General features: G+C 71.1%; 42 protein-coding genes, 1 tRNA gene, 1 other RNA gene and 1 pseudogene (1 of these 45 only partly in view). 16 read left to right on the top strand and 29 right to left on the bottom strand.

Annotated elements, in window-relative coordinates; translation table 11 throughout:
• The 4 genes from AC507J_RS21355 to AC507J_RS21340 form a co-directional block, all read right to left on the bottom strand.
• On the bottom strand, positions 1–440 hold a 440-nt coding region (locus tag AC507J_RS21355; protein ID WP_496290945.1), incomplete at its 3' end, for a hypothetical protein.
• A 9-nt stretch (positions 441–449) separates the two neighbouring features.
• Entirely contained in the window at positions 450–2,402 is a 1,953-nt protein-coding gene (locus AC507J_RS21350; RefSeq protein WP_496290944.1) for a VWA domain-containing protein, read from the bottom strand.
• Positions 2,403–2,404: 2 nt separating this feature from the next.
• The gene (locus tag AC507J_RS21345) at positions 2,405–3,832 is read right to left on the bottom strand and encodes a sigma 54-interacting transcriptional regulator (RefSeq protein WP_496290943.1); all 1,428 of its coding nucleotides are present in this window, start codon (positions 3,830–3,832) and stop codon (positions 2,405–2,407) included.
• Between the two features lie 15 nt (positions 3,833–3,847).
• Positions 3,848–4,462 (bottom strand): TetR/AcrR family transcriptional regulator, encoded by a 615-nt coding sequence (locus AC507J_RS21340; protein ID WP_496290942.1) that lies wholly within the window; start codon positions 4,460–4,462, stop codon positions 3,848–3,850.
• Between the two features lie 75 nt (positions 4,463–4,537).
• Between AC507J_RS21340 and AC507J_RS21335 the strand changes: the two genes are divergently transcribed.
• From AC507J_RS21335 to fxsT, 3 genes are all read left to right on the top strand, one after another.
• Positions 4,538–4,993: a GNAT family N-acetyltransferase gene (locus AC507J_RS21335; protein WP_496290941.1), complete on the top strand. Its 456-nt coding sequence runs from the start codon at positions 4,538–4,540 to the stop codon at positions 4,991–4,993.
• Positions 4,994–5,185: 192 nt separating this feature from the next.
• On the top strand, positions 5,186–6,475 hold the full coding sequence (locus AC507J_RS21330; RefSeq protein WP_496290940.1) for a TIR-like protein FxsC: 1,290 nt from the start codon (positions 5,186–5,188) through the stop codon (positions 6,473–6,475).
• Positions 6,462–10,514, top strand: coding sequence for an FxSxx-COOH system tetratricopeptide repeat protein (gene fxsT / locus AC507J_RS21325; protein ID WP_496290939.1), 4,053 nt, complete (start codon positions 6,462–6,464; stop codon positions 10,512–10,514). The genes AC507J_RS21330 and fxsT overlap by 14 nt, the downstream gene beginning before the upstream one ends.
• Here fxsT and AC507J_RS21320 read toward each other — a convergent pair.
• From AC507J_RS21320 to AC507J_RS21300, 5 genes are all read right to left on the bottom strand, one after another.
• Entirely contained in the window at positions 10,483–12,531 is a 2,049-nt protein-coding gene (locus tag AC507J_RS21320) for an HEXXH motif domain-containing protein (protein WP_496290938.1), read from the bottom strand. The genes fxsT and AC507J_RS21320 overlap by 32 nt on opposite strands.
• Entirely contained in the window at positions 12,528–13,730 is a 1,203-nt protein-coding gene (locus AC507J_RS21315; protein ID WP_496290937.1) for an FxsB family cyclophane-forming radical SAM/SPASM peptide maturase, read from the bottom strand. The genes AC507J_RS21320 and AC507J_RS21315 overlap by 4 nt, the downstream gene beginning before the upstream one ends.
• Positions 13,712–13,882, bottom strand: coding sequence for an FxSxx-COOH cyclophane-containing RiPP peptide (gene fxsA / locus AC507J_RS21310; protein ID WP_496290936.1), 171 nt, complete (start codon positions 13,880–13,882; stop codon positions 13,712–13,714). Before fxsA ends, AC507J_RS21315 begins: the two co-directional genes overlap by 19 nt.
• A 151-nt stretch (positions 13,883–14,033) precedes the next feature.
• Positions 14,034–14,999: an aldo/keto reductase gene (locus tag AC507J_RS21305; RefSeq protein WP_496290935.1), complete on the bottom strand. Its 966-nt coding sequence runs from the start codon at positions 14,997–14,999 to the stop codon at positions 14,034–14,036.
• A 48-nt stretch (positions 15,000–15,047) separates the two neighbouring features.
• A complete protein-coding gene (locus tag AC507J_RS21300; RefSeq protein ID WP_496290934.1) occupies positions 15,048–16,010 on the bottom strand; it encodes a lytic polysaccharide monooxygenase auxiliary activity family 9 protein in 963 nt (320 codons plus the stop codon).
• A 144-nt stretch (positions 16,011–16,154) separates the two neighbouring features.
• On the opposite strand from AC507J_RS21300, the gene AC507J_RS21295 reads away from it, so the two are divergent.
• Positions 16,155–17,156 carry a 2-hydroxyacid dehydrogenase gene (locus tag AC507J_RS21295; protein ID WP_496290933.1) on the top strand — a complete coding sequence of 334 codons (1,002 nt, stop codon included), beginning with the start codon at positions 16,155–16,157 and terminating at the stop codon, positions 17,154–17,156.
• A gap of 157 nt (positions 17,157–17,313) precedes the next feature.
• Here AC507J_RS21295 and AC507J_RS21290 read toward each other — a convergent pair whose 3' ends face one another.
• On the bottom strand, positions 17,314–18,741 hold the full coding sequence (locus AC507J_RS21290) for an aldehyde dehydrogenase family protein (protein ID WP_496290932.1): 1,428 nt from the start codon (positions 18,739–18,741) through the stop codon (positions 17,314–17,316).
• Positions 18,742–18,921: 180 nt separating this feature from the next.
• Between AC507J_RS21290 and AC507J_RS21285 the strand changes: the two genes are divergently transcribed.
• The 4 genes from AC507J_RS21285 to AC507J_RS21270 all read left to right on the top strand — a co-directional run bounded on the left by AC507J_RS21285 (position 18,922) and on the right by AC507J_RS21270 (position 21,226).
• Entirely contained in the window at positions 18,922–19,758 is an 837-nt protein-coding gene (locus AC507J_RS21285; RefSeq protein WP_496290931.1) for a helix-turn-helix transcriptional regulator, read from the top strand.
• 142 nt (positions 19,759–19,900) lie between these two features.
• Positions 19,901–20,239 (top strand): ArsR/SmtB family transcription factor, encoded by a 339-nt coding sequence (locus AC507J_RS21280; RefSeq protein ID WP_496290930.1) that lies wholly within the window; start codon positions 19,901–19,903, stop codon positions 20,237–20,239.
• Entirely contained in the window at positions 20,232–20,708 is a 477-nt protein-coding gene (locus AC507J_RS21275; protein WP_496290929.1) for an SRPBCC family protein, read from the top strand. Before AC507J_RS21280 ends, AC507J_RS21275 begins: the two co-directional genes overlap by 8 nt.
• On the top strand, positions 20,705–21,226 hold the full coding sequence (locus tag AC507J_RS21270) for a pyridoxamine 5'-phosphate oxidase family protein (RefSeq protein WP_496290928.1): 522 nt from the start codon (positions 20,705–20,707) through the stop codon (positions 21,224–21,226). Before AC507J_RS21275 ends, AC507J_RS21270 begins: the two co-directional genes overlap by 4 nt.
• A 101-nt stretch (positions 21,227–21,327) precedes the next feature.
• Here the strand turns inward: AC507J_RS21270 and AC507J_RS21265 are convergent, their stop codons facing one another.
• A complete protein-coding gene (locus AC507J_RS21265) occupies positions 21,328–26,157 on the bottom strand; it encodes a family 43 glycosylhydrolase (protein ID WP_496290927.1) in 4,830 nt (1,609 codons plus the stop codon).
• A 284-nt stretch (positions 26,158–26,441) separates the two neighbouring features.
• Here AC507J_RS21265 and AC507J_RS21260 point away from each other — a divergent pair, with 284 nt between their 5' ends.
• Positions 26,442–27,611: a pectate lyase gene (locus tag AC507J_RS21260; RefSeq protein ID WP_496290926.1), complete on the top strand. Its 1,170-nt coding sequence runs from the start codon at positions 26,442–26,444 to the stop codon at positions 27,609–27,611.
• A gap of 98 nt (positions 27,612–27,709) precedes the next feature.
• Here the strand turns inward: AC507J_RS21260 and AC507J_RS21255 are convergent, their stop codons facing one another.
• The 3 genes from AC507J_RS21255 to AC507J_RS21245 form a co-directional block, all read right to left on the bottom strand.
• A complete protein-coding gene (locus tag AC507J_RS21255) occupies positions 27,710–28,684 on the bottom strand; it encodes an ATP-binding cassette domain-containing protein (RefSeq protein WP_496290925.1) in 975 nt (324 codons plus the stop codon).
• A gap of 88 nt (positions 28,685–28,772) precedes the next feature.
• Positions 28,773–29,306, bottom strand: coding sequence for a TetR/AcrR family transcriptional regulator (locus AC507J_RS21250; RefSeq protein ID WP_496290924.1), 534 nt, complete (start codon positions 29,304–29,306; stop codon positions 28,773–28,775).
• Between the two features lie 229 nt (positions 29,307–29,535).
• Complete coding sequence (locus AC507J_RS21245; RefSeq protein WP_496290923.1) at positions 29,536–30,444, bottom strand: alpha/beta hydrolase family protein; 909 nt, start codon at positions 30,442–30,444, stop codon at positions 29,536–29,538.
• A gap of 105 nt (positions 30,445–30,549) precedes the next feature.
• On the opposite strand from AC507J_RS21245, the gene AC507J_RS21240 reads away from it, so the two are divergent.
• A complete protein-coding gene (locus AC507J_RS21240; protein WP_496290922.1) occupies positions 30,550–31,119 on the top strand; it encodes a TetR/AcrR family transcriptional regulator in 570 nt (189 codons plus the stop codon).
• A 152-nt stretch (positions 31,120–31,271) separates the two neighbouring features.
• Here the strand turns inward: AC507J_RS21240 and AC507J_RS21235 are convergent.
• Positions 31,272–31,344: transfer RNA gene (locus tag AC507J_RS21235), tRNA-Ala, on the bottom strand.
• Positions 31,345–31,436: 92 nt separating this feature from the next.
• Positions 31,437–32,027 (bottom strand): YqgE/AlgH family protein, encoded by a 591-nt coding sequence (locus tag AC507J_RS21230; protein WP_496290921.1) that lies wholly within the window; start codon positions 32,025–32,027, stop codon positions 31,437–31,439.
• Positions 32,028–32,311: 284 nt separating this feature from the next.
• Between AC507J_RS21230 and mdlC the strand changes: the two genes are divergently transcribed.
• Entirely contained in the window at positions 32,312–33,907 is a 1,596-nt protein-coding gene (mdlC, locus tag AC507J_RS21225) for a benzoylformate decarboxylase (protein ID WP_496290920.1), read from the top strand.
• 155 nt (positions 33,908–34,062) lie between these two features.
• Here the strand turns inward: mdlC and AC507J_RS21220 are convergent, their stop codons facing one another.
• The 8 genes from AC507J_RS21220 to pruA form a co-directional block, all read right to left on the bottom strand.
• Positions 34,063–35,013 carry a hypothetical protein gene (locus AC507J_RS21220; RefSeq protein WP_496290919.1) on the bottom strand — a complete coding sequence of 317 codons (951 nt, stop codon included), beginning with the start codon at positions 35,011–35,013 and terminating at the stop codon, positions 34,063–34,065.
• A 117-nt stretch (positions 35,014–35,130) separates the two neighbouring features.
• Positions 35,131–35,506: a transfer-messenger RNA gene (gene ssrA / locus AC507J_RS21215) on the bottom strand.
• Positions 35,507–35,637: 131 nt separating this feature from the next.
• Positions 35,638–36,117, bottom strand: coding sequence for an SsrA-binding protein SmpB (smpB, locus tag AC507J_RS21210; RefSeq protein ID WP_496290918.1), 480 nt, complete (start codon positions 36,115–36,117; stop codon positions 35,638–35,640).
• Between the two features lie 195 nt (positions 36,118–36,312).
• Complete coding sequence (gene ftsX / locus AC507J_RS21205) at positions 36,313–37,188, bottom strand: permease-like cell division protein FtsX (protein WP_496290917.1); 876 nt, start codon at positions 37,186–37,188, stop codon at positions 36,313–36,315.
• A gap of 68 nt (positions 37,189–37,256) precedes the next feature.
• Positions 37,257–37,937, bottom strand: a complete 681-nt coding sequence (ftsE, locus tag AC507J_RS21200; RefSeq protein WP_013731749.1) for a cell division ATP-binding protein FtsE — start codon at positions 37,935–37,937, stop codon at positions 37,257–37,259.
• Between the two features lie 118 nt (positions 37,938–38,055).
• Positions 38,056–39,177, bottom strand: a complete 1,122-nt coding sequence (gene prfB / locus AC507J_RS21195) for a peptide chain release factor 2 (RefSeq protein ID WP_496290916.1) — start codon at positions 39,175–39,177, stop codon at positions 38,056–38,058.
• Positions 39,178–39,253: 76 nt separating this feature from the next.
• Entirely contained in the window at positions 39,254–39,769 is a 516-nt protein-coding gene (locus tag AC507J_RS21190) for a helix-turn-helix transcriptional regulator (RefSeq protein WP_496290915.1), read from the bottom strand.
• Positions 39,770–39,992: 223 nt separating this feature from the next.
• Positions 39,993–41,621 carry an L-glutamate gamma-semialdehyde dehydrogenase gene (gene pruA / locus AC507J_RS21185; RefSeq protein ID WP_496290914.1) on the bottom strand — a complete coding sequence of 543 codons (1,629 nt, stop codon included), beginning with the start codon at positions 41,619–41,621 and terminating at the stop codon, positions 39,993–39,995.
• 301 nt (positions 41,622–41,922) lie between these two features.
• Between pruA and AC507J_RS21180 the strand changes: the two are divergent.
• Positions 41,923–42,912: pseudogene (locus tag AC507J_RS21180) on the top strand (hypothetical protein); the annotation flags it as partial.
• On the opposite strand, the gene AC507J_RS21175 reads toward AC507J_RS21180, so the two are convergent.
• A complete protein-coding gene (locus AC507J_RS21175; protein WP_496290949.1) occupies positions 42,890–43,036 on the bottom strand; it encodes a pentapeptide repeat-containing protein in 147 nt (48 codons plus the stop codon). The pseudogene AC507J_RS21180 and the gene AC507J_RS21175 sit on opposite strands and share 23 nt — an antisense overlap.
• 123 nt (positions 43,037–43,159) lie before the next feature.
• Positions 43,160–43,678 carry a DUF6912 family protein gene (locus AC507J_RS21170; protein WP_496290913.1) on the bottom strand — a complete coding sequence of 173 codons (519 nt, stop codon included), beginning with the start codon at positions 43,676–43,678 and terminating at the stop codon, positions 43,160–43,162.
• Positions 43,679–43,852: 174 nt separating this feature from the next.
• On the opposite strand from AC507J_RS21170, the gene AC507J_RS21165 reads away from it, so the two are divergent.
• Both AC507J_RS21165 and AC507J_RS21160 read left to right on the top strand, forming a co-directional pair.
• A complete protein-coding gene (locus tag AC507J_RS21165; RefSeq protein ID WP_204034581.1) occupies positions 43,853–44,080 on the top strand; it encodes a helix-turn-helix domain-containing protein in 228 nt (75 codons plus the stop codon).
• Between the two features lie 114 nt (positions 44,081–44,194).
• Positions 44,195–44,809: an Rv3235 family protein gene (locus AC507J_RS21160; protein ID WP_496290912.1), complete on the top strand. Its 615-nt coding sequence runs from the start codon at positions 44,195–44,197 to the stop codon at positions 44,807–44,809.
• 145 nt (positions 44,810–44,954) lie between these two features.
• Here AC507J_RS21160 and secA read toward each other — a convergent pair whose 3' ends face one another.
• Positions 44,955–47,885 (bottom strand): preprotein translocase subunit SecA, encoded by a 2,931-nt coding sequence (secA, locus tag AC507J_RS21155; RefSeq protein WP_496290911.1) that lies wholly within the window; start codon positions 47,883–47,885, stop codon positions 44,955–44,957.
• A gap of 170 nt (positions 47,886–48,055) precedes the next feature.
• On the opposite strand from secA, the gene AC507J_RS21150 reads away from it, so the two are divergent.
• Together AC507J_RS21150 and AC507J_RS21145 are read left to right on the top strand one after the other, a co-directional pair.
• Positions 48,056–49,216: a GNAT family N-acetyltransferase gene (locus tag AC507J_RS21150; RefSeq protein ID WP_496290910.1), complete on the top strand. Its 1,161-nt coding sequence runs from the start codon at positions 48,056–48,058 to the stop codon at positions 49,214–49,216.
• The gene (locus tag AC507J_RS21145; RefSeq protein WP_496290909.1) at positions 49,213–50,322 is read left to right on the top strand and encodes a GNAT family N-acetyltransferase; all 1,110 of its coding nucleotides are present in this window, start codon (positions 49,213–49,215) and stop codon (positions 50,320–50,322) included. The genes AC507J_RS21150 and AC507J_RS21145 overlap by 4 nt, the downstream gene beginning before the upstream one ends.
• Positions 50,323–50,374: 52 nt before the next feature.
• On the opposite strand, the gene hpf is transcribed toward AC507J_RS21145, so the two are convergent.
• Positions 50,375–51,004: a ribosome hibernation-promoting factor, HPF/YfiA family gene (hpf, locus tag AC507J_RS21140; RefSeq protein WP_496290908.1), complete on the bottom strand. Its 630-nt coding sequence runs from the start codon at positions 51,002–51,004 to the stop codon at positions 50,375–50,377.
• Between the two features lie 251 nt (positions 51,005–51,255).
• Positions 51,256–51,739, bottom strand: partial view of a ComF family protein gene (locus tag AC507J_RS21135; RefSeq protein ID WP_496290948.1) — the 3' portion only. Its footprint extends 179 nt past the window's final position; the window shows 484 of its 663 coding nt (coding positions 180–663); the start codon falls outside the window, past its right edge; its stop codon occupies positions 51,256–51,258.

Below are 51,739 nucleotides of genomic sequence, written 5' to 3'. Positions count from 1 at the left end.
TCGGCCAGGTGGCGGGGCAGGTGCACGCGGGTGTGCAGGTCGATGGTGCGTCCCCAGGGCAGCGGCTCGTCGACGACCAGCTCGAACCCCTCGCGCAGATGCGTCTCGACCGGGGTGTCGGCCGCCGACCCGAGCCGGGCCACCAGGGCGATCAACCGGTCGCTGGTGCCCCGCAGCCGGTCGGCCAGCCCGGCCAGCCCGCCGCTGGCCGCGACCAACTCGTCCAGCTCCGGCCGGTGGACCTCGGCCAGGTCGTAGAAGGCGTACGGCGATCCGGCGAGCACCGCCTCGGTGGCCTCGCTCATCAGCTCGTCACCGGCGACCAGATGCGCCAAGATCTGCTCGGCGCTGTACCGCCCCGGTGGCGGCGGCCCGAAACGGCCCGCGTCGACCTCGGTCAGCACCGCGTCGTACGCCCGTCGCAGCCCGTCGACCTCCACCGGCCGAGCCTATCGGCGGCCCCGGCGCGCCCGCAGGTAGTCGCTTACCACGTACTCGCCGAGGTCCTCGGTGTCCGGCGTGAAGACCCGGCCCCGGCTGCGGCGGGCCACCGCGTCGACGAACCGGTGCAGCCCCGGCTCCTCGCCCAGCATGAACAGGTTCAGGGTCGCCCCGTACCGCCGCAGCCGGTCCACCTCGCGGATCGTCGCCTCGATCGTCTCCGGCAGCGGCGGCCAGCTGAACAGCGCCTCCCCGTCGTCGGGATCCAGGTGTGCGGTCGGCTCCCCGTCGGTCACCACAAGCACCACCGGCTCGGCGTCCGGGTGGCGGCGCAGGTGCCGCCCGGCCAGCCGCAGCGCGTGCTGCAGGTTGGTGCCCTGCGTCATGTCCGGCTCGACGGCCGCCAGCTCCTGCTGGCTCAGGGTCGCCGCCGTCCGGCCGAAGCCGATGATCTGGAGGGCGTCCTGCGGGAACCGGGTCGCCATCAGGTGGGCCAGGGCGAGCGCCGTCTGCTTCATCGGCCCCCAGCGGTCCTGCGAGATCATCGAGTACGACAGGTCGACGCAGAGCGCCACCGCCGCCGACGCCCGCCGCTCGGTCTCCACCACCTCGAAGTCGGCGACGGCGAGCCGCACCGGCACGCCCGGGCCGTTCCGCTGGATCGCCCGGGTGAGCGTACGCACCACGTCCAGGGGCTGCTCGTCGCCGTACTCCCAGGGCCGGGACGCCCCGCTCACCTCGCCGGCCGCGCCCGCCGAACGCAGGTCGTGCTGCCCGCGCGGGCCGGCCGTCAACTCGGCGAAGACCCGCCGCAGCGCGGTGCCGCCGAGCCGGCGCAGCGCCTTCGGACTCAGCGTCAGCCCCTCCGCGTCGCGGGTCACCCAGCCCTGCCGGCGCAGCTCCCGCTCCAGCTCCCGCAGCCGGCGTACGTCGTCGGCGGCGTCGCGGCCCAGCGTCCGGGCCACCGCTTCGACGTCGATGTCGTCAAGGGTGGCCCCGGGATGCGCCTGGCCCAACTGGTCGAGCAGGTCGTCCAGCTCGGCCACCTCGTCGAGCACCCCGGTCGCCTCACCGTAGCCGAGCGACTGGCCGCCCTGCGTCCGCTCGCCCCGGCCCCAACGCAGGTCGGGGCGGAGCGAGCGCAGGTTGCCCTCCAGCGCGGCGAGTTCACCGGCGAGCCGGTCGCCGAGCGACTGGCGCATCAGACCGGCCAGCTCCTCGCGCTGCCGCTCGGAGAGCGAGTTCATCAGCCGCTGCCCGGCCGCCGCCCGCCGGGCCAGTACGTCCACCAGTTCGTCGACGTCGGCCGGCCGCTCCGGGAAGAAGTCGCCGTGCCGGCGCATGAACTCGGCGAAGGCGTCGGTGGTGTCCTCCGCGCGGGCGTGCCGGGCCAGCAGGTCGTTGAGGTCCCGCATCATCTCGGCGAGCCGCTCCTGCATCGCCGGGTCGGCGGCCAGTTGCGCGGATTCCCGCAGCCCGGCGAAGCGCTGGCCGAGTACGTCGTCGCGCAGCCCGTCGAGAATCCGCTGGTAGGTCTGCCGGGCCTCGTCGCTGGCCCACCGGTAGCCGGAGAGTTCGCGCACCGCCTGGGCGGTGGATCGGGGCAGATTGTCCAGCACCGCCTCGGCGAACCGGGCCGCCTCGTCGTGGCGGCCGGCCAACTCGTCCCGCTCGGCCGCGAGGGCCTGATCCAGCAGGGCCCGGGCGCGGGTCACCGCGCCGTCCAGGTCACCCCGGCGCAGCGCCTCCCGGCGCAGCCGGCGGGCCCGGGCGGTCAACTCGTCCAGCCCGCCGCGCCCCTGCGGGCCCCGGCGCAGCAGGTCCCGCAGCGCCTGACGCAGGCTGCCGCCGGCCAGTACCTCCGTGCCGACCTGGTCCACGGCGGCCTGCACGTCGTACGGCGGCGCCAGTGGGTCGGGGCCGCCGCGCCACTGGCCGTACCGGAAACGGTTGCCGGCCATGCTCAGTCCCGGGCGCCGTAGCGGGTGCGCCCCGAGTCGGTGACGTCCTTGCCCAGCCGGCGGCTCAGGTGCAGCCCCTCCAGCACGAACTCGACGGCCGCCGCGGCCTGCCCGGGGCTGGGCGCGTCGCCGATGCCGAGCCGGTCGAGCACCTTGGCCAGCCCCGGCACCGTGCCCACCTGGCGCAGCAACTCGGCCGCCGAGACCAGCTCCCCGGTGTCGATCGTCCGGTCCTCCTCGACCAGCGCGGTGAAGCCCGAGAGGTCCAACCCGGCCAGCCGGGCCCGGAACGTCTCGGCCGTCGCGGTACGCAGCAGGTGACCGAGGACCTCGATCTCCCGCCCCTCCTCGCCGCTCTCGAACTCCACCTTGCCCCGCAGCGTCGAGGTGACCGAGACCGCATCGCCGATGCGCGCCACGGAGGCCGCAGCGGGCTCGGCGGCGGCGAGCAGGCTGTCCCGGCGCAGCGCGGCGGCGGCGACCGTCTCGGCGGCGGCGACGGCGAACCGGGCGGAGACCCCGGAGCGCTGGTCCACCGAGGGCGAGTCGCGCACCGCGCGGGCGAACCGGGCCAGCACCTCCAGCATGTGCTCCGGCACCTCGGCGACCAGCTCGGCCTCCTGCCGGATCAACGCCAGCTCCAGCTCCAGCCCGATCGGATAGTGGGTACGGATCTCGGCACCGAACCGGTCCTTGAGCGGAGTGATGATCCGGCCCCGGTTGGTGTAGTCCTCCGGGTTGGCGCTGGCCACCAGGAGCAGGTCCAGCGGCAGCCGCAGCTGGTAGCCGCGTACCTGGATGTCCCGCTCCTCAAGCACGTTGAGCAGCGCCACCTGGATCCGCTCGGCCAGGTCCGGCAGTTCGTTGACCGCGAAGATGCCCCGGTTGGTACGCGGCACCAACCCGAAGTGGATCGTCTCGGGGTCGCCGAGCGTACGCCCCTGTGCCAGCCGGACCGGGTCGACGTCGCCGATCAGGTCACCGACGCTGGTGTCCGGGGTGGCCAGCTTCTCGCCGTAACGCATCGACCGGTGCAGCCAGCCAATCGGAAGGCTCTCGCCGGCCTCGGCGACCAGCGCCTGGGACGCCGGGGTGACCGGACGCATCGGGTGTTCGTTGAGCACCGACCCGACGATCACCGGCGTCCACTCGTCCAGCAACGTCGCCAGCGCCCGGATCAGGCGGGTCTTGCCCTGGCCACGCTCGCCGAGCAGCACCATGTCGTGCCCGGCGAGCAACGCCCGCTCCACCTCGGGCAGCACGGTGTCGTCGTACCCGACGATGCCGGCGAACCGCGGCTCGCCGGCCCGCAGCCGGGCCAGCAGGTTGTCGCGCAGTTCCTGCTTGACGGTGCGGTACCGGTGCCCGGCGGCACGCAGCGCCCCGAGGGTGTCGGGCAGGTCGCTCGGCGGAACCGGAAAGTCAGTCACCCGCCCAACGCTAGCTCACCTCATTCCGGGCCCACCGGACTCGCGGTCCTCGCAGAGCTGGTTGACGGCGGTGTCGATGGCGACCCGTTGGGCATCGGCGGGGTACGTGCCGGGGTCCACGGCGGCGAGGGCGTTGAGTCCTTCGACCAGGGCGACCAGGCTGGTCGCCCTGGTGACACAGTCGGCCGGGGACCAGTCCGGGCGGGCGGCGGCGACCAGGCCCCGGATCCGGTCGACGAACCGCCGGTTGTAGGCCCGGTGCTGCTCGGCCAGGACGGGGTCGGCCAGCGCGGCGGCGAGGAAGCCGACCCAGACCCGGGCCTCCTCGCGTTTCGCCTCGGTCGGCGAGGCGGCCTGGAGCAGCACGGCCCGCAGCGCCTCCCGGGGCGTGCCGGCGTCGGTCTGGGCGGCGTCGGCGCGTTGACCGGTACGCCGATGCAGCAGTTCGCGGGCGTGCAGCAGCAGGGCCTGCTTGTCGGCGAAGGTGTGCAGCACCATGCCCGTGGTGCAGCCCGCTCGCTCGGCGACCGCGCGCAGGGTGAGCCCGACCAGGCCGCGCTCGGCCAGCACCGACCAGGTGGCCGCCGAGAGGCGGCGCTGCTGGTCGGCGAGATCGCGTCGTCTGGCCATCCGTGCCCCTTCCCGATCGTCGACCCGAACCGTAGCGTACGTTACGGTAACGCTTGTTACGGAAAGGGTGGTGGGATGTTCTCCGTCCGGCACGAACCATGGGAGTCGAGCGACGGTGCCCGGCTACGCGCCGCCCAACGCAGCGAACTCGACGCCCGCTACGGCAACGACGACCACGAACCGGGAGCGGCCCCCACCGCCGAATCGGTGAGCATCTTCCTGATCGCCCGCGACGGCACCGGCACCGCCGTGGGCTGTGGCGGACTACGCCTGCTCGGCCCCGACTCCGCCGAGATCAAACGGATGTACGTCATCCCGTCCGCCCGTGGCACCGGCGTGGCGACCGCCATCCTGCGCGCCCTGGAGGACGCCGCACGCGACGCCGGTGTGCACACCCTGCTGCTGGAGACCGGCACCGCCCAGCCCGAGGCGATCCGCTTCTACGAACGCGAGGGCTACCGCCGCGTCGACAACTTCGGCCCGTACCAGGGCGAACAGCTCTCCGTCTGCTACGCCCGCGACCTGGCCTGAACAACTCTGAGCCGAACTGCACGGCACCGGGGAACTGTCCGGATGCGACAGTTCAGCGGGCTACCACTCCTTGTCTCCACACCTATACTCGCGGTGAAGCTCCCGCCGCCACGGCCATCGGAACCCGGCCCGCCCCGGCGACTGCCACGACCTCAGCCACCCCATGGCCAGAGTCCCAGGCGCGGAGGTGCGGTGCTGTACTTCTTCCTCAGCTACGCGAGGGGCGACGAGGATGCCCTCGTCCAACGCTTCTACGAGGATCTCAGCGCAGACGTACGCCTGATCGCCGGGCTGCCCCGCGACAAGCAGGTGGGTTTCGTGGACCGCACGATGCTGCTCGGCGAGCGGTGGCCACAACGGCTGGTCGACGCGCTGGGCAGTTGCGGGTCCTTCCTCGCCCTGATGACACCCCGTTACTTCCAGAGCAAGGTGTGCGGCCAGGAGTGGCAACTCTTCGCCGACCGCACCGCCCGCTTCGAGCAACAGCGTCGGGTGGACGCCTCGCTGCTCAAGCCCTTGATGTGGATCCCGGCGCAACCGGGCCGGATCCATCCGGTGGCCCAGCCCCTGCAATACACCTCGGACAGCATGGGCGAGCTGTACCAGCGCCTCGGCATCCGACAGTTGATGCGGCTGCAACGCCACAGCGACGACTACCGCACCTTCGTGTTCGAGCTGGCCAACCAGATCGTGGCGAGCGTGGAGACCCATCCGCTGCCGGAGGATCGCCGCCAGATCGATCTCCAGACGGTGCGCAACGCCTTCGACGACGCCCACCCGGCAGCGACCCCCGGCACGGCGAACCGCGGCACCGACCCCACCAGCGCCCTGCTGGTCCACTTCATCGTGGCGGCCACCAACCGGGAGGAGATGCGCGGCATCCGGCAGGACGTCACGGTCTACGGCGACGACCCGTTGCAGTGGGCGCCGTACCGGCCACCGATGCCCGAGCCGCTTGTCGACTACGCCCGGGAGATCGCCGCCGACCACAGCTACCGCTCCACGGTGCTCGACGTGGACCGGCTGGAGCACGGTGCCGACCTGGCCGCCCGCTACAACCAGATCCTGGTGTTGATCGTCGACGCCTGGCTCACCCGCCTGCCGGCCCGACGGCAAGCCCTGGTCGAGCACGCCTCGGCGGCGCTGGGCAACCAGCGGGCCGCGACCGCGGTCCTGATCCCCAGCAGCCGGGACGACCCGGAGACCCGGGAGCACTGGCAGTCGCTCTCCCGGGGCTGCCGGGAGATCTTCGACGAGTTCACCTCGGACGACGAGCTGTACCGGTCGAACATCATCACCCACCGCGCCTTCGAGGAGATGTTGCCGGAGGTGCTGGAGGTGGCGCGGAACCGGGTGTTCAGCCGAGGGGCGGTACGCCGGCCGCCCGACCGGTCGACGGACACCGCACCGCCCCGGCTCGACGGCCCATGGGCCGGCATCGAGGATGAGCCCGCAACGGAGGACCAGCGTGACGAGCACTGACCTGCGCGAGGCGATCAGCGGCGGCCAGGGCCGGATCGTCACCTTCTACTCGTACAAGGGTGGAACCGGGCGCACCATGGCGCTGGCGAACGTGGCCTGGATCCTCGCCGCGAACGGTTACCGGGTGCTCGCCGTGGACTGGGACCTGGAATCTCCGGGCCTGCACAAGTACTTCCACCCGTTCCTGCTCGACAAGGACCTGCGCACCTCGCGTGGAGTGATCGACATGGCCCGGGACTACGCCGAGGCCGCGGTGCGTCCCTACGACGAGACGGAGGACCCGGACTGGATCGGCATCGCCGCCGACGTCCTGCGGCACGCGGTCTCGCTGGAGTGGCGCTTCCCGCTGCCGAGCCGGGACGTGACCGGCGGCGCCCGTCCCGTCCAGCCCGGCTACCTGGACCTGCTGCCGGCTGGGCGCCAGGACCCATCGTACACGAAGGCGGTCAGCACCTTCGACTGGCAGGCGTTCTTCGAGAAGCTCGGCGGCAACAGCTTCCTGGACGCGCTGGCCGCCAGCATGCGGGACAACTACGACTACGTGCTGATCGACAGCCGTACCGGGGTCAGCGACGGTGCCGGCATCTGCACGGTGCGGCTGCCGGACGCGGTCGTCACCTCCTTCACCCTCAACGAGCAGAGCATCGACGGGGCCGCCGCCGTGGCGCGGTCGATCGTCCGGCAGCGCGGCGACCGGCCGGTGCGGATCCTGCCGGTGCCGATGCGGGTCGACAACGCCGAGCAACTCAAGCTGGAGGCCGGACGGGACCAGGCGCGCCGCCGGTTCACCCCGTTGCTGCCCCGACTCTCGCCCGAGGAGACCGACCGGTACTGGGGCGAGGTCGAGATCCCCTACCAGCCCTACTACGCCTACGAGGAGATCCTCGCCACCTTCGGCGACCGGGCCCACCACGAGGCCACCCTGCTCGCCGCGTACGAGCGGCTGACCCGCGCCATCACCGAGGGCGCGGTGGAGGACCTGCCGCCGATGGACGATCGGCTCCGGCGCAAGTGGCTGGCCAAGTTCGAGCGGCAACGGCTCACCGGCAGCGCCCCGGACGTCTTCGTCAGCTACGTGGCGCTGGACCGTGCCTGGGCCGAGTGGATCTGCGACGAACTGCGGGCGACCGGGCTGCGGCCGGTCATGCGCGAGGTGGACTTTCCCGCCCACCCGGCCGGGGGCGACCCGGCCACCGTCGGTTTCAAGGATGCCGCCCGGCTCATCGTGCTGCTGTCCCAGGAATACATGCAGTCGCCGAACGCGGCCGAGCTGTGGAGCCAGGCCACCACCCACGACCCCGCCACCGGCACCAGCTACCTGGTTCCGGTCCGGCTGGACAATTCCCGCGCTCCGGGTTTGTTCCTGGAACGCATCCCGGTCGACCTGGTGGGGGTCAACGAGCAGGAGGCGACGGCCCGGCTGCTGGAGGCCCTGGATCATCCCGCCCGGCCGGCGGCCGAGCCGCAGGACGCCCAGCGACGCCGCCGCTTCCCCGGCAACGAACCCCCGATCTGGCGGGTGCCCCTGCCGCGTAACGTCCAGTTCGTCGGGCGCGGTCAGCTGCTTGAGGAGATGCGGGACTGGCTCTCCGCCGCCGACGCCGGGCACGGGCCGCTGGCGCTGCACGGCCTCGGCGGCGTCGGGAAGAGTCAGATCGCGCTGGAGTACGCCTACCGGTTCCGCGCCGAGTACGACGTCGTCTGGTGGATCTCGGCCCAGCAACCGAGTGTCCTGCGCCTGGCCCTGGGCGCGCTCGCCGACCGGCTGGCCGCCGAGCTGGACACGCCGCTGAGCGGCAGCGTCAGCGACCGGGTCCAGTGGGTCCTCGACGTGCTACGCCGTGGGGTGCCGTACCGGCGCTGGTTGCTGATCCTCGACAACGCCGACGAGCCGATGGAGCTGTCGGAACTGCTCCCCCAGGGGCCCGGGCACGTGCTGATCACCACCCGTAACCACGCCTGGACGCGACACGCCCGGACGCTTGAGGTGGGCGCCTTCGACCGGATGGAGAGCCTCGCCCTGCTGCGCCGCCGCGCCCGGCACCTGGCCGGCGGCGACGCCGAGCTGATCGCCGACCGGCTGGGTGACCTGCCGCTCGCCATCGAACAGGCGGGGGCCTGGCTGGCCACCACCGGCGAGTCGCCCGAGCAGTACCTCACCCGGGTCCGGCGGTACCTGCCGGACATGCTGGCCGGGGAGCTGCCGGCCGACTACCAGCAGACCGGTGCCGAGCCGTGGCTGGTCTCGCTGGACAGCCTGCGCGAGCGCAACGCGGCGGCGGCGAAGCTGTTGGAGGTCTGCGCCTTCTTCGCCAGCGAGCCGATCCCGATGTCCCTGATCAACGGGGACCGGTTCATCACGGTGCTGCTGCCCTACGATCCGTCCCTGCGCGACCCGCTGCTGCTGGGACGGGCGCTGCGCGACATCGGCCGGTACTCGCTGGCCCGCATCGACAGCGTCCGGGGCGGCGGCCGGGGGCGCGGCCAGGACCGCTCCGACGAGGCCGGTCAGACCAGCCTGCGGATGCACCCGCTGGTGCAGGAGCTGATCCGGGAGTCGCTCTCCGACGAGGAGAAAAACGAGAACCGCCGGCACGTGCACGCCATCCTGGCGGCGGCCAACCCCAAGGATCCCGACCAGCCCGACAACTGGCCGATCTACGCGGAGCTGTGGCCGCATCTGCTGCCGTCCCGGACCCTCAACTCCGACCAGCCCGAGGTGCGGCAACTGCTGCTCGACGTGGCCCGCTACATGTGGATCCGGGTCGACTTCGCCACCTGCGCCGAGCTGGCCGAGCAGGCAATCGAGCTGTGGCAGGCCCGGCACGGCCCGGACGACCCGCAGGCGCTGATGATGCGCTTCCACCTGGCCAACGCGCTGCGGTTGGAGGCCCGTTACCAGACCGCGCACGACATCGACCGGGACGTCTACGACCGGCTCGCCCGCACCCTCGGTCACGACCACGAGTACACCGTGATCGTGGCCGGCAGCCTCGCCGCCGACCTGCGTGCGCTCGGGTTCTTCGAGCGGGCCCGGGAGCTGGACACCCGTACCGAGGCACTGGCCCGGGACGTCTTCGGCGAGGACCATCCCCGGGCCCTGATCGCGGCGCACAACCTGGCCATCTCGCTACGCCTGGTCGGCGACCTGCGCGGGGCGCTGCGCCGCGACGAGCGCACCCTGGCCCGGCGCCGGGAGACGCTGGGGCCGATGCATCCGTTCACCCTCTTCTCCGCCGGTCAGTACGGTCGCGACCTGCGCGACACCGGCGACCTCATCGAGTCGCGCCGGGTCCTGGAGGCGGCGGTGGAGGCGCATCGGCTGGTGCTCGGCGAGGAGGACGCCGAGACCCTCCGGGCGCTGAAGAACTACGCGGTGACCCTGCGCAAGCTCGGCGAGCTGGAGCGGGCCCACACGTTGAGCACGGACGTGCTGCTGCGGTCCCGCCGCCGGCACGGCCAGGATCATCCCGACGTGCAGGCCAGCGCGATGAACCTGGCCTGCGACGAGTCGGCCCTCGGCGACGACGCGGCGGCGCTGCGTCGGGCCCGGCCGGTGTACCGGTGGTACCGGGACCACATGGGCGAGGATCACCTCTTCACCCTCGCCTACGCCAACAACGTGTCGATCTTCCTACGCAAGGTGGGCGAGACGGAGGCCGCCTTCGAGCTTTCCGACCAGGTCGTCGCCAGGTTCACCGAGCGGATCGGCGCGGACCACCCGTACACCCTGGCGGCCAACATCAACCTGGCCAACTGCTGGTTCGGCCGCGGCGAGTTCGCCGCCGCCCTGACCAGCGACCAGGAGGCGTACGAGCGCAGCCGGCGAATCCTGGGACCGGCTCATCCGGACACCCTGGCGGTGGCGAACAACCTGGCCACCAGCCTCAGCGTCACCGGGGACCACCGGGGTGCCCGGCAGCTGCGGGACCAGGTCATGCCGGCGTTCCGTCGGGTGCTCGGGGAGGAGCATCCGAACACCATCGCCCTCGTCGAGGCGAACCGGCTCAACTGCGATCTGGAACCGCCACCGACCTGATCCCCGCCGGCCCGATCGCCACCTCTGCCTCCGGAGCCGACCGCCCGGCCGCCGGCTCCGGATGGCCGGAGTCCTGCCCCGGACGGTCGAACGCCAACTCCGGATGGTCGATTTCCGGCCCGTCGGCGTAGCCGCAGCGGACCGGGGCGAGCCAGCGGGACAGGTCGAGCGGATCCGCCGCCGCGCCGGCCTCGGCCAGCGCGTGCAGGACCGCTCGGCACAGCTCCGGATCGGCCCGCAGGGCCGACTCGGCGCTCGGTAGCCGCCCGTCGGCGAGGGTCAGCCCGACCCAGGCGGCCACCTCGTCCGGATGATGCCGCAGCCGCCGCTGGTACCACGCCCGAGCGGCCAGGTTGTCACCGGCGGCCAGGGCCAGGTCACCGGCGGAGGCCGCCGGAAGCACGTCGGCGAGACGTTCGGCACCGCTGCGCAGCCGGTCGAACCGCTCCGGGTCGGCCAGCCGCAGCCGCACCAGGTCCAGCCGGGGACTGCGGCTCAGCCACCGCCCGTCGGCCGGCCGTACCCGCATCGGGACGGTGATCGCCGGACAGGTGGCACCGGCGCGCCAGGCCTCGACGAGCCGCGTCACCAGCCGGGCTTCGGGTCGCCGGTTACGCAGCCGCCACACCGTCCAGTGGTCCGCCGCGGCCTCGCGGGCGAGCACGGCCGCCTCCGGCGGCACCGGGTCACCGCGCCAGCCGTCGATCACCGTCCGCAGCCCGGCGACGAACCGCCGGCCGGCCGGGGTGAGCCGGCCGTGTGACTCGACGTCCGCGCAGGTCCGTCCGACCCGGTCCCGCCAGCGGGCGAACTCCACCTCGGCGAGTCGGGCCCGACCGGCCGCGACCGCCGTCCGCCGGGTACGCCAGAACTCGGTCACCGCGATGAAGGCGTACACCCCTTGCAGGGCGGCACCGAGCGGCCGGGGGTCGTCGCGCCAGGGCGCGTAGTAGTAGCGCTGGTCGGCGGGGTCGTAGAGCGGCTCGATGTCGATGGCGGCACCGAGCTTCGCGTGCTGGAACTCGTGCAGCAGGCCGAGAGCGAACGTCGGACCGTCCGCCGGCGGGGTCATCGAGACCGCACCGAAGGCGGCCATGCTCGTCACGTTCACCCCGGCGCTGGCCGAGTCGGCCTGGAGCGGCACGATCGTACGCAGCCCTTCGGCGATCGCCTCGGCATGGCCCCGGTGGTGGCGCACCAGGATGGGCCAGGCCTCGTCGAGCATCCGCTGCCACCGGCCGACCTGTGCCGGATCGAGCCGGCCGGTGGCGCAGAGCCGATGGCAGTCGCGGTACGGGTCGAGGTCATCGAGGCTGAGCCGGAGGGTGAGGCCCTCCGCCCGGCTGTGCAGTCGGTGCAGCCCGGACCAGCCCGCCGATGCGCCGTCCGTGCCGGCCAACTCGACATGCCACGGCGGCACATCGGGTTCGAGCGGGGGTAGCTCGACCGGGCCCACTCGCGTCCGGTCCCCGGTGCGGGAGACCGTGACCGGGCCGGATCCGCCGACCCGGGCCCGGCCGAACGAGGGCAGGAAGACCTCACCGTCGCGCGCCGGCACGGCCAGCTCGAACTCCAGGCCGGCGCGGATCGCCGCCGCCACGGCCAGCGCACCGAGGTAATCCAGATCGGCCTCGACCGGAGCGGCAGGTCCGGACTGCCACGCCAGACCTGCCATGGTCCGGCCGGATGGTGGAGCGGGTTCGGGTTCCGTTCCCGCCGTGCCGGGTTCGGGTTGCGCGGCCTGCCGCAACCGGCGCAGCGTGACCGTCAGCCACGCGCCGGTGTGCGGCAGGGCCAGCATCGCCGGACCGACCGCCGGATCCCGCCGCACCGCCGCGGTGAGCAGCGCGAAGTACGGGCCGACCGCGGCCGGACCGGCCAGGTCCAGCACGGCCCGCAGCTGGAGCATCCGCTTGCTGAGCTGCCCGGCGCGCAGCGTCCGGACCAGTTCGGCACCGCCCGCTCCGGCGGCGAGCAGGTCAACCTCGGCCGGACTCAGTCGGTGGTAGCGGCTCACCGCCCGCCGCCCCGTAGCCCGACCAGATCGGCCCGGAGCCGGCCCGCCACATGCTCGATGAGCAGTCGAAGATCGGCGCAGTAGACGGACGGATTGCGGAAGCTGCCGGCCCGGTACCGGTGCGGATAGTTGCCGCCACCGCAGACCCGGTGCACGGGGCAGGCCCGGCAGCTGGGGGCGAGCGCCGACACACCGGCCTGCCGGACGGCCACGGCCGGGTGGCGCAGCACCTCGTCGAAGGAGTGGTCGAAGACCGTCAGGTCGGTGTCGACCGCGCCCGGATAGCTGGACCGCAGGGTGTCGACCTGTTCGTAGCCGCCGTCGGTGTTGACCACCACGGCCGCGACCGGGCTCAACCCCACCGACTCGGTCCGGCTCTGCCCGCCGAGCAGCAGGTTGAGCACTTCCTCGAAGAGGCGGACCCGGGTGGCCCGCACGGGGGCGTCGTACCAGGCGTCGAAGGCATCGGCGAGCCACCTGCCGTACCCGCCCTCGGCGTGCCCGGCCCGGCGCGGAGGCGCATCCCAGTTCGCGTGTGGCAGCAGGAAGTCCACAATCGGCGGGCGGTACGCCAGCAGCGCCTGGTACGTCCGTCGCGGATCGGCGTCGACGTCGACCACACAGAGGATGCCCGCGTACGCCTCGGGTCGCCCGGCCAGCAGCCGCAGCGCGCGGTCGACGGCGTCGAAGCTGCCGCGCCCGGAGGCGTAGCGGCGGTGCCGGTCGTTTGTGCTCCGGTCGCCGTCCAGGCTGACCCCGATCAGCACGCCCGCCTCGGCCAGTACGGTCAGGGCACGCTCGGTCAGCAGGGTGCCGTTGGTCTGGACGCTGATCCGGGCCGGTGTGGGGCTGACGGCGGCCCGCAGCCGCTCGGCCATCCGGGCCAGCGCCGGCGCACCGACCAGCATCGGTTCACCACCGTGCAGCACGATCCGTACCGGACCCGATTCGTGCGCGTGGACGTGCTCGGCCAGGCGGCGACAGACGCGGTCGAAGATGTCGGGCGACATCAGGGGCGGGTCGGTGCGGGCGCTGCGGTCGGCCAGTTCGTACATGTAGCAGTAGTCGCAGGACAGATTGCACCTGCTGTGGACCTTGAGAATGAACTCGGAGAAGGGCACCGGCCGCGCCGGGGCCGGTCGGTGCGCCACCGCCTGCCCACGCCCGTCGCCCGGCACGGTCACATCGCCGAGTTCCACCCGGCGACCGCGTCCTGCGGGCGGTCGCTCTCCTCAAGAACCCGGCGCAGCGAGAAGGCAAACGCCGACTGGTCCAGCTCCGGCAGATCGGCCAGGCTCACGTCGCTGAGGTCCGCGAGAACCCCAAGCGAGCCGTCTTCGGTCGTATCCATAGTGATCCGTCCACCCGCGAGGGAAACTCGCGCCCGAATGAGAAATGACTTGTGCGAGAGCCGCCGGACCAGAGCCCGTGCCAACCGCCGAACCCACCGACGAACCGAGTCATCGTATCGGCATCACGCCGCCGCGCGGGAACCCGGGCGGTCATCCGGTACGGGCGCGAATCAGCTTCGGCAACGCCGCCAACCCGGTCACCGGGCGGACCGCCCGCGCCGCGTTCACCAGCGCGGCGTACTCGTCCTCGGTCAGGTCGATCTCCGCGGCGGCGGCGTTACGCTCCATCTGCTCGACGCTGGACGCGCCCGGAATGGCCACCACGTTCGGGTGACGCAGCACGTACGCCAGGGCGATCTGGCTCGGCGTGGCGTCGTGTGCGGCGGCCACCTGGCGCAGCGTCTCGATCAGGGCGGCGCCCCGGGCCAGGTTCTCCGGCAGGAAGTACGGGTTGGCTCGGCGGATCGCGCCCGTCGGCCGATGCTGCGCGTCGTACCGCCCGGAGAGGAAGCCCTGGGCCAGCGGGCTGTACGCGATGACCACCCGGCCGGCCTGCTCCGCGTACGGCAGCAGATCCTCCTCCGGCTTGCGGTCCAGCAGGCTGTAGCGGACCTGGTTGCTCAGCACCCGCCGGCCCAACGCGACCTCGGCGACCTGCCAGCGGCGCAGGCTGTAGTTGCTGACCCCGACCTCGCCGACCAGGCCGACGTCCTGCAATGCGCGCATCCCGCGCATGGTGGTGTGGTCGGCGACAAACGGATTGGGCGTGTGCACCTGGTAGAGGTCGATGCAGGTGACGCCGAGCCGGGCCGCCGAGGCGACCGCCCGCTGCTGCACCACCGCCGCGACCGGCAGCACCGGAGCAATCTTCGTGGCGACGACCACCCTGTCCCGGTGCGGCGCCAACGCTGTACCCAGGATCCGCTCGCTGCGGCCGAGGCCGTAGATCTCGGCGGTGTCGAACACCGTGACGCCCAGCTCGACGGCGCGCTGGACGATCTCCGCCGCCCGCCGCTCGTAATCGGGGCCGTAACCCCACTCACGCGAGCCGAACTGCCAGGTGCCGAGGCCGATCTTGGACAGGGGCCTGGGAGTGTCGAGCCGCACGTAGCGCATGCCACCGACGCTACCTTTCGCCGCGGGCAAACGCCGCGCTGTCGCCCGTTACCAGATTCGGGGGTTGGCTCGGTGGTTGCGGACCGTGCAGGGACGGCCGGGTGGTGGCCCGTTGCGGGACCCCCGTAGCCACCTGCCGAGCAGCACCAGCAGCAGCACACCCAGCGCACCGCCCGCGAGCAGTGGCCAGCGCCGGCCATCCAGCGCGGTCACCGACGCCACCGGCACGTTGTTCGCCACCCCGGCCGCCACGTCGACGCCGGAAGCGGCGCCACCGGCCGCCGCGGCGGCGTCAGCCGCCGCGTCTACGCCGGCCGGCGCGGCGGCGTCGTCGGCCGGGGTGGCGGGCGGTGGCGTCACCACGTCGGCCGGTTCCTCGATCGCCTCCCCCCGGGGCAGCAGGTTCACATCCGAGCAGGAGTAGTAGGTGTCGGCGCTGTCGGAGGTCTGCCAGATCGTGTAGATGACGTGCCGGCCGGTACGGTCGATCGGCAGCCGCCCGGACAGCTGGTACACCCCACCCCTGAGCGGTGGGTCGGTGATCCGCAGGAACGGCAGGGTTTCCAGGTCCGCCCAGGTCAGTTTGCTGGTCGGGGTGTAACCGGGGCGGGTGAGGTAGAGCCGGAAGGTGCCCTTACGCGGGATCGTGGCCCGGTAGCGGACCGCCAACTCGGCACCGGCCGCCAGGGACGTGGTGGGCCAGTCGGTACGCGCCAGATCCAGCCCCCGGTACGCCGACAGGCCACCGCTGCACAGCTCCCCGTCCGGGATCCGCTCCCGGTCCCGGCCGTCCACCCCGTACGCCCGGATGTTGTCCCACTCGCGCAACGCGGCGCCGGCACTGACTGCGGCCCGGCAGGCAGGCGTGTCCGCGTGCTCGCCGTCCGGCGCGCAGGCCACCGCCCGGCTGACCGGATAGGACGTGGCGCCGTGCGCGAAGGCGGGCACCGCACCGGTCGTCACCGTGCCGGCAGCGACCAGCAGGACGACGAGGACTCGACGTACGGTCATGGTTTTGGCGACCTCCCGCGCAGCAGTACGGACGGGACGGGCCAACGGTTCGATGCGGGCCGGATCGCCAGCCATCGGGTGACGGGCCGATGGACCCTGGTCGGGGTCGGTGGGTCGTCCGTAGCGTGACGGTGGAGGTGGCCGATGCGCGTGTCAGTGTTCAGCACCAAGCCGTACGACCGGGAGTTCCTCACCGCTGCCAACGAGTCGGGCGAGCATGAGCTGGTCTTCCTGGAGCCCCGGCTGACGCCGCAGACCGCTCGACTGGCCGAGGGAAGCCACGCGGTCTGCGCCTTCGTCAACGACGACCTGGGCGCGGCGGTGCTCGACCAGCTCGCCGAGGTCGGCGTACGGGTGGTCGCGCTGCGCGCGGCCGGCTTCAACAACGTGGACGTGGCCGCTGCCCGCCGGCTCGGCCTGACCGTGGTACGCGTGCCTGAGTATTCGCCGCACGCCGTCGCCGAGCACACCGTCGGCCTGATCCTCGCCCTCAACCGCAAGATCCATCGGGCCTACAACCGGGTACGCGAACACAACTTCGCCCTGACCGGGCTGCTCGGCTTCGACCTGCACGGCCGGACCGTCGGCATTGTCGGCACCGGACGGATCGGCGTCTGCGTCGCCCAGATCATGCGGGGCTTCGGTTGCCGGGTGCTCGCCAGCGACCCGCAGCACAACGACGCGGCGATCGCGGCCGGAGCCGAGTACGTCCCGCTGGAGCGCCTGCTCGCCGAGTCGCACATCGTCACCCTGCACTGCCCACTCACCACGGACACCCGCCACCTGATCGACGCCGAGCGGGTGGCGCAGCTCCGCGAGGGGGTGATGTTGATCAACACCGGCCGTGGCTCGCTCGTGGACACCCGAGCGGTGATCGACGGGCTGAAGAGCGGCCGGATCGGCTACCTCGGTCTCGACGTGTACGAGGAGGAGACCGACCTCTTCTTCGAGGACCTCTCCGACCGGGTCCTCGGCGACGACGAGTTCGCCAGGCTCACCACTTTCCCCAACGTGCTGATCACCGGGCATCAGGCATTCTTCACCTCCGACGGGCTGCACAGCATCGCCGCCACCACGGTCGCCAACCTGGCCGCCGTCGAGCGGGCCGGCCCCGACGGCGTCACCGGTCCCGCCCGGGTCTGCTGACCCCGGCGGCCTCCCCGGGCCGGCTCCGATCGGCCGACGCACGGCGATCGGCCGACGCACGGCGATGGGCGCACGGCGATGGGCGCACGGCGATTGGCCGGTGATCCGCAACGGTCGCGGCCGGGAGGAATACCCTCCCGGCCACGACTCGCCCCGGTCAACGCTGAATGGCCTTGGTCTCCAGGAACTCCTCCAGACCGGCCCGGCCGAACTCGCGGCCGTTGCCGGACTGCTTGTAGCCGCCGAACGGCGCGAGCGGGTTCCACTGGCCACCGTTGACATCGACCTGCCCGGCGCGCAGCCGCTTGGCGACGGCGAGCGCGTGCTCCGGTGCGCCGAAGACACCGGAGGTGAGGCCGTACATGGTGCCGTTGGCGATCTCCACGGCCTGGTCCTCGTCGGCGTACGGGATGATGGTCAACACCGGGCCGAAGATCTCCTCCTGGGCGATGGCCGACCGCGGGTCGACTCCGGCGAAGATCGTCGGTCGGACATAGGCGCCCTTCGCCAGGCCGTCCGGCCGACCGGGACCGCCGTAGACCAGGGTCGCGCCGTCGGCGATGCCGCGCCGGATGTAGCCGTCGACCTTCTCCCGGTGCGCCTCGTACGCCATCGGGCCGATCCGGGTGGCCTCGTCGGTCGGGTCGCCCACGGCGTACTGCGCGGCGGCGTTCACCGCCAGCCGTACCACCTCATCGTGCCGGGCCGCCGGGACCAGCATCCGCGGCCACGCGCCGCAGACCTGGCCGCTGTTGCCGAAGGCCATCATCACCCCGGTCTCCACCGCCTTGGGCAGGTCGGCGTCGTCGAGGATCACGTTGGCGCCCTTGCCGCCGAGTTCGAGCGCGACCCGCTTGACGGTCTCGGCGGCGACGGCGGAGATCCGCCGGCCGGCCCGGGTGGAGCCGGTGAAGGAGATCATGTCGATGTCCGGGTGCGCCGAGATCGCCTCGCCGACGACCGCGCCGGTGCCGTACACCACGTTGAAGACCCCGGCCGGCAGGCCCGCCGCCGCGGTCACCTCGGCGAGGATCTGCGCGGTAAGCGGCGCGACCTCGGACGGCTTGAACACCATCGTGTCCCCCGCGACCAGCGCGGGCGCGAGCTTCGACATGATCTGCTGCAACGGGAAGTTCCACGGCGTGATCGCGCCGACCACGCCGATCGGCTCCCGGACGATCAGCGACGTGCCGACCTCCTCGGTCCAGGCGAAGGTCTCGGCCAACGCGGCGAACGACTCGGCGACCGCGAGCGGGAATCCGACCTGGGCGGTACGGGACATGGTCAGCGGAGAGCCCATCTCGCTTGTGATCGCGGCGGCGATCTCCGCGCTCCGCTCCCGTAGGCCCGCGCCGATCCGGCGGAGCATGACGGCACGCTCGGCCGGCGGGGTGGCGGCCCAGCCGGGGAAGGCGGCCCGGGCCGCTGCGACGGCCCGGTCCACGTCGGCGGCGGTGCCGGCGGGCACCTCGGCGACGATCTCATCGGTGGCGGGGTTGATGACGGCCGTGGTGTGTACCGATCCGGCTGGGACCACCTCGCCGTTGATCCAGTGGCCGGTCGGTGTCTGCGTGTTGGTGGTCATGGATCCGAGTGTTGGCAGGCTGCCAGGGGGTAGCCAGGCCCACCCTGTCCGTGGCTAACGGAAACAGCCCTGGCCAGCATGGTGTTGTCAAGGACGAGCGCCACGACGAATCAGGACGCCGGATCGGAGTCACGGCTGTCCCGGCCATCGGATCGGCGCCACGGACCAGGGGGAGCGACCATGGACCGCGCTCGACTCGCCGAGTTTCTCCGCATCCGGCGTGAGGCGTTGCAACCGGAGGACGTCGGGTTGGCCCGGGGGCAGCGCCGGCGGCGCACCGGCGGACTCCGCCGGGAGGAGGTCGCCGCCCTCAGCGACATGTCGGCCGACTACTACAGCCGGATCGAGCAGCAACGCGGCGCACAACCCTCCGAGCAGATGCTCGCCTCGATCGCTCGCGGGCTGCGGCTCTCAATCGAGGAACGGGACCATCTGTTCCAGCTCGGCGGATACCCCGCACCACGGCGGAGCCAGCGCAACGACCACGTCAATCCCGGCATGATGCGCGTCTTCGACGGCCTCGGCGAGACCGCCGCCCAGGTGGTGAGCGACCTCGGCGAGACGCTGACGCAGACCCGGCTGGCTGCCGCTCTGCTCGGCGACGACACCCGGCACCGCGGCCTGGCCCGCAGCCTGCACTACCGATGGTTCACCGATCCGGACACCCGACGCATCCATCCCGAGCAGGACCATGCCCGACAGAGTCGGCTCATCGCCTCGAACCTGCTTCGGGCGTACACCCGGGACGGGAAGGGTTCCCGGGCCGCCGAGATCGTCGACGCGCTACTGGCCGCGAGTCCGGAGTTCGCACGGTTGTGGCGGGAGCATCCGGTGAGCGGCCCGTACTGCGCGCCGAAACGCATCCAGCACCCGCAGGTCGGGCTTCTCGAACTGCACTGCCAGGTCCTGGTCGACCCCGACCAGTCGCAGCTGTTGCAGGTCTTCACCGCTACCCCCGGCAGCGAGAGCCACGAGAAGCTCCAACTCCTCTCGGTCCTCGCCGGCCAGCGGCTCTGACCGGTCCGCGATCTTCCCGGGAACCGGGGTAACCGCCGACCGGCCGTGAATTGGGACAGCGCGAGCAAGGCTGTCCCTTGACGCAGGCACAGCGGGCTGTATATTCAACCCATCGGTTAATTAACCGAGAGGTTGAATAGTCGTGGACAGCACCCAGTTGAGCACCACCTTCGCCGCCCTGGCGGATCCGACCCGACGGGCGATTCTCGCCCGGCTGGCCGAGGGCGAGGCCACCGTCAACGAGTTGGCCGAACCGCTGCCGCTCACCCTCCAGGCCGTCTCCAAGCACCTCAAGGTGCTGGAGCAGGCCGGGCTCGTCAGTCGCGGTCGTACCGCCCAGTGGCGTCCGTGCCGGCTGGAGCCCGCACCACTGCGCGAGGCCACCGACTGGCTGGAGCGCTACCGGCAGTTCTGGGAGGGCAGCTTCGACCGCCTCTCCACTCACCTGCACGAGATCCAGAAAGGCGGTCCGGATGCCTGAGACCTCGCCCAGCACCGGCACACCCACTCGGGACTTCACAATCACCCGGGTCTTCGACGCGCCCCGCCACCTGGTCTTCCGGGCGTGGACCGACCCGCGACAGCTCGCCCGCTGGTTCGGGCCGGTGGGCCTGACCACTCCCCTGGCCACCGTGTCGATGGATGTCAGGCCGGGCGGCGCGTGGCAGCTCCGCATGGTCGATGACGCCGACGGTACGGAGTATCCGGTCTCCTTCACCTGCCGCGAGGTGTCCGAGCCCGAACGGCTGGTACTCGTCACCCGGGCACCCGACGGACCGGAGGCGGTACTGACCGTGACCTTCGCCGAACTCAGCGACCGGACCGAGATGACGTTCCACGTCGCCGGCCTGGCAGCCGGCGAGGAGAGCTGCGATCTGGAGACCGGCTGGTCCAGCTCGTTCGACCGGCTGGCGCTGCTCGTTCCCGCACCGTCGCAGGCCGCCCGATGAGCGCCGCCCTGACCGAGGCGGAGGTCGCCGGGCTGCCGCAGGGCGACCTCCGGCTACTGCACAGCCCGGTCGCCCAGCGGCTGCTGGCCTCGACCGAGCTGGCCCGCATCGCGTACGTCGCGTCCGACGGCACGCCCCGGGTCTTCCCGATGCTCTTCCACTGGACCGGGACCGAGGTGGTGCTCGCCACCTTCGGCGGCGCCAAGATCGCCGCCCTGCGCGCCCGACCCGCCGTCGCCATCACCATCGACGTCGCCTCCACCCCGCCCGAGGTGCTGCTCGTCCGGGGCCGGGCCGAGGTGACCGAGGTCGACGGGATCGTGCCGGAGTACGCCCTGGCCCATCACCGATACGCCGGCCCGGAGCAGGGCGCCGCCAACGTCGCCGCAGTCGACCACCCCGACACCAGGATGTTCCGCATCGGGGTCCGCCCGACCTGGGTCGGCGTACTGGACTTCCAGACCCGGATGCCGGGCGGAATCAGCCCGGCGGAGTTCGAGCGCATCGGCCGATCCTGACCAGCCGATCAGCAGCAGGGCGATCTCGCACCCGCCCGATGCCGGGCGCGGCCACGGCACGGCAGGGCAGCCGGCGACCGACTGCCCTGCCGTCGCGGGCGCTACCGGGGGAGCACCGGTCCGGTCCGTTTGGTGACGGCACCTCCGGGCTTGGCGTTCGGGCGGATCGCGATCACCCGTACGCTCAGCCGGTGCCCGATGTCCGCCTTCTTCGGCACGTAGCTGCGGCCGGTCGCCCCGGCTATCGCCTTGCCGTCGCGTAGCCAGCGGTAGGAGAAGGTCAGGCCGGGCTGGTCCCAGCTGCCCGGACTGACTGTCAGCTTCGTACCGACCTTGGGCTTGCCCTTGATCGTCGGCGGCTTCTTCGCCTTCGGTGCCGGCCCCGGCACCGCCGGCACCAGCAGCGCGGCCGTGGCGATGTTGCCCGCCACGTCGATCGCCCGGTACTGCACGAGGTGCCGGTTGTTGTCGAAGCGGACCGGGGTCCGGTAGCGCTGCCAGGCGCCGGACCCGCTGCGGTACTCGACCCGGGCCACCCCGGAATGCGCGTCGCCGGCGGTGATCGTCATCGTCCGCTTGCTGTCCAGTGTGGCCCGTACGCTCGGCCCCACCCGGTCCACCTGAACCGTGGTCGACCAGACCTCGCTCCACCACAGGTTGCTGCCCTGGGCCCGGTAGTCGATCCGGTAGCTGCCGTCCGGCAACGGCACCGGCTCCCGGTACGGGAACCAGCCCGCACCGTCGATCTGGTACTCCATCAGCCGGACCCCGTCGCCGGCCGACATGGTCAGGGTGGCACCGGCGCCGTACCATCCGTCGCTGCCCGCCGCGGAGATCGACACCTTCGGTCGCCCGCCCTGGTAGCTCAGCGGCGGCACGCTGGTCAGCGTCGGCACCACGCGACGGATCGTGCCGTCCGGCTCGTGGTACAGCCGGTCGATTGTGGTCTCCCGGTGCGTACCGTCACCGCCCGGGATGGCGAACCGGTGGTACGCGATGTACCAGTCGTCGGTGCCCGGCACCTGGAGCACCGAGTGGTGTCCGGTGCCGAGGATGCCCTGGCCCGGGTCCTTGGTGAGGATCTCGCCCTTGGCCGTGAACGGTCCCAGCGGGCTGCTGCCGGTGCCGTAGCCGACCCGGTAGTTCTCGCTGCCGGTGTCGTCGATCGACCAGGACAGGTAGTAGACGTTGTCGCGCTTGTGCAGGAACAGGCCCTCGCGGAAGTCCGTCAGCCCGGTCAACCGCACCCGCTTGCTGACGTCGTACGAGATCATGTCGTCGTTGAGCGGCACCACGTACGGCGTGCCGTTGCCCCAGTAGAGGTAGCTCTTTCCGTCGTCGTCGGTGAAGACCGCCGGGTCGATCTGCTGGGCACCGTTGTAGTCGTCCTTGCTCACCAGCGGCTTGCCGAGCGGGTCGACGAACGGCCCGAGCGGCGAGTCGGCGACCGCCACTCCGATGTTCTGCTGCGCCGAGAAGTAGAAGTAGTACTTGCCGTTCTTCTCGATCGCGGCCGGTGCCCAGGCGTTGCGGTCGGCCCAGGAGACGTCCGGGCCGAGGTCCAGGATCGTGTCGTGCTCGGTCCAGTCGACCAGGTTCCGGCTCGACCACACCTTGAAGGTGCTGCTGCCCCAGCCGGGGAAGCCGTCGGTGGTGGCGTAGATGTAGTACGTGTCACCGAATCGGACGATGTTCGGGTCGGCGTTGTAGCCGGGCAGCACCGGCGAGCCCATCGCGACGGCGCGTACCGTCCACACCCGGGTTGCCCCGGCCGCGTCCCGCACGGTGACCGCCACCGGCTGGCGGTAGTCCCGGGCACCGGTCGGGGTGACCGTCGAGTTCGCTGCCACCACGTACGTCGGCGCGAGCCGGCTCAGGTCGGTGCCGGGCCGCACCGGCAGGGTGACAGTGCCGGTGTTCGGGTCGATCATCGCCGGCACCTTCAGGCTGTCCAGCGTCACCGCGACGATCCCGGTGCCGTTGCCGCCGAGCCCGGCGACCTCGGCGTCGCTGAGCGCCCGGTTGTAGATGGCGAAGTCGCGCACCTGGCCCTTGAGGTACCGGTCGGAGCTGTACTGGGAGCGGCCGAGGTAGTTGGCGGTGGTCCACCCGCCGCCGATGTCACCGGGCCGGTTGACCACCCCGGTCTTCTCGGCGACCCGTACCCCGTCGAGGTAGAGCCGGGCTGTGCCTGCGGAGTTGAGGGTGTAGGTGAGTGTCTTCCACACCGCTCGGGGCAGGGCTGCACCGTTTGTGACGGTCTCCTCGGTGGTCCAGTTCCCGGTGGCCAGCGAGGTCCGGTAGTTGTTGCCTGTGGTGAAGAGGTAGCCGTTGCCGGCCCCGCCGGAGGTGTTGCCCAGCCCCCAGATGAAGTACGGCGTGGCCTGGTCGCTGGCGATGTTGACCTGGACCGACACGGTGATCTCGTCGAGCCCGGCCATGATGTGGTCGGGCAGGCCGACGTGTCCGTTGCTGCCGCCGAGGTTCAGCGCCCCGTCGCGCCAGCTGGCGTCACCGGCGAGGGTGCCGTGGTAGCCGTTGCCGGAGGCGTCGGTGGCGGTGCCGCCGCTGCTCTGGTCGAGCGGGTAGTGCAGGACCAGGCCGTCCTCGGTGGCCCGGACCGGCGGCGGCGCCTCGGTGAGCGCGTCGGTGAGCGCGTCGAGTTCGGCCTTGGTGACCGGGATGACCGTGCCGTGCCGGGGGCTGGCCGGCAGGCGGTAGCTGGCCGGCACCCGCCAGGTCGGGTTCGCCAGGTCGTCGGTGCCGAGCGGGATGTAGCCCCGGCCACCGTACTCGTCGACGAAGAGGTAGTACCTCGACCCGGAGGTGTCGCCCGGGTTGGCCTTGAAGACCGTCGGGCCCTCCACCGCGGAGGTGCCGGCGTCGCGGCCGATGCAGGCGGTGATCCGGCTCCAGGCGGGTTGGCCGGGCAGGTCGACGGCGGTCAGGGAGGTCGCCTTCTCCTGGATGATGTCGGAGCAGCCGGTGCCGCCACCGCCCTCGTCCTTGGTGAACCGGTAGTAGGTCTCCCCCTCCTTGATCACCGTGGAGTCGATCCGGGACTCGCCCCGGTCCTGCCAGATGGTGGCCGGTGCGAAGGTCACGAAGTCCCGGGTGGTGGCCGCGAGCATCCGGTTGTACGTGTTGCCGGTGTGGTTCGGGTCGTTCTCGGCGTACAGCTTGGACGCCCAGAAGACCAGATACTCGCCCCGCTCGTCGTCCCAGTACGCCTCGGGCGCCCAGGTGTTACCGGCGGTGGGCGGGGAGACCTGCACGTGCCGCTGCTCGGACCAGTTGACCAGGTCGGTGGATTCCCATACCTCCAGGTAGCGGCTGCCATGCCGCTGCGCGGCGTCCCAGTCGCCGTTGCGCCCGATGGACAGGTCGGTGGCGATCAGGAAGAACCGGTCCCCCTCGGGGCTGCGGATCAGGAACGGGTCACGCAGGCCCCGGGTGCCGAAGGTGGACTCCAGGGTGGGCCGACCACCGTTGAGTTCGGTCCACTGTAGGGCGTTGTTGCCCTGGCTCGCGGCGAAGTAGATCTTCTCGCCCTCGATCGAATTGCCGGTGAAGTAGCTGAACGCGTACCCCTCGTACGGCGCGGGTGCCGGCAGTTCCCGGACGGTCAACTCGATGGACCGTTCCACCCGGGCCGCGCCGACGGCGACGGTGGCCGTGACGGTCACCGGCACGTCGCCCGTGCCGTGTGCCGGGCGGTTCACGACGCCGTCCGGCGCGACCACCGCCGGCCGGTCGGAACGCCAGGTGACGGTGGCCCCGTGCAGGCCGCTGGTGGGCATGGTGAGATTTCCGCGTACGTCGTCGGCATGCACCAGCGACAGCGAGGCGGCTGCCGCGGCGGCCCGGCTCTGGTCGGACTCTTCCGGCGGCACGATGGCGGTGAAGGTCTTCGTGTCGGTGACGGTGCCCCGGCTCAGCGTGGCGGTAAGGGTGACCGTCGCCGGCCCGTCGCCGGCGGCCGGTCGGGTCACCACGCCGGTCGGGCTGATCGTCGCGGGGTGGCTGGATGCCCAGGCGATCGCCGCACCGTAACCGCCCTGGGTGGGCAGGGTGAGCCCGCTGGTCACCGCCGAGAGGTCGCCCAGGTCCAGGCCGGCGGTGTCACGGGCGACCCGGGTGGTGTCCGGCAGCGCGATCGCCGACACCTCGTCGGCGGCCAATGCCCGGTCGTAGATGCGGAAGTTGGCCACCTGGCCCCGCAGCAGCCGGTCGGTGGCGTAGGTGGAGCGGCCGAGGTGGTTGGCGGTGGTCGTACCGTTGCCGACCGCACCGGGCAACACGGTGACGTCGGTGTTCCGCGCGACCTGGACACCGTCCTCGTAGAGGGTGCCGGTGGTGCCGGTCTGGGTGTACGTGACGGACTTCCACACCCCGCGGGCCAGGTTGCCGCCCTTGGCGGTCACCCGTTCGCCGGACCAGTTGGTGGTGGTGATGGCCGCGCGGAAGGCGTCGCCGCTGGCGAAGAGGTACCCGGTGCCGGAGTTGGAGGTGGCCGGGTTGCCCAACCCCCAGATGAAGTACGGGGTCTGCTGGTCGGGCTCGACGTACACGTCGACCGAGACGGTGATCGACGACAGGCCGGCCATGATGTCGTTCGGCAGCCGGACGTGGTCGTCGACGCCGTCGAGCCGGAGTCCATGCTTGTCGGTCCAGGTGCCGCCACCGACGAGCGTGCCGTGCCGACCGTGGCCGGACGTGTCGGTCACCGTCGTGCCGGTGCTCTGGTCGAGGTCGTAGCGGAGCACCAGGCCGGCGGTGACGTCAGCGGCCGGTGCGGCTAGCGCCGGGGTGGCCGGCAGCAGCCCGGCGGCCAGCGCGATCGTGACCGTGGCGACAAGGTGGCTGGTCAGGCGGCGGGGCGAGGGATCGGGGGCGGAGGGTTTCCGGGGGTGGAACAACGCAGGTCGCATGGACGGCCCTCGGATCGGCGGTTGTGAGCGTTAACAAGCACGAATCTTCGACGCAACAAGTTGCGCCGTCAAGGGTCCACCTACCGATCGGTAGCCAGGGTGCGGCCACTCGATATTCGCAAGCATTTGTGGTTATCTATCTTTAGGAAAGCGCTTGCCGGCTCGGCGGGCGCACGGTCCATCCCCCCGGATGGACGTCCGGGCAACTCCGAAGAGACCCGAAGGCACCCCCGGGCACGGGTGCGTACGCGCAGGTCTCGCGTGTCAGCCCAAGGGAGAAGAGCATGTCGCACAGACGACGCCGTACGGCGCTGGTGGTCCTCGCCACCGGCGCGACAACCCTGGCGACGGCCGGGGTTGTCCTCACCACCGGACCGGCGCAGGCTGCGGTCGGCTGCCGGGTCAGCTACACCGTGGCCTCGCAGTGGGCCGGCGGCTTCAGCGCCAACGTCAGCCTCACCAACGTCGGCGACCCGCTGACGTCCTGGCAGGTGGGGTGGTCCTTCACTGCCGGGCAGACCGTCACGCAGGCGTGGAACGCCACCGTCACACAGAGCGGCAGCACGGTCCGGGCCGCCAACGTCAGCTACAACGGCAACCTCGCCACCAATGCCACCGTCTCGTTCGGTTTCAACGGCAGTTGGAACAACAGCAGCAACCCGGCACCGACCAGCTTCACGGTCAACGGGGTGACCTGCACCGGCGGGGTCAGCCCGACGACACCCGTCCCGCCGCCGCCGCAGACCACCGCACCACCACCCCCGCCACCACCCACGGGAGCCTGGCCCAACCCGACCGGGCAGGTAAACGTCAACGGCACCATCTCCGTCAGCGGCACCCTCGACGGCGGGATGCGCCGCTACTGCTGCATCGGCGACGGTAGCCAGGAGGAGAGCCAGGACCCGATGTTCCGGCTCGAATCCGGTGCCACCCTGCAAAACGTGATCATCGGTGCGCCCGCCGGTGACGGCGTCCACTGCGCCGGCCCCTGCACCCTGCGCAACGTCTGGTGGGAGGACGTCGGCGAGGACGCCGCCACCTTCCGGGGCAGTGGCTCACCGAACTTCCTCGTCGACGGCGGCGGCGCCCGCTCCGCAAGCGACAAGGTGTTCCAACACAACGGCCCGGGCACCCTGACCATCCAGAACTTCCAGGCCACCAACTTCGGCACCTTCTACCGCTCCTGCGGCAACTGCTCCACCCAGCACCGCCGCAACGTGGTGATCCGCAACGTCACGCTGACCCGACCCGGTAGCACCATCGCCGGCATCAACGTCAACTACGGCGACACCGCCCGCTTCTCCGGGATCACAATCGTCAACGACTCCGGCCGGTCGATGGTCATCTGCCGCAAGTACAACGGCAACAGCAGCGGCAACGAACCCACCCAGGTCGGCACCGGCGCCGACGGCACCAACTGCCTCTACTCCTCGTCCGACATCACCTATCGCTAGTCCGACCACCGGCTGGCGACGACCTGCGGACGGGTCGTCGCCAGCCGCCGCACGAGCCGGCGCGCCCCGGCATCCGTTCCGCATGCTGCGGAACCCGGTCAGGCGTCGAGGTAGCGGAGGACCTGGTGTTCGCGGGAGGTGAGCTGGGCGAGCACGTCGACGTGTGCGGTACGGGCGAGCAACTGCCGCACCACCTCCGGATCGAAGGCGCTGCCACCCGAGGCCGCGGCGATCCCGAGCCGCTGGCTCATGCCGAGCGAGAGCGTCCCGGCCCGTTTACCGGCCGCCGGCTCCAGCCCGACCAGGCCGATGACCTCCCCCACCCGGCTCCTCGGTATCCCGTTGCTGCGGGCCAGCGACCAGAGATGCGCGCGTACGCTCCGGCCCGGGTGGACCGCCCGAGCGTCCAGCAGCGCACCGACCAGCCGAAGCGGATCCTTGAGATCCGCGTAGCGCACCCCGCGCACCAGCGCCGTACCGGCGGTCGGATAATCGAGGCCCAGGACCATCCGCATGGTGGTCGACTTGCCGGCACCGTTCGGGCCGAGAAACCCGGTCACGGCACCGGGCCGGACCGACAGGGTGAGATCGTCGACCGCGACCTTGGCGCCGTACCGCTTGGTCAGGCCGTTCAGCGTGATCATGCCTGTCGACGCTAGGCACGCCGGGCCCTCACGACCACGGGGCCGACCGCAGATCTCGATGGCGGAAACCCGTAACGTTCGATCATCGGCCCGGCCCGGCCCGCCCTGGCCCTGGCCGCAATGGCAGAAACGGCGGTCAGGAGACCTCGGTGTCCTTCGGCATCGTGCCGTGCACCAGCCCGGGTCGCGCAGGTTCTGCACGAGCAGCACGTTGCGCGGCCCCTTGTCGTTGATCCGTACCGGTGGCTCGGACGGCTCGTGCGCCCAGTACGCGCAGGGGGTGATGTTCGCGCTGGCCGCGCCGTACATCGGGTATCGCTTGCGGTCGGTGGCGACCGCGCGCCGGTAGGTGTTGACGTCCTCGGGCCAGTTGACGTCGTTGCAGTTCACGGCGAGATACGCCGACAAGAAGTTGTCCCAGGGCAGCACCTCCGGTGGCGTCGCGACAGACTCGCCCGGCCCGGTTACCGCCGCCTCGTCGGAGCGCAGCAGCGTCTGCCAGTACTGTCTCCGGGATTCAGATGGGCGTATGGAAGGTGCCGTCAGTGGCGAGCTCAAGCAAGAGGCGACGAGCAGTCGCGATGCTCGCTTCATCCTCTTCCCCATACAGGGCGGCGACGACAACGCCCTCGGCGGCTCGGCGTACGATCTGGATGCGCTCGGTGCTCAACCCGTCGACGGCGAACTGCTCGCTCCACCAGGCGCTGTGTTCTTTCGCGACCGCGGCGACCGCAGGGATCGAGTGAAGACCGATCCAGATCGCCGCTGACGTGACGTCTTGCGCGGCTCCGGCATCCGAACGTCCCGCGCAGAGCGCGCGAACGTATGCACGGAGCATCTTGCCCGGGTGGTTCTCCGACAGGTCGAGGTGGCGCAGGACCGTTTCCCGGAAACGTTCCTGCACATCTTCCACCACGGCGATCACCAGTTGCTCCCGACCGCCGAAATGGTGAACCAGGCCGCTCTTCGACACTCCGGCGAGCGAGGCGACCTGGTCCAGGGTGACAGCGGCGCCTTTCTCCAGAATCACCTGGGTGGCCGCATCGAGCACGGCACGCCGCGTGCGCTCAGTGTTCCGCGTTCGCCGTTCCTCAGCCAAACCAGGCCGCCTCACCGCACCTTGACACCACTACCGACTAACTGTTCCACAGTACAACACAAGCGTACCGTCGCATGGTACGCCCCATCACGCAGGCCGCGGATCCCCTCTGCGGGCCGGGCGAGGGGGTCGTGCACACCGGGTCGGAGCGGGTGCGCTCCGGACCGGTGGGCACCAGGGCCTACTTGTGCTCGACGTGGTAGGCGCCGTCGCTGGCCGCGGCGCTTTCGGTGAGTGCTTTCCAGGCCGTGCCGTCGAGGTCGAAGGTGTCGAGGAGATAGGCGGAGACCGCGTCGGCGACCAGGGCCACGCGGGCGGGATCCTCATCGCTGGTCTCGGCGACCTGCTCGCCGGCGACCCCACCGAGGGTGTGTTCACCGTCGGTGATGGTGAGCAGGCTCTTGGGGGTGGGGCTGAGGTGGTAGGCGTCGGTGAACCAGTCCGGCCCACGGGTGGACATCGCCGACTGGTCCTTGCCGCCCGTGACGACAAGGGCCGGCGTGGTCATCGTGGAGAAGTCCGGCCGCATGAACGGCAGATGCTCCACCGCGAACGGGGTGAGCGAGTCGCCGGTGCCCGTCGCGGCGAGAAGCGCTCCGGCCTTGACCAGGGGATGGGAGAAGTCCTCGCCTGGCCTGCCGTCGGCGTCGAACACGCGGGCACCGAGGAGGGTGCCGACGCTCTGACCGCCCCAGGAGTGCCCGACGGCGGCGACGCGTGCCCGGTCATTGCGGCCGGTCAACCCCGCCTGGACGAGGATGTCATCGAGGTTGTCCAGGACGGCGTGCAGGTCGGCGATTCGCACTCGCCAGATGGTGCCGAATCGCGGGTCGTTGAACCCGATGCCGTGGCGGCGGGAGTCGAGGTGGGTCGGCTGGACGACGACGAAGCCGGCGGCGGCCCACCTGTCGACGAGCGGCTCGTACCCGTCCATGGACCAGGCGTTGCCGTGGGAGAACACGATCACCGGGAGGTGGTGGCCGGACACCGGGGCGGTGACCTTGACCGCCAGGTCGACGTCGCGTCCGGTGGTGGGCACGGGGACGGGCTTGATCGCCATGATCTGCTGTGCGAGCTGGTGCAGTTGCATGATGTCGCTGCTTCCTCTGCGCGGGGAGGGCGTCTGCCACAATTAAGCGGAACACTGTTCCGTCAAAATTAGCGGAACAATGTTCCGCCGCCAAGGGGAGGAACTGTGACCGAGTCGTCCGGGGCACGCGAGGCAGGCGTACGCCGCAACCGCGAGGCACTTCTCGCCGCCGCCGCAGCGGTGTTCGTGGAGCAGGGGGTGCAGGCACCCATCCGCGACATCGCCAGCCGGGCCGGAGTGGGCCTCGGCACCGTCTACCGCCACTTCCCGAACCGCGCCGAACTGGTCACCGCGGTGTACCGCCACCAGATCGAGGAGTGCGTGGCTCTGGCGTCGGCACTGCAACGGGAAGGCATCGCGCCCGGCGAGGCGCTGACCCGCTGGATCGGCGCATTCGTGGAGTTCCTGGTCACCAAGCATGGGCTCGGCGTCGCCCTACAGTCGGAGGACCCGAGCCTGCTCACGCTGCATACGCTGATGCTCGACAAGCTCGTCCCGGCATGCGCGTCATTGATCGCCGCAGGCGTCTCCGCAGGCGAGATCGACCCCAGCGTGACCGCGCACACCCTCATGCGCGCCGTAGGCAATCTCTGCATCCTCGGCCCGGGTTACGAACGGACCCACGCACAGGACATGGTGGCCCGCCTACTCGCCGGATGTCGCAGCGCCCGGTGACGCGTCCTCTCGGCCGGCGGTTCCTTGCCGAGTCTCAACGACCGCCACCTAAGTGCAGTGTGGGCGCTGGGTGACCACGACCGTGACCAGAAGATCACGAAAAATCGGCACCAGTCAATGACTGATGCCGATTTACCTGCACAAGAACAAGGTGGAGCCGAGGGGACTCGAACCCCTGACCCCCACACTGCCAGTGTGGTGCGCTACCAGCTGCGCCACGGCCCCTTGCTGTCGCACCCGGTCGCCCGGGCACTGGGAGAACTATACACACGCCCGCCGGCATGGTCATCTCGCGGGTCCCACCCGGCGCGGCCGGGTCAGTTCAGCGCCACGTCCGGCGGGAAGTGGGCCACCGCGGCCATCATCCCGCCCTGCCGGCGCAGCACCATCGGCCACAGGTCGTCGGGCCGGTCGACGAAGGCGTCGCCGGGCAGCGCGTCCAGCACGAACCAGGAGCCGTCCTCGATCTCCTGCTCCAGCTGCCCCGCTCCCCAGCCGGCGTACCCGGCGAAGACCCGGATGCTCTGGACGTTCTCGCGCAGCCGGTGCGGGTCCACCGACAGGTCCAGCGTGCCAACGGCACCGGAGACCTGGTGGAAGCCCTTGAGGCGGCGGACCGGCTGGCGCATCCGGGCCAGGCAGATCGCCGAGTCGGGCTGCACCGGGCCGCCCTCGAAGAGCACCGCCGGGTACCGGGCCAGATCGCCCCAGTCGCGCAGCACGTCCGCCACCGGCACCTCGGTGGCCCGGTTGAGCACCACGCCGAGCGCGCCACCCGGTTCGTGCGCGACCAACAGCACGACAGTACGGTCGAAGTTCGGGTCTTTCAGCGCCGGCGTCGCCACCAACAGCTTCCCGGTCATCGACTCGGTTGTCCGCCCGCCGATCGCCTGCCCCTCTCCCTGCATCGCGCGCGCCCGTCAGTCGTGCACCGGAAGGCGGAACCGGCCACGCCCCGGGACGGCCGGCCGCGCCGGTGCCATCCGCGCTGTCATTGCCATGCCTGGCACCATAGCCTGCGTCCACGGCCCTGGCGATGGCCCGGCCACCGGGTGATCGGCAGCCACGGCCAGAGGTGCAGGTCACCGGCGACCACGCGGATGCCCTCGGTGGGAGCGATTCCGCGAGCCGGGACAGCAAGCAAAGCCGAAAAGCCCTATACGGCCGACTCGCCCGGTTAGATTCAGGGGCGATGGCAACGGTCCGCGACATTACCTACGACCTGCTCCGCTCCCTGGGCATGACCACCGTGTTCGGCAACCCCGGTTCGACCGAGGAGCCGTTTCTGCATGCGTTCCCCGACGATTTCTCGTACGTGCTCGCGCTGCACGAGGCGTCGGCGGTCGGCATCGCCGACGGGTACGCCCAGGCCACCGGGAAGCCCGTGCACGTCAACCTGCACACCGCACCGGGCACCGGCAACGCCATGGGCAACATCGTCACCGCCTGGCACAACCGCACCCCACTGATCGTCACCGCCGGCCAGCAGACCCGGGAGATGCTGCTGCTGGAACCCCGGCTCACCGCCCGCCAGCCCACCGAACTGCCCCAGCCGTACGTCAAGTGGGCGTACGAACCGGTCCGGGCACAGGACGTCCCGGCGGCGCTGATGCGGGCGTACGCCACCGCGATCCAGCCACCGGCCGGACCGGTCTTCCTCTCCCTGCCCCTGGACGACTGGGCGCAGCCCGCCGACCCGCCACCGTCGGCCCGTACGGTGGCCACCCGGTTCGCGCCCGACCCGGAGCGGCTGCGCGAGTTCGCCGCGACGCTGGCCACCAGCCGGGCGCCCGCCCTGGTGCTCGGCGCCGCGGTGGACCGCTCGGGTGCCTGGGCGGCCGCGGTCGCCCTGGCCGAGCGGCTCGTCGCGCCGGTCTGGTCGGCGCCCGCGCCGGAGCGGACCGCCTTCCCCGAGAATCATCCGCAGTTCCAGGGCGTGCTGCCCTTTGCGAGCGGCCCGCTGGCCGAACGGTTGCAGGGGCACGACACGGTGCTGGTGATCGGCGCTCCGGTGTTCCGCTACTACCCGCACGTACCGGGCGACACCCTGCCCGACGGCACGCGGCTGCTGCACGTGACCGACGATCCCGACGAGGCTGCTCGCGCCCCGGTCGGCGACAGCCTGCTCGGTGACGCCGGGCTGGCGCTGGCCGCGCTGGCCGAACTGGTGCCAGCAGCGGACCGGCCACCACCACCGCCCCGGCCCGGACCGGCACCGGTGGAGGATTCCGTTCCGCTCAGCGCCGACGCGCTCTTCGCCGCGCTGGGCCGGCACTGGCCCGAGGACGGGGTGCTGGTGCAGGAATCACCCTCCAACCTCTCCGCGCTCCGCCGGCACCTGCGGTTCACCCGGCCCGGGTCGTACTTCACCATGGCCAGCGGCGGGCTCGGCTACGGCCTACCGGCGGCCGTCGGTATCGCGCTGGCCCAACGCGACACCGGCCGGCACCGGCCGGTGGTGGCGGTGATCGGTGACGGCTCCTTCCACTACTCGGTGCAGTCCCTCTGGACCGCCGCCCAGTTGCGACTGCCGCTGGCCGTCGTGGTTCCGGTCAACCAGCAGTACGCCATCCTCAAGGCGTTCGCCGAGCTGAAGCAGACGCCCGGCGTGCCCGGCCTGGACCTACCCGGCCTCGACATCACCGCGATCGCCCGTGGCTACGGCTGCGCCGCCACCGTCGTCGACACGCCCGACCAGCTCGGCACGGCCCTCGCCGCCGCGCTGCGCGCCGACCGCCCCACGGTGCTTCCCGTCCCGATCCGCCCCGACATCCACCCAATTTTGTGAAAGGAAGGGCCCCCTATTAACGCCTGGTGCATAGGAAGGGCCCCCTCCTAACACCAGCAGCCGCTCGGCCGGCGCACGCTGAGCGCAGGCGGGCGCCGGACGCAGGCGGGCGCCGGACGCGTACGGATGCTGCGGAGAGCCCGGGCGCGTGGATGTCAGCCGGTGGTGAGTCGCAGCGGTGCGCCGGTGAGCGCGTCGAGTACCGGGCGGTCCCCCAGCGGTGCCGACAGCGCCACCTCGACCGGCTGGAATCTGAGCATCTCGTCGCAGACGCCGGTGGGCCGGATCACCGTGCCGCCGACCACCACCACGTGGTCGTGCTCCTGCACCAGGGCGGTGATGGCGGTGTCGCAGCTGCCCACGCCGAGCCGGTAGGTCAGGTTCGTTCCGTCGACGGCCTCGATGTCCTGCGCGCTTACCAGGTTGTCGGGCGCGGGCCCGGACGGCACCACCGGGGTGGGAACGGCACCGACCGCATTTGGCGCGACCGCGACCCGGGCCACCACGGCACCGAACTGCTCGACGGTGAAGAGCCACGCCGGCACCTGGGCCTCGCCCCGGCTGGTGCGTACCGGCGCGGTGCCCAACTCGACCTCGGTGACGGTGAGTACGACGCACTCGCCCTGCGGCCGGTCGGTCACCGGCTCGTCCGGCCCGCCACCGCCCGGGGCCGCCGGCGGCGGCGTGGCGGGGACCTTGGGCCCCACCTGGCAGGCGGGTGCCGGGTTGCCCTGGCTCAGTTGACGGTACGCCTCGGCGGCGCTGATAAGCGGCACGCGCAGCTCGCCGTCCGGGAAACGGATCGTGCCGTTAGCGGGTCGAGCGGTGGGCAGGTCGGCCTGGTGCCGGTACCAACCGGCGAGAAACGCGGTCTTGGCCGCCGGTGTGAAGTCGGGCTCGCCGATGAGCACCGTCGGCTCCTGCAACGGCAGATAACCGCTACTCCACTCCGGACCGGGCCGCCACGACTCGGCCACCGCGGTCGCCCGCTGGTCGAACCCCTCGCGCGCGTCGGCCGGCGCGCCGGGGGCCGAGTCGGGGGCCGCCGGGGCGCAACCGGCCACGACCATCATCAGGGACAGGCCCAGCAGGGCGGTACGGCGCATGCTGATTTCGACGGGCCAGCAGGTCACCGGGTTCCCGTCGGCCGGTAAGTGGGACCGGCTTCGGCGTGCAGAGACGACTGTGCGCCCCGGTCGGGTGACCGGGGCGCACAGTGCAGGTGGTGGAGGTGCCGGGAATCGAACCCGGGTCCTTCGCCGCCTTGTCAGGGCTTCTCCGAGCGCAGCTCGCTGTGCCTCTACTCGGCCCCTCCGATCACGCGAGCGAGTCGGTGTGACGGGCCCAGTCGCTGATTGATCTCGCCGCACGGACCCCGCGACCGGGTCCGATTGGCCAGCCTCCTAGCTGATGCCGGCTAACTGGGTCGAAGGCGCTCCCAGGCCGACAGACTTGCTACTCGCCTCAGGCGGCGAGAGCGAAGTCAGCGCGATTGTTCTTGGCGCTTATTGGTTTCCGACGAACGATTCTCGAGACGACGTCGGCTTCCTCGGCTCGCTTCCCCTGCCGCAACGTACGAAGTCGAAACCAGTCACCCCCTCGACAGGCCGCCGGATCTCGACGGCACCGACAAGCCTAACGCCTGCCGCAACCGGATTCATCCCGAGCCTGGGCCGGCGCGCGAGCCGAGGCTCGACCAACCGGACAGGACAACGGACAAACCGGGTGAATCAGTCACGCATTCCCTTGCCGCGTCGACCCACCACCCGGGCGATTTCCCGATCGGCGTCCCGTTTTGCGAGGTCCTGGCGCTTGTCGTACGCCTTCTTGCCCTTGGCCAGGCCGATCTCCACCTTGGCCCAGCCGTCGGAGAAGTAGACCTGCAACGGCACCAGGGTCAGCCCACCCTCCCGGGTCTTGCCGATCAACCGGTCGATCTCCAACCGCTTGAGCAGCAGCTTGCGGGTACGCCGGGGCTCGTGGTTGGTCCAGGTGCCCTGGGTGTACTCCGGGATGTGCATGCCGTGCAGGTACAGCTCACCGTTGCGCTCCTGGGCGAACGCGTCGACAAGCGACGCCCGTCCCGCCCGCAGCGACTTCACCTCGGTGCCGGTCAACGCCATGCCCGCCTCGTACGTGTCGAGGATGGCGTAGTCGTGACGGGCCTTCTTGTTGGAGGCGACGACCTTGCGCCCCTTCTCCCGTGGCATCGCCGCGCCACCCCCCTTCCGTCAATGCCCCCGACCGACGGCCACCGGTCGAAAACGTGAACGCTCTCGACCGGCAGCGACCGGCCGAAGAGCGGAGATCATGCTACCCGAACGACAAGGGCCCTTTCGCGCCGATTATTCCGGCGCGGAAGGGCCCTGACGCAGCGCAAGTGACGACTCAGCCGGGTACCGAAGCTAGACCCGCAGGTAGAAGCGGAGGGTGACCCAGGCGGTGACCGCGCTGATCAGACCGCCGATGCCGGCCATGAACGGGAAGGTCAGGAACACCTCGCCCCAGCTCACCGGGGCGAACAGCCCCTGTAGCGCGCTTAGCGCGTCGTCGAAGAGGAACTTCTTCAACGCGACCAGGGCACCGAGGCCGAGCACCGAACCGATCAGGCCGGCGACCACCGCCTCCAGCACGAATGGCGCCTGGATGAACCAGTTCGAGGCACCGACCAGCTTCATGACCGCGACTTCACGCCGCTTGCTGTACGCGGCGACCTGGATCGTGTTTGCGACCAGCAACAGTGCGGCGACGGCCATCGCGACCGCGGCGGCCAACGCCACGTTCTGACCGGCGGTGAAGAGGTTGAAGATCTTGTCGAGTACCTGGCTCTGGTCGACCACCTGATCGACCCCGTCGACCGAGGCGTACTGGGCGGAGATGGCCTTGTACTCCTCCGGGTTCACCAGCTTGAGCCGGTACGACTCGGGCAGCTGGTCGGCCTTGACCGCGCTCAGCAGGTCCGGCGAGTCCCGGAACATCTCCTGGAAGCGCTGGAACGCCTCGTCCTTGTTGACGTAGGTGACCTGCGAGACGAGCGGGTCGGCCTCCAGCCGGGCGGCGAGATCTGCCCGCTGATCGTCGGTCACATCGGTCTTCAGGAAGACCGACACCTCGATGTTCTCGAAGTACAGCTCCTTCATGTCAGCGACCTTGGTGTAGATCAGGCCGCTGGCACCGAGCATGGTCAGCGAGACACCCATCGTGATGATCATCGCGATGGTCATGGTCACGTTGCGCCACAGTCCGACCAGTACCTCGGACAGGACGTATTTCATCCGCATCGGGATTTTCCTCCGGCTCTCCGGCGTGAGGTGTTGTCGTCAGATCGGGGTGGGGTGGTTCGCCCTCGTCACCCGTAGACGCCGCGGGCCTGGTCGCGCACGATGCGGCCGCTCTCGATCTCGATGACCCGGCGCCGCATCTGGTTCACGATGTTGGAGTCGTGCGTGACCATCACGACGGTCGTGCCGGTGCGGTTGATCCGGTCCAGCAGGCGCATGATCTCGATGGAGGTGTCCGGGTCCAGGTTTCCGGTCGGCTCGTCGGCCAGCAGGATCAGCGGACGGTTCACGAACGCCCGGGCCACCGCCACGCGCTGCTGCTCACCACCGGAGAGCTCGTGCGGGTAGCGGTGCTCCTTGCCACCGAGACCGACCAGCTCCAGCACCTCCGGCACGACCCGGCGGGCCACCGCCTTGGTCTTGCCGATCACCTCCAGGGCGAAGGCGACGTTCTCGTAGGCGGTGCGGTTGGGCAGCAGCCGGAAGTCCTGGAAGACGCAGCCGATCGACCGGCGGAAGTGCGGGCGCTTCCAGGACCGCATCGAGGTCACGTCCTTGCCGTTCACGACGACCCGACCCTTGTTCGGGGTCACCTCGTGCAGCAACATCTTGATGATCGTGGACTTGCCGGAGCCGGATGGGCCGATGAAGAAGACGAACTCGCCCTTGTCGATCGACACGGACACGTTGTCGAGCGAAGGCCGCGACGCCTTCGGGTACGTCTTCGTCACTTGCTCAAGCTGAATCACGGGTGGAGAGTCTACGCGGTGTAACTGTCGTGCCAAGTCCTACGCCCCGCCGATGCGGGCCAAGTCATCGAATCCGCACGTCACCTGGAGATCGACGAAGCACTCCGCCCACGATCGATCACGCACGGTCGCCGGCGAGTTGCTGCTGCTTGCGCCAGCGGATGCCCGCCTCGATGAAAGCGTCCAGGTCACCGTCGAAGACCGAGGTCGGATTACCAGTCTCCTGCTCCGTACGCAAATCCTTCACCATCTGATAAGGATGGAGGACGTACGACCGCATCTGGTCGCCCCACGAGCCTGCGGCGTCGGTCTTGAGGCCCTGGAGCTTGGCCTGCTCCTCCTGACGCTTGCGCTCCAGCAGCCGGGCCTGGAGCACGCGCAGCGCGGAGGCCTTGTTCTGTAGCTGCGACTTCTCGTTCTGGCAGGTCACCACGATGCCGGTCGGAATGTGCGTGATCCGCACCGCCGAGTCGGTGGTGTTGACGCTCTGCCCACCCGGTCCCGAGGAGCGGTAGACGTCCACCCGCATCTCGTTCTCGGGGATGTCGATGTGATCGGTCTGCTCCACCACCGGCAGCACCTCGACGCCGGCGAAGCTCGTCTGCCGTCGCCCCTGGTTGTCGAAGGGGCTGATCCGGACCAGCCGGTGGGTGCCGGACTCCACGCTGAGCGTGCCGTAGGCGTACGGCACCTTGACCGTGAAGGTGGCCGACTTCAGGCCCGCCTCCTCGGCGTACGAGGTCTCGTAGACCTCGGTCGGGTAGCCGTGCCGCTCGGCCCAGCGCAGGTACATCCGGAGCAGCATCTCGGCGAAGTCGGCCGCGTCCACGCCGCCCGCGCCGGCCCGGATGGCCACCAGCGCCTCCCGGGAGTCGTACTCGCCGGAGAGCAGGGTGCGGACCTCCATCTCCTGGATGGCCTTGGTCAGCCCGGTGATCTCCGACTCGACCTCGGTGAGCGCCCCGGAATCGGACTCCGCCTCGGCCAACTCCAGCAGCACGTGCGCGTCGTCGAGCCGGGAGCGCAGGCTACCGAGCTTGTCGATCTCGCCGTTGACGTACGACAGCTGGGAGGTGACCTGCTGGGCCTTGGCCTGGTCATCCCAGAGATCCGGGGCGGACGCCTCCTGCTCCAGCCGGGCCTTCTCCTCGCGCAGGCGGTCGACATCGAGCACCGCCTCGATGTTGCGCAGGGTGGCGTCGAGTTCCTTGAGCTGTTCGGCGTAGTCGGCAGCGGTCACGACAGACAAGCGTACTGCTCGGATGAGAAGTGGGCTTGCCAGCCCCGCGGTCGACGGCGAAAACCCACCGGCGGGGTCAGCCGACCGGGGCGCTCTTCAGCCAGGACAGGGCGGCCTTGTGGTACGCCACGGCGAACTCCAGCGCGCTCGCGTCGTACGTGTCGCCTTCCTTCTTGGCGTTCTTGACCTGCTCGCGGACCCGGGCCAGGGCCTCGGTGTGGTACTCGTTGGCCGCGGCCTGGAGGTTCTTCAGCTGGTTCGCCGAGTGCAGCTGCCCGAACGCGACGCGCAGGGCGATCGGGTTGCGGATGGTGTCGCGCCCCGGGTCCTCGGCCAGCCAGCGGGAAAACGTCCGTTTCCCGGCGGCCGTGATCGCGTACGGTTGACTCATCCGCGGCCCGGGCTTACCCAGCCGGACGAAACCCCGCTCGGCCAGCACCGGCAACTCCCGGTAGACCTGACTGCGGGTCATCGACCAGTACGGCGCCAACCGGCGCTCGGCGGCGGCCATCAACTGGCCACCTGTCATGGGGCCCTCGTGCAACAGCCCGAGCAGGGCCGCCGCGGTGGGGTTGACTCCGGATTCCGCCATGCCCATTACGCTGCCACTTTGCCGGGCCGACGTCCAGGATTTCACCGTTTCGCCACCCATTGGGGTTTCCTATGTGCACTGTCGGCGCGCGACGGTCGATCCCCCGCGTGCCGCCGCGCCCACCACGCCTATCGCCCGCCGCGCCCACCGCGCCGGCGCCCGTCCCGCCGGCTCCGCGCGGAGCCGGCGGGACGCGCAGTTGACGAGGGGCCCTGCGCAGACCTCACGCCATGTGCGGGTAGGTGTGCTCGGTGGGCGGGACGAAGGTCTCCTTGATCGTCCGTGGCGACATCCAGCGGACCAGGTTGTGCCAGGAGCCGGCCTTGTCGTTGGTGCCGCTGGCCCGGGCGCCACCGAAGGGCTGCTGGCCGACCACCGCGCCGGTGGGCTTGTCGTTGATGTAGAAGTTACCGGCCGCGTACCGCATCTTCTCGGCCACCGCATCGACCACCCGGCGGTCGGTGGCGAAGATCGAGCCGGTCAGCGCGTACGGGGCGATCGACTCGGCCTGGGCGACCACCTCGTCGAAGCGGGCGTCGTCGAAGACGTGCACGCCGAGGATCGGGCCGAAGTACTCGGTGGTGAAGGTCTCGTGCGCCGGGTCTCCGCACTCGAAGATCGTCGGCCGGACGAACCAGCCGACCGAGTCGTCGGCGGTGCCGCCGGCGATGATCCGGCAGCTGTCGTCGGAGGAGATCAACTCCAGCGCCGCGGTGTGCCGGGAGAACGCCTTGTCGTCGATCACCGCGCCGCCGAAGTTGCGGAAGTCGGTGACGTCGCCGTAGGAGAGCCCGTCGGCGGTGGCGGCCAACCGATCGCGCAGGCCGCCGTCCCAGATCGACCGGGGGACGTACGCCCGGGAGGCCGCCGAGCACTTCTGGCCCTGGTACTCGAAGGCACCCCGGATCAGCGCGGTGTGCAGGGCGTCGACGTCGGCGCTGGTGTGGGCGACCACGAAGTCCTTGCCACCGGTCTCGCCGACCAGCCGGGGGTAGCCACGGTAGCTGGCGATGTTCTCCCCCACCGTGTGCCACAGCTGCTGGAAGACCTTGGTGGAGCCGGTGAAGTGGATGCCGGCCAGGTCCGGGTCGGCCAGCACCACGTCGGAGACCTGCTCACCCCGGCCGGTGACCATGTTGATCACGCCGGGCGGCAGGCCGGCCGCCTCGAACAGCCGCATGGTGAAGTGCGCCGCGAACTGCTGGGTCGGGCCCGGCTTCCAGACCACCGTGTTGCCCAGCAGCGCCGGCGCCGAGGGCAGGTTGCCGGCAATCGCGGTGAAGTTGAACGGGGTGACCGCGTAGACGAAGCCCTCCAGCGGCCGGTGGTCGAACCGGTTCCACACTCCCGGCGACGACATCGGCTGCTCGGCGAGGAGCTTGCGGGCGAAGTACACGTTGAACCGGAGGAAGTCGATGAACTCGCAGGCGGAGTCGATCTCGGCCTGCACGGCGGTCTTCGACTGGCCGAGCATGGTGGCCGCGTTGAGGGTGTCCCGCCAGGGGCCGGAGAGCAGCTCGGCGGCGCGCAGGAAGATCGCCGCCCGCTCTTCGAAGGGCAGCGCCCGCCAGCCCGGCGCGGCGTCCTTGGCCGCCTTGACTGCGGCACGCGCGTCATCGTGGGTGGCGTGCCCGGTGACCCCGAGCACGTGGGCGTGCCGGTGCGGCTGCACCACCCGGATCGGCTCGCCGCCGGCCATCCGCCGCTCACCCGCGATGGTCATCGGCAGGTCGATCCGCTCGGCCGCCAACTCGGCGAGCCGCCGCTGGAGCCGTTCGGCGTCGGCGCTGCCCGGCTCGTAGGTGCGTACCGGCTCGTTGCGCGGCTCGGGTACGGAGAACACGGCGTCCATCAGGGCTCCTGGCTGATCTCGACGGCGGTGGCGAAACCGGTCCCACGGGTGGCGGGACTCGGTCAATCCTCCCACGCCAAGCGTGGTCGATCACCACCCTGGGTGCAGAGCCACCGTTGATCACGAAGAATTCCGCCTAGGCCATCGTTGATTCTTCTGCCGATGGCGGTCGGGGCAGAAGAAAGACAGGCCCACCGGGCGGCGTGCGGGCATCGGACCCCCATCCACCGGGAACGCGTACGCTGGGTTGCCGGTGAGGTACCCGAGCCAGGCCGTCGAGCCCGGCGGCGAAAGGCAGACGATGAGCAACCAGCCCGGCGGGCCGACCGCCGCGCAGCCCGACCGGCCGCAGCCCGTCGACCCGGCCGGCGGTACGCCATCCACCGACTCCGGCACGTCGGGCGGGCAGCCGGCACCGGCCCCCGGTGCGCTGGTGCTGGCACTGCTGGCGGCCGGCTGGCTGGCCGCCATGCTCTGGTCGACCCGCGAGGCGATCAACTCGACCACCGCCGGGGTGACCGCGGTCAGTTTGTCGGCCTTCGCGCTGCCTGGCGTGATCTCGGCCGCGCTGGTGGCCGGGGCCGCGGTCGGGCTGGCCGCCGGTGAGCTGGTGACCCGACGCCGGGGCGGGGTGACCCTGCGCTTCGGGGCCGCGGTCGCGGCCGGCCTGCTGGTCGGGCTCGCCGCCGCGCTCGCGATCGACCTCGCCTACGCCGGCAACACGACCACCCGCACCATCGCCGGCACCACTGCCGCCGCCGCCATCATCGGCGGCGCGCTGGCCGGGGCGCGCAGCGGCGCGGTGGTCGGGGCGGTGGCCAGCTCCGCCCTTGGCACGCTGCTCTTCGTGGTGGCCTTCAGCGTGGCCCGGGACCCCCTGTTCAACCTCTTCGGCGCCGGCGAAAGCCAGCAGTCGCTGGTCAGCGCGGCCACCTGGGTGTCCCGCACCGAGTCGCTGCTCGCCGGCCTCATCGCCGGCGCGCTGGCCTTCGGCTACCTCAGCTGGGTCCGGCGGCGGGCTGCCGAAAACGGCGGCGCCGGGCCGCGCTGGCCGGGTTACCTGGTTGCCGGCGCCGGGCCGGGGCTGCTGCTCCTGCTCGCCGAGGTGATCATCCGGATCGGCGGGCGTTCCCTGCTCGACCTGGCCGCCGCCCTCAGCGAGGCGGACGCGGTGGCGCAGACCTCGCTCGGCACCTCACGGGTGGACAACGGTATCTGGGTGCTCTTCGTCGGCGCGCTGACCGCGCTGATCGCCTTCGGCCGCACGCTCACCCCGGCTTCCGACGACGACGCCCCCGGCGACCAGGCAGCCGGCACCCCGGCAGCCGGCACCCCGGCAGCCGGCACCCCGGCAGCCGGCACCCCGGTAGCCGGCACCCCGGTAGCCGGCACCCCGGTAGCCGGCACTCCGGCAGCCAGCACTCCGGCAGCCGGCACCGAGGCAGCCGAGCCGATCGGCGTCGGCGGTGCCGCCACCGACACCGAGCCCGGCGGCACCGCCGACGAGACGGGCAGCGTCGCTCGCTGATTGGTGCCGGTCACCCCTGACCGGTAGTGGCGCGCAGCAGCAGATCCAGTTCGCTGGGGTCGTACCACTCCAGCTCGTGGTCCTCGGCACCGTCGACGGTGAACTGCGCGTCCGGGTCGCCGGCCAGCGCCTCCGCGACCACGTCCGCGGCGGCGGTGACGTCGGAGACCGCGTCCGCGCCGTCGACGTGGATGGCCGCCACGGCGGCGACCGACACCGCCCCGCGCAGTCCCACCACGCTGGAACCCAGTTCGCCGTCGCCCCGGTCGAGCGCGGTGGCGGGCAGGTCCGCCGAGACCACCACCCGGCGGCGCGGCGCGGCCGGGTCGTGCCGGATCAGCTGCAGGGCGTCCTGCGCGGCCCGGGTGAAGGCGACGTACTCCAACTCCTCCTCGTCACCCTCGGCGTACCACTCGCGCAGCGCCGGGGTCACGGCGTGCGCCTGCGTCGCGTCGAGGCCGTGCTGGGGCAGCCTGGCCAGCATCGGCACGGTTGCCGGCAGGTACACCCGGACAAGCTCGTCGGTCACGTCGTCTCCCCGATCTGCTCCGCTCGCCGGCAGTTCCGCCGGCCGAGCGTACGGCCACGCCGTACGCCCTGACCGTCATACACTCCGCACCCGCCCCTACGAAAATCGCGGCTGCGCGCGGGCGACCTCGGTGATGGCAAACTGAAGCAAACGACGTCAACCCGGGGAGTTCTCGTGGAGCCGAGATTCCTGCTCCTGTCCGACGTGGCCACCGAGCTGAACGTGTCGGACTCGCAGGTGTACCACATGGTACGCAGCGGCGAGCTACCCGCGATCAAGATCGGTGGCCGGGGCCAGTGGCGCGTGGAGCGCGCCCGGCTGGAGGAGTACATCCAGCGCAAGTACGCCGAGACCGCCGAGTGGGTACGCGGCAACCCGCTCGCCGAGCGCGACCCGGAGTAGCCACCCCACCTCGCACAGCCATTGACCGTTGGCTCTGCCATGCCCGAGAATCGGAAACTGACGGAGGCAAACGAAGGCAAACGCAAGGAAACGGCGAAAGGTGGGGCCAGCACGATGAACGACCGCCGACGACCCGGGCCGAGCCGCCCACCCGTGCTCCTGCGGCCGGCACCCGCGCTCGACCCGCCCTTCACGGACGAGAGCATCGGCGCCTGGCGCACGCCGAGCGACCATCAGCTCGCCCTCGATCTCTTCGCTGCCGAGCAGTTGTTCGCCCCTGGCGAGCCCGGAAGGCCGGCCACCCGGCGCGGCACCGCCCGTCCGCTGCCGCTACGGCCCGGCCGCGATCCGGCCCGGCAGCTGCCACCGGATGCCCTGGCCACCGCGACCCCGGCGGCGACCCGGGTCGCTCACCGCTTCGTCGCCAGTTGCCTGGAGGTGTTCAACGGTTTCCGGTCGCCGGTGCAACTCCGGCGCCAACTCGACCCGATCCGCTCCGCCCAGCTGCTGCCCGAGTTGGCCCGCGCCACCACCCGTGGCGCACCGGCCCGCCGCCGCTCGCCACGTCCCAGCCTTCGGCTGCGCCGACTGCGGGTCTGCGAGCCCCGACCGACCGCCATCGAGGCCGCCGCGGTGCTCGGCGGTGCCGGCGGCAACAGCTGGGCGATGGCGCTGCGCCTGGAACATCGGCGAGGCAACTGGCTCTGCACCGACCTGCGCGTCCTCTGACTGCCGTCACCGAGGGCTGGACCGACATCAGTTGCCCCACACACGGCGGAGCCGTGGTCACCAGGACCACGGCTCCGTCGAAATGTCGAACGCCACCGCTACCGAGCACTGCCGCGGTCGGACGCGGCGACGCTCATGGCGGGCCTCAGCTGGCCGAGGTGCCTCCCGGCGCACCGTGGCAACGCTTGTACTTGCGACCCGAGCCGCAGGGGCACGGCGCGTTGCGGGACGGTCCGTTGCTGGCAGCCGCCTGACCCGACGCCGCTGCCTGCCGGGCCGTGCTGGAGGCGACCCCCGGGCCACGCAGGGCGCCGGCCGGGCGCTGCGGCGCCGCCGGAGCGGTCCGCCCCGGCGCGGCCGGAGCGCTCGGCTCCGGGCTGCCGATGCCGAGCGCGGGAGCGCGCTGGTCGTCGCGCTGCACGGCGACCCCGCCGGCGCCGGCCTCGCCGTCGATGGTCGGCGCGGAATACTGCAACCCCTGCTGCTGCGGTGCACGGCGCAGGCCCTTGGCCTTGATCTCCACCGGCTTCTCCAGCAGCTGGACCTCCTCGGCCTCGGGCTCCGGCTCGTTGACCTGAACCTCGAGGTTGTAGAGGAAGCCGACCGTCTCCTCCTTGATGCCGTCCATCATGGTGGTGAACATGGCGAAGCCCTCGCGCTGGTATTCCACCACCGGGTCACGCTGGGCGTACGCCCGCAGCGTGATGCCCTCCTGGAGGTAGTCCATCTCGTAGAGGTGTTCCCGCCACTTGCGGTCGATCACCTGGAGCAGCACCATCCGCTCCAGTTGGCGGGTGCCCTCGGCACCGAGCTGCTCCTCGCGCCGGTCGTACGCGGCGTGCGCGTCCTCCTTGAGGCGGGAGACCAGGAAGTCGGCGTCGATGGCACTCCGCGAACCGCCGGCCTCCTCCTCCAGCTCCTCGACGGTGATGCTCACCGGATAGAGCTGCTTGAGGCTGGTCCAGAGCTGGTCCAGATCCCAGTCCTCGGCGTACCCCTCGGAGGTGGCCCCCCGCACGTACGCGTCGACCACATCGTCGATCATGTTGCGGACCTGGTCGGAGAGGTCCTCGCCGTTGAGTACGCGCAGCCGCTCGGCGTAGATCACCTGGCGCTGCTTGTTCATCACCTCGTCGTACTTGAGGACGTTCTTGCGGATCTCGGCGTTCTGGCCCTCGATCTGGGCCTGCGCGCTCTTGATCTGGCGGGTGACCATCTTCGACTCGATCGGCACGTCCTCCGGGATGTTGAAGCGGTCCATCACCGCCTCGACGGCCCCGGAGCGGAACCGCTTCATCAGCTCGTCCTGGAGGGAGAGGTAGAACCGCGACTCACCGGGGTCGCCCTGCCGGCCGGAGCGACCGCGCAGCTGGTTGTCGATCCGCCGGGACTCGTGCCGCTCGGTGCCCAGCACGTAGAGCCCACCGGCGGCGGCCACCTCCTCGGCCTCGGTGTCGCAGGCCTGCTTCCACTTCGGCAGGACCTCCTCCATGGCCTTGTCGTACTCCTCGGCGTTCTCCGCCGGGTCGAGGCCACGCTGGCGCAGCTCGCTCGCGGCGAGGAACTCGGGGTTGCCGCCGAGCAGGATGTCGGTGCCTCGGCCGGCCATGTTGGTGGCCACCGTGACCGCGCCCTTGCGACCGGCCTGGGCGACGATCTCCGCCTCCCGGGCGTGGAACTTGGCGTTCAGCACCGAGTGCGGAATGCCCCGGCGGCGCAGCAACTGGGACAGGATCTCGGAATTCTCCACCGAGACGGTGCCGACCAGCACCGGCTGCCCGGCGTGGTGCCGCTCGGCGATGTCCTCGATCACCGCGTTGAACTTGGCCTTCTCGGTCTTGTAGATGACGTCGGCCCGGTCCTCGCGGACCATCGGCCGGTGGGTCGGGATGGTCACCACGCCGACCTTGTAGACCTTGTTGAACTCGCCCGCCTCGGTCTGGGCGGTACCGGTCATGCCGGAGAGCTTGTCGTAGAGGCGGAAGTAGTTCTGCAGGGTGATGGTGGCCAGGGTCTGGTTCTCCTGCTTGATCTCCACCCCCTCCTTGGCCTCGATCGCCTGGTGCATGCCCTCGTTGTACCGGCGGCCGTGCAGGATGCGACCGGTGAACTCGTCGACGATCAGGACCTCGCCGTCGCTGACGATGTAGTCCTTGTCGCGCTTATAGAGCTCCTTGGCCTTGATGGCGTTGTTCAGGTAGCCGACCAGCGGAGTGTTCACCGACTCGTAGAGGTTGTCGATGCCGAGCCGGTCCTCGACCTTGGCCACGCCCCGCTCGGTGACCGCGATGGTCCGCTTGGAGTAGTCGACCTCGTAGTCACCCTCGCCGTCCTTGCCGGCCTGCAACCGGGCCACGACGGCGGCGAACTCGCCGTACCAGCGGGCGGAGTGCTCGGCCGGGCCGGAGATGATCAGCGGGGTCCGGGCCTCGTCGATCAGGATCGAGTCGACCTCGTCGACCACGGCGAAGTTGTGGCCGCGCTGGACCAGCTCCTCCTTCGACCAGGCCATGTTGTCGCGCAGGTAGTCGAAGCCGAACTCGTTGTTCGTGCCGTAGGTGATGTCACACTCGTACGCCGCACGGTGCTCGGTGGCCGGCCGGTTGGGCAGCACCACGCCGACGGTCAGGCCGAGGAACTCGTGCACCCGGCCCATCCAGGCGGCGTCCCGCTGGGCCAGGTAGTCGTTGACCGTGACCACGTGCACGCCCTTGCCGGAGAGCGCGTTGAGGTAGACCGGCATGACCGAGGTCAGGGTCTTGCCCTCACCGGTCTTCATCTCGGCGATGTTGCCGAAGTGCAGCGCCGCGCCACCCATCACCTGCACGTCGTACGGCCGCTGGCCGAGCACCCGCGCCGCTGCCTCCCGGCAGACCGCGAACGCCTCGGGCAGGAGGTCGTCCAGGGTCTCGCCATCGGCGAGCCGTTCCCTGAACTGCTCGGTCATGCCGCGCAGCTCGTCGTCCGTGAGGTTGACGTAGTCGTCCTCGATCGAGTTGACGGCGGCGGCAATCGCCTTGAGGCGGCGCACCATGCGCCCCTCGCCCGCGCGGAGGACCTTTTCCAGAATCGACACGGATCAACGCTCCCCTAGACAGTCTCGAACCATCGTAGGCGTTCCATCGGGCAGATGGTCACTGGTGGCGGGGGTCGGTCATCGCGAAACCGACATAACGCGTCGCAGCCTCGCCTGCGCCCCGGTTTTTCGGTTACGCCGTGGGCGAACGATCCGGCACGATGGGTCGGATGCAGCCCGTGGAGATCAACGAGGCCGGTCTGGTGTTACGGCCGTGGCACGTCGAGGACGCCGACGCCGTGTACCGCGCGTGCCAGGACCCGGACATCCAGCGCTGGACCAGCGTTCCGCGCCCGTACCTGCGCGAGCACGCGCGGACGTTCGTCGCCGAACGGGCCCGGCAGTGGGAACAGGGCACCGGAGCGCCCTTCGCGGTCTGCGATGCCGCCACCGGCGAGCTGCTCGGCGCCTGCGGCCTGATCTCGATCGATCGCAATCACCAGCTCAGCGAGATCGGCTACTGGACCGCCCCGTGGGCACGGCGGCAGGGCGTGGCGGTCCGTGCGGCGCGCGCCCTCGCCCGCTGGGCCTTCACCGAGCTGAAGCTACGCCGGCTGCTCTGGGGGGCGCTGGTGGGCAATCACACCTCCCGGTTGGTCGCGCTCCGAACCGGCTTCCAGGTCGAGGGACGGCTCCGCGCCGCCGACCCGGGGCAGGGCGGCTACGAGTGGTTCGGCTCGCTGCTACCCGGTGACGTGCCGGCGCCCGACGAGGTCGGTCCGGCCGGGCCGGGCACGCTGGAGGCCCGCCGGGCAGCAGTCTTCGGCCGGCCGCAGCCCACCCTCTTCGCCACCGCCGGCGAGCACGAGCTGCGCCTGCGCCCGCTGGAGGAGTCCGACCTCGACGCGGTGATCACCACCTGCCGGGATCCGGAGACCCTGCGCTGGACCACCGTCCCCGAGCGGTACGACCGGTCGGCGGCCGAATCGTTCCGCACCATCTGCCAGGACAACTGGGCCAGTGGCACCACCGCCAGCTACGCGATCGCCGACGGGCGGGATCACTACGCCGGCTCGATCGACCTGCGGCTCTCCCCCACCGACCCGTTGCTGGCCGACGTGGGTTTCATGACCGCGCCGCACGTCCGTGGCCGGGGCTACCTGCCGGCCGCGCTCGCCGCGTTGACCGCGTGGGGCTTCACCACGCTCGGGCTGGCCCGCGTCGAGTGGCGGTGCCACGTCGGCAACGTCGCCTCCCGCCGGGCCGCCGAGAAGGCCGGCTTCACCATCGAGGGCACCGCCCGGGGCGCCCTCAACCACCGGGGCACCCGGGTGGACGCCTGGGTCGGCGCGCTGCTCGCCGAGGACCTGACGCGCGAGGTGCCGGCGTGAGCCCGGAAACCATCGAGGGCCAGGGCGTACGGTTGCGGCCGTTCCGGTCGGCCGACGTCGCCGACATCACCGCCGGCTGCGCCGACCCGCTCACCCAACGGTTCATCGACGGCCTGCCCAACCCGTACACCGAGGCCGACGCCCGCTGGTGGGTCAACGAGGGCGCGCCAGCGGCCTTCGCCGGCGGCGGCGCCGCCTACGCCATCGCCGACCCGGAGACCGACCGGCTGCTCGGCACCGTCGGGCTGAGCAACCCGGTGGCGCAGCGGGGGCAGGCCGAGATCGGTTACTGGGTGGCCCCGTGGGCACGCGGCCGGGGTGTGGCCACGGCCGCCACCCGGGCGCTGGCCGGGCGCGCCTTCGCCACCGGCATCGTCCGGCTGGAACTGCTCACCAGCGTCGAGAACGCGGCCAGCCAGCGGGTGGCGCTGGCCGCCGGGTTCCACCCCGAGGGGGTACGCCGATCCGCCAGCCCGGTACGCGGCGGCGGCCGGCGGGACCTGACGGTGTGGGTACGCCTCGCCGACGACCCGCCCGGCCCGGTCCCGCGTCCGCTGCCGGACCTGCCCGGCGGGCGGCTGACCGACGGCGTGGTCGCGCTGCGCGCACTCGGGCCGGAGGACGTCGACGCGATGTACCGGCTGCACACCGGCGCGGAGGTGGTGGCCAGCCGGGTGCCGCCGGTGCCGCCCACCCGCGAGGCGATGGAGCAGTACTGCCAGGGCGCGCCGAACCAGTGGCTGGTCGGCAGGAGCGCAGCCATGATCATCCTGGACGCGGTCTCGGAAACCGTCGCGGGCAACTGCATGCTGCTCCTCGACCAACCAGCCAACCAGGGGATGATCGGTTACAGCCTGTTCCCGCAGTGGCGCGGACAGGGGCTGGCCACCCGCACCGTACGGCTGCTCGTCGGCTGGGGTTTCCAGCACGTCGGCCTGGCCCGGCTCTGGGCCGGCACCCTGCCGGAGAACGTCGCTTCGCAGCGGGTGCTGGAGCGGGCCGGTTTCCGGCGTGAGGGTCTGCTGCGCGGGCGGTTGCCCGGCGACGCCGGGGTCCGCGCCGACTCCACCGTGTTCGGCCTGCTACCTGGCGATCTGCCGGGCTGAGCAGGGTCGCCGGCTCGGGTTGGTCAACTCGTCCCGAGCCGGCGCCGCAGCCTCAGATGTCCAGCGAGATGATGCCGTAGTCGTAGGCGTGTCGCCGGTAGACCACGCTCGGTCGGCCGGATTCCTTGTCCTGGAACAAATAGAAGTCATGGCCGACGAGTTCCATCTGGAACAGCGCGTCGTCCACGGTCATCGGCTCGGCCGGGTGGACCTTCTCCCGCGCGATGTGCCACGGCTGGTCGTCGTACTCGTCGGGTTCGTCTTCGGGCCGCTCGGCGACCGCAGTGGCGGCACCGGCGGGCGCGCCCAGCGCGGGCAGGTCGGTCACCGGCAGGCCGGCGGTGGCGGCGGCGACCGACAGCGGCGCATGCCGGCCACGGTGGATGCGACGCCGGTCGGCGGCGCGGCGCAGCCGGGCGTCGAGCTTGGCGATCGCCGCGTCCAGTGCGCTGTAGAAGTCGTTGGTGCAGGCCTCCGCCCGGATCACCGGGCCCCGCGAGTAGCAGGTGATCTCCACCCGCTGGCAGTGATCGGACTGGCGCGGATTGCGCTCGTGGAAGAGTTCGACATCGGCACGGATTAGCTTGTGGTCGTAACGTTCGATCTTTGCGAGCTTGTCTGCTACGTGCACCCGGAAATGGTCCGGCACTTCGACGTTACGGCCCTTGACCACGATGTCCACGTGACCTCCCTCGTTCGGACGGTCTCATTGATCCGAGAAACCCGGTCGTACGTCCGTCGGAGGTCCCGCTCGGCGTCGACCGGTTGAAACGGCTACGCCTCCTCTCACCGCCGGGGGTGGGTGGGTTGGCCTTCCTACCCCCGACAGGCAAACGCTAACTCCTGTTCGCCCGCCAGTCACCCCCAGTTGCGAATACCGCCGAGTAATTTCCACAGCTCATACACGAAGGGGTGAAACGGAAACACAATCGGTCACCGTTGGTGCCTTTTCCGGGTCGCGGCCAGCACCGCGGCCGACGACGGGGCGAGCCCCTGCGCGGCCAGCACCCGACTGATCGCGGCGAGGGTGGACCCGGTGGTGACGATGTCGTCCAGCAGCACCACGGTCGTGCCCGGCGGTGCCGGCGCGCTGCCCGACCGAACGCGGAATGCGGCGTCGGCCGCCGCCGCCCGGCCGGCGCTGTCCAGGGTGACCGAGTCCGGTCGGGGTGCGGCCCGTACCGGACGACGCACCCGGACCGGCCACCCCGCGACGCGTAGCCGACGGGCACAGTGCCGGGTCATCCGGTCGAGGTGGTCGCCGTAGCGGGCGCGGGCCGCCGCCGGAGTGTCCGGCACCGGCACCAGCAGCACCGGCCGGGCCGCACCGACCGCCGCCGCCACGACCTCGGCGAGCAACTCCCCCAGCGGCCGGGCCAGCGCGTGCCGGCCGTGGTCCTTGTACGCCAGCAGGGTC

The organism is Micromonospora sp. PRAS1, assembly GCF_059553435.1.
The sequence above is the reverse complement of the archived record's forward strand: the minus strand, read 5'-3'. Positions and strand labels throughout refer to the sequence as shown.

What these genes read in the sequence shown, in the direction of transcription:
- AC507J_RS21350 (WP_496290944.1), bottom strand. Translation starts at nt 2,402, where the DNA reads ATGGCCGGCAACCGTTTCCGGTACGGCCAGTGGCGCGGCGGCCCCGAC.
- AC507J_RS21340 (WP_496290942.1), bottom strand. Translation starts at nt 4,462, where the DNA reads ATGGCCAGACGACGCGATCTCGCCGACCAGCAGCGCCGCCTCTCGGCG.
- AC507J_RS21335 (WP_496290941.1), top strand. Translation starts at nt 4,538, where the DNA reads ATGTTCTCCGTCCGGCACGAACCATGGGAGTCGAGCGACGGTGCCCGG.
- fxsA (WP_496290936.1), bottom strand. Translation starts at nt 13,882, where the DNA reads ATGGATACGACCGAAGACGGCTCGCTTGGGGTTCTCGCGGACCTCAGC.
- AC507J_RS21305 (WP_496290935.1), bottom strand. Translation starts at nt 14,999, where the DNA reads ATGCGCTACGTGCGGCTCGACACTCCCAGGCCCCTGTCCAAGATCGGC.
- AC507J_RS21300 (WP_496290934.1), bottom strand. Translation starts at nt 16,010, where the DNA reads ATGACCGTACGTCGAGTCCTCGTCGTCCTGCTGGTCGCTGCCGGCACG.
- AC507J_RS21295 (WP_496290933.1), top strand. Translation starts at nt 16,155, where the DNA reads ATGCGCGTGTCAGTGTTCAGCACCAAGCCGTACGACCGGGAGTTCCTC.
- AC507J_RS21290 (WP_496290932.1), bottom strand. Translation starts at nt 18,741, where the DNA reads ATGACCACCAACACGCAGACACCGACCGGCCACTGGATCAACGGCGAG.
- AC507J_RS21285 (WP_496290931.1), top strand. Translation starts at nt 18,922, where the DNA reads ATGGACCGCGCTCGACTCGCCGAGTTTCTCCGCATCCGGCGTGAGGCG.
- AC507J_RS21275 (WP_496290929.1), top strand. Translation starts at nt 20,232, where the DNA reads ATGCCTGAGACCTCGCCCAGCACCGGCACACCCACTCGGGACTTCACA.
- AC507J_RS21270 (WP_496290928.1), top strand. Translation starts at nt 20,705, where the DNA reads ATGAGCGCCGCCCTGACCGAGGCGGAGGTCGCCGGGCTGCCGCAGGGC.
- AC507J_RS21265 (WP_496290927.1), bottom strand. Translation starts at nt 26,157, where the DNA reads ATGCGACCTGCGTTGTTCCACCCCCGGAAACCCTCCGCCCCCGATCCC.
- AC507J_RS21260 (WP_496290926.1), top strand. Translation starts at nt 26,442, where the DNA reads ATGTCGCACAGACGACGCCGTACGGCGCTGGTGGTCCTCGCCACCGGC.
- AC507J_RS21245 (WP_496290923.1), bottom strand. Translation starts at nt 30,444, where the DNA reads ATGCAACTGCACCAGCTCGCACAGCAGATCATGGCGATCAAGCCCGTC.
- AC507J_RS21230 (WP_496290921.1), bottom strand. Translation starts at nt 32,027, where the DNA reads ATGCAGGGAGAGGGGCAGGCGATCGGCGGGCGGACAACCGAGTCGATG.
- mdlC (WP_496290920.1), top strand. Translation starts at nt 32,312, where the DNA reads ATGGCAACGGTCCGCGACATTACCTACGACCTGCTCCGCTCCCTGGGC.
- AC507J_RS21220 (WP_496290919.1), bottom strand. Translation starts at nt 35,013, where the DNA reads ATGCGCCGTACCGCCCTGCTGGGCCTGTCCCTGATGATGGTCGTGGCC.
- smpB (WP_496290918.1), bottom strand. Translation starts at nt 36,117, where the DNA reads ATGCCACGGGAGAAGGGGCGCAAGGTCGTCGCCTCCAACAAGAAGGCC.
- ftsX (WP_496290917.1), bottom strand. Translation starts at nt 37,188, where the DNA reads ATGCGGATGAAATACGTCCTGTCCGAGGTACTGGTCGGACTGTGGCGC.
- AC507J_RS21190 (WP_496290915.1), bottom strand. Translation starts at nt 39,769, where the DNA reads ATGGCGGAATCCGGAGTCAACCCCACCGCGGCGGCCCTGCTCGGGCTG.
- pruA (WP_496290914.1), bottom strand. Translation starts at nt 41,621, where the DNA reads ATGGACGCCGTGTTCTCCGTACCCGAGCCGCGCAACGAGCCGGTACGC.
- AC507J_RS21160 (WP_496290912.1), top strand. Translation starts at nt 44,195, where the DNA reads ATGAACGACCGCCGACGACCCGGGCCGAGCCGCCCACCCGTGCTCCTG.
- AC507J_RS21150 (WP_496290910.1), top strand. Translation starts at nt 48,056, where the DNA reads ATGCAGCCCGTGGAGATCAACGAGGCCGGTCTGGTGTTACGGCCGTGG.